Raw genomic sequence first — 57,671 nt, 5'->3', positions numbered from 1 at the left:
AGTAAAATACTGGCTGACGGAAACAATATAAAAGCTGTAACTTTGGATGATGGAAAAGTTGTAGAGGGAGATAAGTTTATTTTATGTACAGGTGGAAAGTCGTATCCGCTTACTGGATCAACAGGTGAAGGTTTTGATTTTGCAAAGAAGCTAGGTCATAAAATAGTAGAGCCTAAACCATCTTTAGTTCCTATAGAGATAAAGGAACAATGGGTTAAAGAGTTACAAGGACTTTCACTAAAAAATGTAGAGCTTTCTATAAATAATGGTAAGAAGATTTTATTTAAGGATCAGGGCGAGATGATATTTACTCATTTTGGAATATCCGGACCATTAGTATTAAGTGGAAGTAGATTCGTTAAGAATGATAAAACTGAGTATAATATATCTTTAGATTTAAAACCGGCTCTAGATGAAAAGGAGCTAGACCTAAGGATTCAGAAGGATTTTCAAAAATATATAAATAAAGATTTTAAAAATTCACTTGGGGATTTACTTCCAAAAAGACTTATAGATACAATAATAAACTTAAGTGGTGTATCTGGTGATAAGAAGGTAAACGAAATAACTAAAGAAGAAAGAAGAAAACTTGTAGAACTACTTAAAAAACTAAGCTTTACTGTTAAGGGACTAAGACCAATAGCTGAAGCAATTGTTACAGCTGGTGGAGTTGATACAAAAGAAATCGATCCTTCAACTATGAAGTCAAAAATTCTTGATAACTTATTTTTTGCTGGTGAAGTAATAGATGTGGATGCTTTTACTGGAGGATACAATGTTCAAATTGCTCTTTCAACAGGATATCTGGCAGGTACTCATGTAAATGATATATAAAGATATATATGGAAATATATAAATTGTGGTATAATCATACATGAAGTAAAAAACGTATTGAGGAAAGGACGATTTATTTGAGATTATCAGTTGCTATTGATGGCCCAGCAGGTGCAGGAAAGAGCACCATAGCAAAGATTGTGGCTAAGAAATATAACCTAATGTACATTAATACAGGAGCTATGTACAGAGCTGTTACATATAAAGCATTGGAAAAAGACATATCTCCAGAAAACATAGAAGCTCTATGTGAACTTATAAAGGATATGGAAATGCATTTTGAAAATGATGAACTTTATCTTAATGGTGTTAACATAAATGACCAATTAACTTTACCTAATATTAGTAAAAGTGTTTCCGCATATGCGTCAATAAAAGAAGTTAGAGTAAGACTAGTGACACTTCAAAGAGATATGTCCAAGAGATATAATGTTATAATGGATGGTAGAGATATCGGCACAGTGGTTTTAAAAGATGCATCCTTTAAGTTCTTTCTTACAGCAAGCCCAGAAGAAAGGGCTACTAGAAGATACGAAGAACTAAAAGCTAAAGGTCTTGAGGTTCAATATGATTCAATATTAAAGGAAATAATACAAAGGGATTATTTAGATAGTAACAGAGAAATTGATCCACTTACCAAAGCTGAGGATGCCTTAGAGCTCGATACTACTGGTATTAACATTGAGCAAGTGGTAGAAAAAATTTGTGAATATATTAATAAAGAATTTTAATTTAGTACGAGGTAAAATATGAAAAAGGTTTTACTTGCTGAAAGTGCAGGATTTTGTTTTGGAGTAAAAAGAGCTGTAGAAGAAACTTTAAAGGTTCAAAAGCAATATAATAAAAAAATATTTACTTTAGGGCCTTTAATTCATAATAATGATGTAGTAAAAATGCTGGAAAGCAATAATATCTTTGCTATTGAGTTAGATGAGATAGACTCTCTTTCATCAGATGATGTAGTAGTAATACGTTCTCATGGTGTTCCAAAGGCTTTGATTGATCAACTTAATGATAAGGGTGTAACTGTAGTAAACGCAACATGCCCTTATGTTACTAATATTCAAAAGAAAGTAAATAAATATCATGATGAAGGATACAATATTATAATAGTAGGAGATAAAGACCATCCAGAAGTAGTAGGAATTAACGGATGGTGTAATAATGAAGCTATAGTTACTAAGAGTGGAGAGTTTAATGATAAGGTTCCAGATAAGGTTTGTATAGTTTCACAAACAACAGAAAAAAAAATCAACTGGGAAAAAGCATTAGATTCAGTAAATAATAATAGTAAAGATGTATTAGCTTTTAATACTATTTGTTCTGCTACTGACGTAAGACAAAAAAGTGCAGAGGAAATTTCAAAAAAAGTTGATGCTATGATTGTAATTGGTGGTAAGAATAGTTCTAATACAACAAAATTATTTCAAATTTGTAGAAATAATTGTGAAAGAACTTTTCATATAGAGAATCTAGAAGAGTTGCCTAAAGATTTACTTGAAGATGATTCTATCCATACTGTTGGAATAACTGCAGGTGCCTCTACACCTGATTGGATAATTAAGGAGGTTATTGATAAAATGAATAACGGAAATAATGAATTTAACGAGCAATTAGAGTTAATGGAAAAGTCTAATAAGAAGATACATGTAGGTGAGATATTAAAAGGTGAAATATTATCAATAGTTAGAAATGAAATAATTGTGGCTATAGATGGATATAAAGCTGATGGAGTTATTCCTTATTCTGAAATATCAGTTGATGAAAGCGTAAAGACTAATTTAGGTGAAAATTTTAAAGTTGGTGAGGATGTAGAAGCTAAAGTTTTGAGATTATCAAATGAAGAAGGCTACGTAGTGTTATCAAGGATAGAGCTAGAAAAAGAGAAAGCTTTTGATGAAGCACTTGAATACTTTAATCAAGGAAAAATAGTTACTGTAAAAGTAAATGAGATTGTAAATGGTGGTTTGGTAGCTGCATTTAAAGGTCTAAGAGTATTTATTCCTGCATCTCAAGTAGATATTAGATATACTGGTGACTTTAATAACTACCTTGGTAAAGACCTTGAAGTGAAATTCATTGAAGTTGAGAATGAAAAAAATATAAGAATTGTTGCTTCGAGAAGAGCTTTATTAGAACAAGAAAGAGATCAAAGAGAACAAAATGCTCTTAACTCTTTAACTGTTGGAGACGTAGTTGAAGGAACTGTTAAGAGATTTACAAGCTTTGGAGCATTTGTTGAAGTAAACGGAATAGATGGATTGGTTCATATATCTGAATTATCCTGGGGTAAGATAAACAATCCTTCAGATGTTCTTAAAGTTGATGATAAGGTTAAAGCTAAAGTGCTAGCTGTAGATGTTGAAAATAGAAAGGTATCCTTAAGTATAAAAGCATTAATTCAGGATCCTTGGCAAGACATTGAAGAAAAATATCCTGAAGGTAATATAGTATTAGGTAAAGTTGCAAGATTAAACGATTTTGGTGCTTTCCTTGAGTTAGAACCAGGTGTAGATGGTTTAGCTCATATTTCAAAGTTATCCTATAACAAGATTAATCATCCTTCAGAGGTTTTAAAGGTTGGAGAATTAGTTAAAGCTAGAATAATAAAAGTAGAAAAAGAAAACAAACGTATTGGTTTAAGTATAAAGGATGTATAATTAGGATATTTCAACAATATAATAATCTGTTTAGTAAATATTAGCTTAAAAAGAGTGTAGAATTATTTGATTTTACACTCTTTTATTATTTAAATAATTATTTTTTCTAATCAAGTAAATCTAACAATCAAAGGTCAGTTTTAGCTAAATTTTAATTTTATTATGGTACATTACATGTATTTGTTTAACATCATAATTTTAGTTGTCTGTTGATTTATTTTAAGAAGAATATTAAAATATTATTAGGTAAATAATGTAAAGGACATAATGGTATGATTAAGATTAAAAGATTTTGCTTCAAAAAAGACAAATTAATAGACCTTTTAAAAAAATCGAGAGATTTCAATTCATTCAATACTAGCCTTGAAAAGTACTATTATTTTAAGCCTCGTCTATTAAGATTTTTTATAAAAGATATAAGATATATATATTTAGATAAGGACTTGGTAGGGTACTTGTGGTTTGAAAATATATATGAAAAAACTTATTCAATAAAAGATTTGGTAATAGATAGAAATCTAGGGGATAAGTTAAATAAAGACAAGGACAAGTTTTTTGAAAAAGGTCTCTTTATATATGAATGTGAGGATACCGATTTTAGTAATTCTATACTAAAGTCATTGGGGTTTCGAAAGACAAGTGAGACACTACTGATGAAAAAGGATATAACAGCCATGTCTGATATAGATTTACCTAATAATATTTCATTTAAGTTCATGGAGAACAACAAGGAAGAAGATTTAAGATGTAATCTTCAAAATAATATTTTTGAAGAGGATAGTAGAATTCCTTTAACTTTGGATGATATATATTACGATCAGTGCCAAGAGTACTATCTCCCTAATTCCTCTGTTTTCATAAGAAACGGTAATGAAGCAGTAGGATATGGGCAAATCATATTTAATAACGGTAGCTATTTTATAGTTAATTTAGGTATAGTTAAAGAATATAGGGGAATGGGCTTTAGTACATATCTTCTAAATCACCTAGTAAATATTGCTTATAACAGAGGGATTAAAGAAATTGCCATAAGAGTTGATAAGCATAATGAAATAGCTAAGAAACTTTACTCAACCAATGGATTTCGCTTTGTTAATAATGTGAGTATTTGGGAGCGATAACGTTTTATTTTATTATAAAATTAATTTTATGCTTTGATGCATGATGACAAAGAGCTTTCTTCTTTACAGAAAATTATATTTTAGATAGAACTAATATGTATCCGTTGACATCTTAAATTTATATATTAAAGAAAGAATAAAAAGCAAAATAGCCAAGACTTAGTTGTCTTAGCTATTTTTTAATTTTAGAATAGGGATTCTGTTGGAACATAGGAAGCTTTGGTATACAAAACACTATCAGTTAAGTGAGTCCTGTAATAACCTCTATCTCCTATATCCACTGGTTTACTATCACTGTTTATCTCGGCAGTTTTAGTAGTTTCATTTGTTGGTTGATTGTTTTTTAAATCATACATAAAAAATCCCTCCTTATCTATTATTCCAATAAGAAGAGATTTTATTTATCTAATTTATATGTTTATAGTTAGTAGTAATTTTGTAAAAGCTCACATAGTCTTTTGGTTCCTTCTACTATTCTTTCTTCAGGCATGTTTGAGTAGTTTAATCTAAGATAATTTTTTACTCCACCATTTGCAAAAAACGAACTTCCTGGAACAAAGGCAACGTTAAACTTAAGAGCTTCTTCTAGTAATTTTACAGTGTCTATATCTTCTCTCAGCTGTAACCAAGTAAATAAACCACCTCTTGATCTTGTATATTCTATTTCTTTAGGCAACCACTTGTCCATACATTCGAACATCAAGTCTCGTCTCTTTCTATAAACATGCTTTATCCTATTAATATGTTTATCTAGATCATAGTTATTTAAATAATATGCTAGTATTCTTTGATCTAGTGAACTGCATTGTAAGTCAGAACTTTGCTTTAAGGTAACATATTTATTTATTACACTTTCATCTGCAAAGATATAGCCTAGCCTTAACCCAGGGCAAAAGGTTTTTGAGAAAGTGCCAAAATATATTATATATCCTTCAGTATCGAAGCTCTTTATAGTAGGAAGTCTTTCACCTTCAAGCACTAACTCTCCATATGGACTATCCTCTAATACTGGTATCTTATATTTATTTGCTATTTCTGCAAGTTTTTTTCTTCTTTCTATAGACATAGTAATTCCGGTAGGATTATGGAAGTCTGGAATTGTATAAATGAATTTGGCCTTTGGATATAACTCTAAAGTTTTCTCCAACTCTTCAACAATCATGCCATCTTGATCCATTGGTATCTCTACAAATTTGGCTCCATAGGTTCTAAAGGCATTAATAGCACCTAGGTAACTTGGTTTTTCTACTAGGATTATATCATCTTCATCTATAAACAATCTTCCACTAAAGTCTAATCCCTGCTGTGATCCACTAGTAATTAGAAGGTTATCTATAGAACCATCCATTCCAAAGGGCTTAAGTCTTTGTTCTAATATTGCTTTTCTTAAAGGATTATATCCCTCAGTAGTACCATATTGAAGTGCTTCATTTCCTTCAATATTTATAATCTCAGCAGTTAAACTTATAATCTCATCCTTAGGAAATAATTCTGGTGCTGGTAGCCCTCCAGCAAACGAAATAATTTCTGGATTTTCGATTAATTTTAGTATTTCTCTTATTTCTGAAGTTTTCATGGATTTGGTTATTTTTGAAAATTCCATATATAGTGTGCCCCCAATTTTATTTTATTTAGATATATTTTATATTTACCTATTATTATCTGCCAATATATAAAAACATGTCAATAGTAAAGTGGTTTATAAGGTTAACATATAGAATAAGAATAACTTAATAGTTGAGTTAAGAACTCTACAAGAGTCTGCAACTTCAATTTAAATATATTAAAATGAAAGCTATACAGTGTGGTTTTATAGAATTAATTGAGAATTAATATTGACAGAATAAAATACAAATGATATTATAATCTAAAGTTCGATAAATATAGAACTATAAAATTATCAGGAGAAGGTCTGTATGAAACTTGATGAAAATACCATTGGACAAGCCGTTAAGATTTATAAGGCTTTAGGTGAACCAACAAGAATAAAAATTATCAAAATTTTATATACACTGGAAGAGCTTAGTTGTAATGAGATTGAAGATAAAGCTTGTATATGTGCAAAGTCAACCTTATCTCATCATATGAAGCAACTGGCTGACTGCGGTTTAATAGAGCTTCGAAAAGATGGAATTTACCATTATTATAGATTAAATAAAGAAATACTAAGAGCCTTTGTTTCTTTGGAATGGGATTGATTTTAAATTACTATATGTAGAGTAAAGCTTAATAATTAGACAATTAAGTTAAATAACCAAACTATATACTATAGTTCTATAAATATAGAATTATAGAATTCACTTGAATAAATTAATTGAACACCGTAGTGTTTAAAAGATGGAGATGAATATATATGAATCAATTTAGTAGAAATAATACATTGCCGTTAATTATAATACCTAATACAGTACTTTTACCGGGTAAGAGTGTCACTGTTAAAGTAAATGAAGAAGCAGGAGCAAGCTTTTATGAGAAAGTTGCTGAAGAAGATAATTATGGAATTGTACTAGCTGTAAAAGGTGATAAGAGAGAGACTTTTGATGAACAGGACTTTTATACAGTAGGTACGCTAGTTAAAGTTGAAGAAGCTAAACCTCTTAATGATGGATATCATTTTGTATTAGATGTTATTGAAAGAGTATATGCTGAGGAGATTATTCCAGAGGGAGAAGATTTTAAGGCAACTTATGGACTTATTCCAGACGTAGTAGATATAGATGAAAACAATCAAATCGAAATGATGAAGAATATAAAGAGCTTAGTAAAGGAAATAAGTGCTAACTTTAAAGGTTCGGAAGCATATGTTGATTATATTAATAAACTTCAAGATATAAAGAGTATGATAGCATACTTATTCCCTTTCATGAATATTTCATTTGTTGAAAGGCAGGCTTTTTTAGAAATACGTTCATTAAGAGAGAAAAGTTTAAGATTTTTAGATATTTTAATTGAGCAAAGAGAAGCTGTAAGATTTCAAGTTGAGATGACAGAAAAGTTCAATAAGAAGGTCAATAAAAACTATAGAGAACAGATGCTAAGACAACAGCTTAAAGCAATCCAAGAAGAGCTTAATGAAACTGGTGAAGGCAATGATACTAAGAAGAAGGATTATAAAAAACTTATTCAGGATGCCAATATGCCAGAAGATGTTAAGGAAGTTGCTTTTAATGAACTAGAGAAGTTAGAGAGACAAAGTGCAAATAGCACAGAAGGAAATGTCATTAGAAATTATCTGGATTTATTAATTAGCTTGCCTTGGGGAAAAAGTGAAGTCAAGGACATAGATATTTTAGCTGCAAGAGACTTGCTTAACAGCAAGCATTATGGTTTAGATAAAGTTAAGGATCGTATAATACAGCATCTTACAATTATGAAACTAAAGCAGAATAAGCAAGGTTCCATACTACTTTTAGTTGGACCTCCAGGAACAGGTAAAACAAGCTTAGGAAAGAGTATTGCAGAAGCTTTAGATAGGAAATACGTAAGAATAAGTCTTGGCGGCGTAAGAGACGAAGCTGAAGTTAGAGGACATAGAAGAACTTATATTGGTGCATTACCAGGAAGAATAATTCAAGGAATGAAAAAAGCAGGAGAAAAAAATCCAGTTTTCATACTTGATGAAATTGATAAGCTATCAATGTCGGCAAATGGAGATCCTTCAAGTGCACTGTTAGAAGTACTTGATCCAGAACAAAACAGTACTTTTTCAGATCATTACTTAGAAGTTCCTTATGATCTATCAGAGGTATTCTTTATAGCTACAGCCAATTCCTTAGGGGATATACCAGGACCATTAAGAGATCGTATGGAAATTATAGATATAAGCAGCTATACAAGTACAGAAAAATTCCATATAGCAAAGAATCATCTTATAAATTCTGTTATTGAAGATCATGGACTAAGTAGTGACCAATTGCAGATAGAAGATGATGCAGTAAAAGCTGTAATTGAAAAATATACAAGAGAAGCTGGAGTTAGAGGATTAAAGAGACAGTTGTCTAAAATAACTAGAGTTTCAGCAGAAAAGATTGTAATAGGTGAAGTTGAACTACCTTACATAATAAAAGAAGATATGCTTACTGACATATTAGGTCGTGACTCAATACAATATGATAAAGCAAAAGAAAAGAATGCGCCAGGAGTAGTAACCGGACTTGCTTGGACTCCAGTTGGAGGAGATATACTTTTCATAGAAGGAGTAACTATGCCTGGTAATGGACAGCTTATGCTTACTGGTAAATTAGGTGATGTTATGAAAGAATCTGCAAGAATATCTCATAGTTTAATTCGATCAAGGCTTAGTCACCTATTAAAGAATTTTGAATTTAATAAAAATGATATACATATACATGTACCAGCAGGAGCAACTCCAAAGGATGGCCCATCTGCAGGTGTTGCATTATTCACAACAATGGCATCATTGTTAACTGGCCATGATGTAGACTCAAAGCTTGCTATGACAGGAGAGATATCCTTAAGAGGTGCTGTCCTTCCTGTTGGAGGAATTAAAGAAAAAGTTATAGCAGCGCATCGTTCAGGAATAAAGAGAATAATCCTGCCAAAGGATAATGAAAAGAACATATTAGATATTCCTGAAGAAGTAAGAAAAGATCTACAGTTTATAATTGTTGACACTATTGAAGAGGTATTAAGAGAAACTCTTGGATTGGAACTTCTACAGCCTTCATTAACTAATGTACTTGAAGAAGACAATTTAATAACTATTTAGTAAGCAAAAAGTCTATCACTTATGTTTTATAGGTGGTGGACTTTTTTTGAACATATGGACGGAGCTTGTGTCCCAAAATACTATGTAGCTTCAGCAACATTTATTTAATACATATTATATAGAGCTAAATATATACAGAAGATAGGTAATAATCAAGTTATGTTTAACAAAAAATTCATACTGGGCAAGGCAATAGGAAATAATATTTTTAAAATATTTTCTTAGAAACAGAGGATATTAAGTACGTACTTAGAAACTATATAGTAATATAATCTGCAAGAAGAGAGGTGTTGATAAAGATGGATTATGTAAAGTACATACGAGAGAAAGTTCATCATGATGCTATAAACCTAACTGGAGTTAATGTATTGATTATAAATGATAAAAATGAAGTGTTATTACAAAAGAGAGGAACCTTTCCGTACAAATGGGGACTGATAGGCGGCATTACTGAGCTTGGAGAAGCACTTGAAGATACTGCTAAAAGAGAAGCAAAAGAAGAAACTGGACTTGATATAGATAATCTTACCTTACTAGGAACTACTTCTGGTACAAATTGCTATATTGAATTTCCTACTGGTGATAAGGCTTACTTTATATCAATTGGTTATGTTACTAAAACATATACTGGAGAGCTAAAAGTGGATAATGTGGAGACAAAGGAACTTAAATTCTTTGAGTATGACAATTTACCAGAAGATATACCTAAAACTCATAGTATAATGCTTGATAAATATTATAAAAAATAAAAAGATTTTTAGTTTTATTTAGCTATAGTTGAAAGGCTAAGTAAATAAAATATACTTTCTTAATGTAGCTGCTCAAATTGAAGTTTATAGAATTTATTGGTTATTTTAAAATTAAATTAAAGCTTTTATCTAAAAATGTCGAAAATTATCGTGAATACATTTTTCAGTTAGGGGGCTTTAGTTTTGAAAATTAAAAGTTTAAGAATGAGAACGTTGGTATCAATACTTCCAGTAACAATTGCTTTGTTGAGTGTTCTTGCGCTATCTAGTTACTTTGTTGGAAAGAATATAATAAGCAAAGAGATTGACTCTAAGATTAATAATAAGATGAATGAATTAAGTTTATCTATTAGTAATAAGATAAATGCAAATTCAAGGGTAGCTGAAAGTTTGGCAAGAACAGTGGAGATTTCTTCAAATACGATTTCTACAGATCAGTATGGAAATTTAGTAAAGAAATATGCTTCTATCAATGAAGATACCTTAGGTACTGGTATTTGGTTTGAAGCAAATAAGTATAGAAATGATCTTAAGTATTATGGTCCATATGCTTATAAAGACGGTAATAAGATAGTTTATACTGAGGACTATATGAAAGAGGATTTCAATTATCTTTCTCAACCTTGGTATACTAGTGCTAAGAGTGCCAAATCAGCAGTTATTTGGACGCCTCCATATTATGATGAAAATACAAAGCTAACCATGGCTACGGCAGCAGCACCTTTTTATGATAGTGAAGGTAAATTCTTGGGTGCTACTACAGCTGATATAGAGCTGACTAATCTTCAAAAGATAGTAAATGATATGAATTTAGGCGGTACTAGTAAGGCCTTTTTATTAACAAAGGATGGTACTTATATTGCTGGTGTTGCAGCCGATAAAGTAATGAAGAGCAAAATTAATGAAGACAGTAAGTTTTCCGCTATAAGTTCTAGCATTGTCAGTGGCAATATTGGACATGAGAATTACAGTAATGGTAATGAAAAGAGAATTGTATATTATGAGCCTGTGCAAGGAACAGATTGGGTAGTTGGAATTACTGTTTCTAATTCAGAATTGTATAAGTCGCTGCAGTCATTACTTAATATATTGATTATTATAAGCGTAATTTTGATAGCCTTAATTGTAATAAGTATAGTGTTTTTCAGCAATTATTTGACCAATACTATTGGAAAAGTAACCAAGCTTACATCAATAATCTCTAATGGTGATATGACTCACAATATAGAAGTGAGCTCTGAAGATGAACTTGGTAAAATGTCTAAGGATTTAAATAATATGACTGAAAATCTGAGAGAGGTATTTGGTAATATATTAAACAGTTTAGATAATATAGTTGGTACTTCAGAAGAGTTGACTGCTAGTTCAGAAGAAACACATACTTCTGCGGAACAGGTTACCAATATAGTAATCAATATGTCTAATAAAGCTCAAGAATTGGCTAAGAATACTGAAGAAATATCAAATGTAGCAACTTATATAAATGAAGGTATAGTAAACATATCTGAAAATGTTATATCAACTTCCAAACTCTCTTCAGAAGCTACTGATAGGGCTAAGTCCGGAGAGCAAGTAATTAACGACGTTATTAAACATATGGGGAAAATAAGTGACCAGGTATCTGAATCTGCTAGAATAGTAAATAATTTAGGTGAAAAATCCAATAAGATAGACAGTATAGTTTCACTTATTAATGAAATTTCTGAGCAGACCAATCTTCTTGCTTTAAACGCTGCTATTGAGGCTGCTAGAGCAGGAGAGCAAGGAAAAGGCTTTGCAGTAGTTGCCGATGAAGTGAGAAAGCTTGCTGAACAGTCAGGTAATGCCTCAGGTGAGATAAGCAAACTTATTATGGAAATTCAGAAAGAGATTGCAGAAGCTATGATTGCTATGAGCTCAGGTAACTCTGCTGTAGATAGAGGAAAAGATATGATAAACAATGCTGGTAAGTCCTTTAACTATATTGTGAACTCAATAGAAGATGTTTCTCAACAGATGGGCTCGATAGTTAATGTAATAAGTGGAATTAAAGAAAGTTCACAATCTATGATAGATGCTGCAGAAAATGTGTCAGATGTATCTAAATCAAATTCAAGCAGTATAAAGGATGTAGCATCTTCTTCTGAGGATCAAATAATACAGATGCAGCAAGTAGCTGAAGCTGCAGAAGCCTTAACAGGAATAGTGATAGAGCTTCAAAGTAGTATCTCAAAGTTTAAGATATAAATGATTATAGGATTTCTAACTCAACTATTAAGTTGTACGTGCCCGATGATCACCAGAAGCCGCGAACTTGATATTTAATAAAAGCCATGTGAAATAGGGATTGCCCTATACACATGGCTTTTTACTATATAGACATCTGTACTTTCTTTGTTGAATAAACCTAGCGATAATTCATAATACAGTCCTTAACTAGCTTTTAACTCATCGTATTTATCTACCTTTGTTAAAGGAGGAAACAACTTCATCCAGATTAGGACTACAACTATAGTTCCTATTCCACCAATTAAAGCAGCTGGAACTGTACCAAATAGAGAAGCTGTTAAGCCTGATTCAAACTCACCTAATTGGTTAGAGGTTCCTATAAATATCATATTAACTGAGCTTACTCTACCTCTCATGTTATCTGGAGTTTCAAGCTGGACAAGGGTAGAACGTATAACAACGCTAATTACATCCGAAGCACCTAGAACAAAGAGTGCTAAGAAGGATATAATAATAGATTTAGAAATAGCAAAGACTATAGTAGATAGCCCAAAAAATATAACTGCTATAAACATTGCTTGTCCAACTTTTCTCTTTAGAGGCTTTCTTGCAAGATAAAGGGACATAAGTAGTGCTCCAACGGCTGGAGCTGATCTAAGAACTCCTAAACCGAAAGAACCTATATTTAAGATTTGACTTGCATAAATCGGAAGCAAAGCAGTAGCTCCTCCAAAAAGTACTGCAAACAAATCTAAAGATATAGCTCCTAATACGATTGGTCTACTTTTAATAAATGAAATTCCAGCAAATAAAGATTTTAAGCTAGCAGGCTCAGGCTTGAAGTTCTCTTTTTTTATTGCGATTTGAGATATTAATATGCTGGAGATAAAAATTAAAATACCAGTTAAGCTATAGACTAAAGTTGGTCCAAAAGAATAAAGTATACCTCCTACACCTGGCCCTATAATTACCGCAAACTCAGACACAGAAGACATTAATGCTGAGGCTTTCGGGAAAATATCTTTACTTACTATATTAGGCAGTAAGGCTTGCATTGGAGGCCCTTGAAATGAATGGCATATAGCAATAAAAAAGATTAAGATAAGAAATCTTTCTTTGGTAAGATAATTACTATAGCTACCATAAGCTAAAGCTAATATAAACAAACCTTCGCAAATCTGGCTTATACTTATTATTTTTCTACGATCATGTCTATCAGCAAGATGGCCAACGAATAATGATAAGAGAAGCATAGGCAAAAATTGAACTAGTCCAACAAGACCAAGATAAAAAGCAGAATGTGTTAATGTGTACATTTGCCAACCTATAGCTATTGTAAGCATTTGATAAGCAAAGTTGGTAGATACTCTAGCTACAATAAGAAATCTTAAGGATTTATTCTGTAGCAAGCTAGTGTTTTTCAGTGAAGTCATTTTAATTCAACGCCTTTCTATGAGTATGTTTATATAGTAAAAAAGTAGTTTAATAAAGCAAAATTATGTATTGAGTATGTTTTAATCTGTTAAAATTTTTTTAATGACGACATTCCTAGTATATAACACAAGGCAATTTGTATCAAGTGCATAAACTTTTCAAGTTATCATCTCAGCAATAATAAAAGCTTTTAGAGAAAAATATATCAAAGTGCTACATTTATACTTATACGTCCAATTAATCATTAGATATGCAAACATTAATGAAATACATTAAGAAATACTACTTTGGGCATAATGGATTTGAGGTGGAAATAATGGAGGAAAATATAAATAAAAATATAGTTATTCAAGATATTAATAATGCATTAGTGGATTGTCCAGACATAGCTAAGAAGAAAGTATATATAGAAAATAAACATGAAGCCTTCTTTATATATGTTAATGAGATGATTGACTACAACTTAGTGCAAAGGGATTTTATTAACCCTTTAACAAATATGACTTTAGAGCAGTTGTCCAATGAAAAGAACGTAAATAATATTCCTTCTAGCACAGTAAACCTTTTGTATAGTACCAGTGAAATAATTGATAGCATTACTAAAGGTAGTATAGTTTTGGTTTGCGATAAGATAACTTATGCTATAGCTTCTCTAAATTTACTTTATGAGAAGAGGCCCATTGAAGAGCCTGTAACAGAGAAGAATGTTAGAGGTTCTCATGAAGGCTTTGTTGAACCAATAGACATTAATATGTCTATACTGCGAAGAGCTATTAAAAATAATAATTTGAAGTTTAAAACTGTGGTATTAGGAAGAGAAACTAAGCAAACTGCTGCTATTGCTTATATTAATGGCATAGCTAATATGGACTTAGTAAACAGTACTTTTGAAAAAATAAGCAGTATTGATTCAGATGGTGTTCCTGTGGTTGGATTTATTGAGCAGAAAATAATAAGTTCTCCTAACTCAGTGTTTCCGCAATTTATATCTACAGAAAGACCAGATAAAGCTATATCCTCTCTTTTAGAAGGAAGAATAGTTATTATGTTAAATGGAACCCCCAGAGTTATTATTGCACCAGTTAGTTTTTTTTCCTTTTTTCAAGCTATGGATGATTATGCTTTTATGTGGGTTTCAGGATCTTTTTATAGATTTTTAAGAATTATAGCTTTTACAGTAGCGCTTTTGCTTCCATCTATGTATATCGCAATAATTTCCTTTCATTACTATGCGGTACCACTTTCTCTATTGATTTCTTTAGCAGAATCTAGATCAAAAGTTCCCTTTCCGCCAATTGTAGAGGCTTTGATGCTAGAGTTTACAGTAGATATGATAAGAGAAGCGGCTATAAGACTTCCGACTTATGTAGGAACCGCTATAAGTGTGGTTGCAGGTCTTATTATAGGTCAGGCTGCAGTAGAAGCAGGCATAGTTAGTAATCTATTAATAATAATTGTTGCTGTTACTGCCGTAGCATCATATACATTGCCAAGTCAGGATATGGCTACAGCAATTCGTATTTTAAGATTTGCATATATGATATTAGCTTCAATATTTGGAATTATAGCAATTGTAATGTGCTTCGCACTAACCATGGCTCACTTGATTAAGCTGGAATCTTTAGGGCAACCATATTTTCAACCAGTAGTTCCTCTTAAAAAGTATGATTTAAAAGATAGTTTTTTAAGAATGCCCTTTAAGTTCTTGAAAAAGAGGACCTCCATGACAAAGACTAAAAATAAGTTTAGAGGAGGTAATTGATACGGGAAAACACAATGTAACCTCTAAACAAATGGTGTTACTTACCTTTGTGGCACAAACAGGAGTATCAATGATAACTCTTCCAACTGTAATGGCAAGAGCTGTTGGTCATGATGGGTGGATATCCGTTTTGCTAGCTGGAGTTTTATCTATAGTTATCGGTATACTTGTTATTCATCTTTTAAATAGATATAAGGATAAATCAATATATGATATAAATAAACTTATATACGGAAGAATCATTGGCAGCTGCATCAATGTGATATTGATTATATTTTTATTTTTAGCTGCAGCAAACAGTGTAAGAGCTTTTTCAGTATTTTTGGAAATAACTATATTACCTACCACACCAGTCTACGTGATTTCACCATTTATAATGCTTCCATCTATATATATGGTTGGTTCTGGACTTAAATATGTAGTTAGATTTAAATATGTATCTTGCGTATCATATTTGTTATCCTTTTTATATTTACTACTATTACTAAAAGATTATAATATATCTTTTCTTATGCCGGTGGGAGAAGTAGGTGCTTTAAATATATTAAAAAGCGTAAAAACAGGATTCTTTGCTTTTTTAGGGCTTGAAATAATAGCTTTTATTTATCCGGAAATTACAGATAAGGAAAACTTAATGAAATGGCATGGCATAGCAATTGGATTGAGCACTATATTTTCTCTTATGATTGTATTATCAGGAACAGCACTATTTGGTGAAAACTTCCTAAAGGTTCAAAACTTACCTCTTTTCAATATCGCTAGAGTTTATAAGGCACCAGTGTTAGAAAGATTAGACTTATATCTTATAACCGTTTGGTTTGTAGTTATGGGATGCTCTATGAGAGCATATATGATGGCGGCTTATTATAGTTTGGGAAAACTATTTAAGTTGAAGGATACAAGAGGTATGGTACTATTATTTTTTATTCTGCTTATTTTAGTAAGCAGAATACCAAGAGACTTCAATCAGGTTTTTTTCTTTAGAGAGATTTTAAGTCAAGTTGGTATAGTAATATATTTGTTTTTTATCCTATGCTTGATTTTATCCTATTTTAGAAGCAAAGGAGTAAAAGATGATGCAGAAAATTAAGAAGACATTAATTTTATCAGAAATACTAATCTTTGCTCTACTGCAAAGCGGTTGTTGGGATCAAAAGATATTTGAAAAAATAGGCTTTATTCTTCAAACTGGGGTAGAGCTAAGTGAAAACAATAAGATAGTTTATACTATTAATATGCCAGAGGTAGATCCTTTTGCAGAAGAAAAGGTTGAAGTTTTATCAACAACTACAAATCTAATGAAAGAAGCTCAAGATAAGCTAAAGCTTTCCTCTGGGAAAAATATAGAGGGAGGCAAAAATCAGCAATTATATTTTTCTAAAGATATATCGAAAAATGGGTTAGATGAATATTTGGAGTATTTTTTAAGAAGTCCTGAAAGCTCCTTGATATCAAACTTAGTTATTGTTGAAGGCAGTCCTAAGGAACTTATTGAGTATAGCAAAGATTTTAAAGACAAACAGAGACCTTCTTTTTATGTTAATGATTTGCTTGATGAAGCAATTAAGAATTCTTTTACCATAGAGTCAAAAATTTATCAGTTTTCTATATTAAGTCACAGTAAAACTATAGATCCAACCGCAACCTATATAGGATATGACAAAAATGGAATTACAGTATTAGGTTCAGCGGTGTTTAATGGGGATAAGTTAGTTGGAACGATAAATACAAAGCAAGCTGCCATGTTAAATTCTTTGAGAGGAAAAAAAGGTCGAATTCACTATATGTATAATGGCAAATATGCACAAAGATTAGAATCTAATAAAAAAAATGGTGCCTCCTTAGAGATGAAAATTAAAAAAAGAAAAGTTAAAGTTAAAACTGATGGTGATAAAGTTACCATAGATATAGATTTAAAATTTAAGGGATCAGTGACAGAGTACTTAGGCCCAATTGATTTGTCAAATCCAAAGGATAAGAAGTTGTTCGAGGATGACGTTAGTAGATGTATATCATCAGATTGCTCAGACCTAGTATCTTATCTTCAGGAAATAGGCTCTGATCCAGTAGGCTTTGGTGAAATTATGAGAGCAAAGCATAATCAATATTGGAAAACAAAAAATTGGAAGGATGAATATAAGAGGGCAGAGGTAAAGGTTAATGCTAAGCTGGATATTGAATTTTTCGGAGCTATTACAAATCAATAAAATAATTATTTTTTAACTGATAAGTTTTTCTTAATTATGCTGTTGCACATTGCGCAAAAAAGTATAAATTTGATTGTTGTAAATATTTGATTTAAAAAATCACTATAGGAGTGCCTATAGTGATTTTTTAAATTTATATGAATGTATTAAATAAATGTTGCTGTAGTGCACCAACATTTATTTAATACATAGGAATATAGAGTTTAAATACACACTATGAGCCTTTGTTATATTAAACCAAAACCGTCCCATAGATTGTTTTACTAAAATATACATTTTTTCAATTAATATATTGACAGTGTAAAAAAATGAGAATACTATATAGATATCCGATATATAGATACTCGATATATAGAATGTAAATGTATCATGTATCTATATATAGAAGGTCGATATGAATGCGAAGAGGTGTAATTATGAGAAAAAACGCTAAAGAGTTCCTGCCTTTAACTGAAACAAGCTTTTTCATTTTGGCTGCATTGTGGGAACCACTTCATGGATATGGAATAATGCAGACTGTTGATAAGGTTACAAATTCAAGAGTGATGCTTTTGCCTGGAACTTTATACGGAGCATTATCAAAGTTAACTAAAGATGGCTTAATAGAAGTTTTTGAAACAGCAGAAGATGTAGAAAGAAGAAAAAACTATAGACTTACCTCACTAGGTAGAGAGGTTGTAAGGTTGGAGTTTAAAAGAATTGAGACTTTAGGAAGAGAAGCCAAAGATATATTAGGGGGTGTTGATCTTGAAGGGAACTAAAAAAATATTCAAACTTTTCTTTGTCTATGATTACGATAGATTAGAACAATGGCTTAGGAAAATGGCCAATGATGGATGGATTTTCGAAAGAGCAAACTATTTTGGGGTATATACTTTTAGAAAAGCAACTAGTTCGGATATAATTTACAAGGTTGATTACAATAAGAACATTAAAGATTTAGATGATTACTATATCATGTTTAAAGAGAGCGGCTGGCAGGTGGTTCATGAAAATAGTGATATTAGGATTTTTAAATATACAGGTAACAACAATAATGAAGATATAAGTATATATAATGATCCGCTGGAGCAAATAACCTGGTTGAGAAAAAAGCTAATAATATTTTTAGTAGGGTACGGAGTAGAAATTGTTTCCTTATATTCATTATTTATATTACAAGATAATTTAACAAAGCTAAATAGGTATAGCTTATTTATTGTATTGATTACAGCATGTTTAACCATTCCTTTTATTAGATTCCTAAGTTCCTGCAGTTCTCTTGAAAAAAGATTAAGACAGAGCCAGTATAAAGAGTATTATGGAAACAATATCTTGAGTAGATTTTTCAAATCAGTATCTATATTTTTAATTCCACTAATTACTTCTTTAACTTTTGGAGTTATTGTAACTTTAAAATATACCGTTGGAGATAATGATAATTCAATAAAAAAAGAAATATTATCAAAGGATTCTGATTCAAAGTATGATATGAGAAGCATAGATTTTACTACATCCGAAGACATAGGCCATAGTAAGGTTTGCTTATATGGAAATGATAATAGGATAGGAGTCATGGCAATGGAGAAGCTGTTTCTAAATAGATACAAAGTTAAGCTGACTATTAGCTCAGAAGCTCCTGAAGGACAATTTATCTCAATGAACAATTTAGATTTGGAAAACAGCAAATACTTTACCTTTTATGGAAAAGATGATAAAGACCTAGTAAATAAGCTATTATTGATTTATGCCGATGGCTCTAGTGAGGAAGTATCAAAGGACAGTTTCAAACGGAAAAATGATTATTTTATAATAGCACAAAAGTCTAATAAAGATTTGAAGCAAGTCAAAGTAATGGACAATTTAGGGAATGATATAACCAATGAATTCAAGTTAGATATAAGTAAGCATTTATGAAAATCTTAAAAATCCTAGAAAAATCTAAGCATAATTTAATGAGACAGCAAATTTCGATAAAAAACCTGAAAGCATAATTTTGTGGAAGTGCTATAATATTTTTGGAATATTTTTATTCAATAAGATTTACAACTTATTAAGGGGGCTTTCAGTTGAACAGTAAAGTTTTTGACGTAAGAGACAGATTAGCATATTCAAAGTATGAAATCCATGAAACTGTCTCATTTGGCATACTTCTTGCAATTGTAGGCGGCTTTTTGGATTCATATACTTTTATTGCTAGAGGTGGAGTTTTTTCAAACGCTCAAACAGGGAATATAGTTCTTTTAGGTATTTATGGTGCTCAGGGCCAATGGATGCACGCTTTGGAACATTTGCCACCAATAATAGCTTTTATTCTAGGAGTTATAGTAACTGAAATTGTAAAAGGGAATTCGCCAAAGATGTTTATACAAGAGTGGGGAAAGGCTATACTTATTTTAGAGATTGTAGTTCTTTTTATAGCTGGCCTCATTACTAAAAATAACTCTGATATTTTAGTAAATACAATAATCTCCTTTGTGTCTTCCTTGCAAATAGCTTCTTTTAGGAAATTGGGAGACTGCCCATATAGCACCACAATGACTACAGGAAACCTAAGAACTGCTTGTGAGGCTGCATATGCAGCTGTAACAAAAAAAGATAAAAAAGCATCAGAAAGAGCTAAAAAACTATTTACTATAATAATATGCTTTATCTTAGGTGCATTTTTGGGAGCAATACTGACTATATTATTTGGAGTTAAAGCAATATGGTTGGCAGCTTTAATATTATGTATTAATGTAGCATTGTTTAGTATAAAAAAGCAAAATATATAATAAAAGTATACCTAATTCTACATTTCCTAGATTTAGGTGTATTTTTATTTTAAGAATTCTTGTTGCATAACCTATGGATCTACAATAAGATTGAATAAATCATAAGCTTTTAAAGCTTGTTGTAATAAATTATTTATAGTCTTAGAATAAAGTTCTTTTATAAAAGGAACAACTAAACTAATTGAAGTAATTTTTAAGAACATAACATTATTGAAGGAGTTGACGTCTATGGCTGTAAATATTTATGTTAATTTTAATGGGAATTGTAGAGAAGCAGTAGAATACTATTCCAAGGTTTTTGGTACAGCGCAACCTCAAATTATGACTTTTGGAGAAGGAGGTACTGATCCCAATTTTCCTATACCTGAAGAGGCTAAAAACTTGGTGTTACATACTAGACTAAATATTTGTGGTAGTACAATTATGTTTTCAGACACTTTTCCAGGAAGTGAATTTATTCAGGGAAATAATATAAGCTTATCAGTTGTAAGCAATAACATAGATGATATAAAGAATTATTATAATAAATTAAGCGAAGGTGGATCTGTTGAGATGGAGCTTCAGGAAACCTTTTGGAGCAAATGTTATGGATCACTTACAGATAAATATGGTATACCATGGCAGTTGAGTTATGAAAGTTAAGTTTAACTTTTTTACTTTATATATTAACAAGCTATTTTTAATTTTTAAAAGTGATAGGTTTGTTCAATAAAGAATATACTTTTATAGAAGGTAAACAAAATGCTATGCTGATTACTAATTTGCATAGCATTTTATATGTTGTATAATATAGTTGGTTTTGTATTGGTTATGAGGGGGACTAGTACTTACTGGCATTATAATCAATAATGGAATCTCAGTTGGCAGTTAGAGGAAGTATGAGTCTAAGCGGATAAAGTGTTTTTGTAAAGAAAGGGAGATAGGGATGAAGATAGCTATAGAAAAAACTAGAGAATTATATAGAAAGAAAAATCTTTTTACTTTTGTCAGCGTTAAAAAGGATAAATTTATTAAACCTTCTTGGCTTAAAACTAACGTAAAAGATAAGTTGAACCTGATTTACTTGGATCTTGGTGTTTTATATAAGGAAGGTAAAATCGTTTATGGATGCTTAGTTCAGGCTAATACTACACTTTTCAAAAAAGGAAATAATGATTCTCCTGCAGCAATAATATACAGTCCTGATAATTATTTTGATGGTAACTTTGATAAGCTTAGAAAAATGGCTTCTATTCTTTATAGCTATAAGGGAGTTGATGATGCTCCAAAAAATATCAAAGAGTTTACAGATGCAATAACTGATGAATATAAAAGAATTATGAATCTTAAGCTTCCTTATGAATTTACAGAAGGAAAAGAGGTATATTATACTACGATTATGGTACATAGAAACCATATACCTGATGGATATTTAAAGAAGGGATGTTTTCCTATATTGATGACCCCATACAAAAGTAAGGCAACTATTATACTTCCTAGTCGTTATTGGTCTGATGAGATGCTGTATATATGGGAAAGTGACTTGGACTTGTAATTCAGTAAAATTATATTGCTCTTTTAGTAAACTAATAAATGGCGAAAGAGATTACCTTTTAAAATATAGTTAGCTTTTGGGTTATTTATAAGTAAATAGTCCAAAAGCTATTTTTTGTTTTAAGCGAAAATGCAGTTTATTTACTATTAAGACTACTTATAAAAAATATACTAGCTAAACCTAGTGATATCAAATACTTAGAATGTCCATTTAGGGTGAACAGCAAAAAAGAAATGCTTATACGTGAAGATGACTTTGCTAATATTTGTGATACTCATAAAAAGTATTATTTTAGGTAAACTTGAGTAAAATGTTAAGGAATATAGTAACATCTAATAATCAATAAGTTAGTGAGAAAAATATTATATGAATTAAGTGGGGAAAAATTATGTTTATGTATGTATTCTCTATTGTATTGATAGTTGCATCCAATACAGTTTATAATATTTGCTCAAAGTCAATACCTGAGAAGGCTAATCCATTTGCATCATTGATGATTACCTATTTGACTGGAGCAGTTATAGCTCTACTACTATTTAATTTTAACAAAGGTGGTAGAGGCCTTATAGAGTCTTTTAGACAGCTGAATTGGGCAAGTGTAGTCCTTGGTTTTGGTATAGTTGGACTGGAATTTGGATATATAATGGCATATAGAGCAGGTTGGAATATAAGCGTGGGTTCATTAGTTGCAAATATCTTACTTGCTATTATTCTCATTCCTATAGGAATAATATTTTATAAAGAGGGCTTTGGGATTAATAAGATTATTGGAATAACATTTTGTATTATTGGACTAATATTTATAAATAAATAATTAAGGTGTTTACTCCAAGTATTATTTCACTTAAATAAACTGCCCTTGTAAGTTTAGCAGATAATATACTATATTTTAATTATAATTCTATTATATGTGCTTTTTAGTATCATTATAAATTAATAATATTAAATGTATATATTGACAATGAGATTGATCATTATATAATATTTTATATAGATGTATAAATATGTTGAATAATTATATATTTTGTTATAATATGTATATTATTGTAAGGCTACTCTTAATATAATAAATAATATTAATAAATAAAAATGTGGAGACAGTGATTTATGTACTTATTTGGGCACTTTGTACATAAAGAGTCAATAGTGCAACCGACCAACTTTAATAATTGGTCGGTTTTTGCTTTTTATTCATTATGATTTGAGGAACTATGTTATATGTAACTATCTAGGTGAGTATACTTTGTATAGGTAAAATTTAGTAACCTTAAAAGGATAAAAAACAAAATGCAGTTTTTAAAGTTTCTTCACATTTGGGCAGAGAAGGCAGAGAAGCTAAAAAGTTATTAAAAGTATCTATCTTTGCTGGATTTTTACATAAACAAAAAGAGGTGAGGAATTGTTAAAAAGTAAAACTAAAATTATGATGTTAATAGCAACAGCAGCAATTTCCTATAATGTAATGCATACAACTAAGGTAAAAGCTGAAGGTACTAAGGATATGGTTAAAAATGGTGGGTATAGAGCTTACACAGAGTGGACAAGTAATGACACTTATGCAAGCATTCCAAGACAAACAAAGTTAAATGTCTTTGTTAATGCAGGTGAAACTATAAACTTAGGCTCAAGTGTAATTGTTTCTAATCCTGATAAGGATTATGAAATATATGTTACTAAACCAGATGGTACAAGAACTGGCTATCATGTTGACAAAGCTACTGGGTTAGGATATATAGATTCTTACCAGAAGGAGTCAGCTGGTCCAAATCCAGGTTCAGGTGGATACACTCCAATAACAATTAAAGCTGATACTTCAGGTGTATGGAAGGTTGAGTTTAGGGGATCAGGTAAGCATGCCGATGATCCTACAGAAGATGGTTATTATGACTCTACTGGAAAAGCTACTGATAAAAGTGGAGTTGGATGGGATGCAAAGTCTGTAAGAGCAATATCATCTAGTATACAAAAAGTTACAGATGATTTCGTATCAGCACAAGGAAATACTATTGGAGCATGGGACATAACTGTAAAAGATATGACTGGTAACGAAAGAAAAGGTAGAGTATTTACTTCTTATGTTTCATTATTTGTTGGAAAGAATTCTACTACGAACGATACAGCTAAAAATGCTACAACCGCAGTACACGTAATTGATAGTGATTTTTACGTATTGACTAAGGATGGGTACGTGTACAAGACTTCTATGAATGGGCTTGATCCAAATGGTTTTCTATTCTTTTCAAATAATAGAGGCTTTGTAGACAAAACAAGTAATATGACATTATACCATTCTGTTGCTGAAGACACAACAGCTGCAGGAGTTGATAGAACAAGTAATACATTAAAGCATATATTGGGAAATGTATCACCTCAAAGACCAGATGTGCCTGATACAGCTACTGACATAACCCATAATGTATTTTTTAACTATCCATCACAAGATCTTCCTAGCAATTTATCTCCACAAGCTATTGCTCCTGCAGTTCCTCAAAACTTTAACTTTACAGGTAATACAGGAACACAGAGTAAGACTCAGTTGAGTAATGGAGGAACTTTCAGCTTTGTAGCAGATAAAGCTTCAAGCTATAGACTGGTAATAGATACAGATGGTACAGGTGGCTTTAATCTAGCTACAGATAAGGTAATTGAAAATGTATGTGTTGCAGGAAAAAATACTGTGACCTGGGATGGTACAGATAAAAGTGGTAAAAAGCTTCCTGTTGGAAGTTACTCTGCGCATCTAATAATGAAAGGCGGAGAATATCATTTTCCAATGCTTGATGCTGAACATAATCCTTTCGGTATAAAGGTTCAGTTAATGAATGCACCTGGATATGCTAATCCAAATAATTACACTGATAAATATAAGGTTTATTACGACGAAAGTAATTACACTACTTCAAACAATACAACTGTTAATTTAGATGCAGGTAATACAAAATATAATATCAATCCTATTTCTGCTTTAAACGGTATTGATAGTAGTAATGGTGCAAACGCTTATTTCCAAAGCTTTGGAGATGTAAAAGGAATAGATACTTGGACTTATTTTCCTGGTCAAGCCGTAGATTTAACCTTTGAAGTTACACCGACAGTTTCTGATTTTAGTAAGAGTGGAAATGAAGATACTAATATAGCTTTTGTTGCAACAGACTTCATAAATAAATTTCAAGCTGGAACTACTAACAATCTTAGTAAAATTAAAGTTACAAGTCTTCCAAGTAATGGGCAACTTAATCTTAATGGAACAGCAGTAACCTTGAATCAAGAAATATCTGTAGAGGATTTAGGAGGTTTAGTTTTTGTACCAAATAAAGATTGGAATGGTAGTGCAAACTTTGATTGGATAGGAAGTAATGGCGTAATCTATTCAGCTAATAATGCAAAGGTAAATATTACAATAACACCTGTTAATGATGCCCCAATAGCTGTGGATGATGTAGCTAAAACTAATGAGAAATTACCAGTTATCATTAAAGTGCTGGATAATGATAGTGATGTAGACGGTGATTTGTTACATATAACTTCAGTGACAAGCCCACTTTTTGGAAAGGCTTTTGTGAATTTAGATGGGACTATAACATATACTCCTAATTTAGGTTATCATGGAGCAGATGCTTTTACATATACAATTACTGATGGCAATGGTGTAACAACTACTGCTAAAGTAAATGTTAGTGTCAATGCTCTACCAGTAGGTGAAAATTATGATAAGAAGGTTGAGTTTAATACTCCTCTTACTGATAAGGTAGTTTCAACTGATGCAGATGGAGATAAATTAGCTTATTCAAAAGAAAATGATCCAAGTAATGGTACAGTAATGGTTAACGAAGATGGAACTTGGACTTATACACCGAATAAGGACTTCAGCGGAGCAGATAGCTTCACTGTAAAGGTAGAGGATGGACATGGTGGAACTGCGATATCAACAATATCAGTAACAGTAGATACACCTCCAACAGTAGGTAACTACGATAAGAATGCAGACTTTAATAAGCCAGTATCAGATAAGGTTACAGCTACTGATGCTAATGGAGATGCATTAACATATAGCAAAGAGAGTAATCCAACTCATGGTACAGTAGTAGTAAATAATGACGGAACTTGGATATACACTCCAGATAAGGACTTTAGTGGTGCAGATAGTTTTACTATTAAAGTTGATGATGGACACGGTGGAGTTGAAATATCAACAGTATCAGTAACAGTAGATACACCTCCAGCAGTAGGTAACTACGATAAGAATGTAGACTTCAATAAGTCAATATCAGATAGGATTATAGCTACTGATGCTAACGGAGATGCATTAACATATAGCAAAGAGAGTAATCCAACTCATGGTACAGTAGTAGTAAATAATGATGGAACTTGGACTTATACTCCAGATAAGGACTTTAGTGGTGCAGATAGTTTTACTGTAAAAGTTGATGATGGACACGGGGGAGTTGAAATATCAACAGTATCAGTAACAGTAGATACACCTCCAACAGTAGGTAACTACGATAAGAATGCAGACTTTAATAAGTCAGTATCAGATAAGGCTACAGCTACTGATGCTAACGGAGATACCTTAAGCTATAGTAAAGCTAGTGATCCAAGTCATGGAATAGTAGTAGTTAACGAAGATGGAACTTGGACATATACGCCAAATAAGGATTTCAGCGGAGCAGATAGCTTTACCATAAAAGTAAATGATGGACATGGTGGAACTGCAATTTCAACAATATCAGTTACAGTTAATACACCTCCAGCAGTAGGTAACTATGACAAGAATGTAGACTTTAATAAGTCAGTATCAGACAAGATCGAAGCTACTGATGCCAATGGAGATACCTTAATATATAGTAAAGAAAATGATCCTGCTAATGGTTCAGTAGTGGTTAACGAAGATGGAGCTTGGACATATACATCAAATAAGGATTTTAGCGGAGCAGATAGCTTTACTGTAAAAGTTAGTGATGGACATGGTGGAACTGCGATATCAACAATATCAGTAACAGTAGATACTCCTCCTGTAGTAAGTAACTATGATAGAAAAGCTGATTTCAATAAGTCAGTATCAGATAAGATTACAGCTATTGATGTTAACGAAGATAAACTGACATATAGCAAGGAAAATGACCCAAGTCATGGTACTGTAATAGTTAACGAAGATGGAACTTGGACTTATACACCGAATAAGAACTTCAGCGGAGCAGATAGCTTCACTGTAAAGGTAGATGATGGACATGGTGGTACTGCAATTTCAACAATATCAGTTACAGTTAATACACCTCCAGCAGTAGGTAACTACGATAAGAATATAGACTTCAATAAGTCAATATCAGATAGGATTATAGCTACTGATGCTAACGGAGATGCATTAGCATATAGCAAAGAAACTGATCCAAACCATGGTATGGTCGTAGTAAATAATGACGGAACTTGGATATACACTCCAGATAAGGACTTTAGTGGTGCAGATAGTTTTACTGTAAAAGTTGATGATGGACACGGTGGAGTTGAAATATCAACAGTATCAGTAACAGTAGACACACCTCCAGCAGTAGGTAACTACAATAAGAATGCAGACTTTAATAAGTCAGTATCAGATAAGGCTACAGCTACTGATGCTAACGGAGATATCTTAAGATATAGTAAAGCTAGTGATCCAACTCATGGAATAGTAGTAGTTAACGAAGATGGAACTTGGACATATACTCCAAATGAAGATTTTAGTGGTACAGATAGCTTTACAATAAAAGTTAATGACGGACATGGTGGTTCTGCGACCTCATTGGTGATGATTAAAGTAAATACACCACCAGTGGCAGTAGATGATTTCAAGGCTATTAATCAAGATAATTCTGTGGATATAGATGTACTTGGAAATGATAGTGATAAGGATAAGGACCTGTTAAGTGTAATTACAGTTTCTCAGCCTCAGCATGGAAAAGCAGTAGTAAATGGAGATTGGACTATAACCTATACTCCAAATACAGGTTATTCTGGCACAGAAGACTTTACTTATACTATAAGTGATGGTCACAATGGAACAGCAACAGCTCATGTAACTATTAAAGTTAATGCAATACCTATGATACCAAGCTTCTATAAAGAAATAAATGTGAATGCCGAATTAAAAGATAAGGTGATCGCTAGTGATGCTGATATCGAAGATGTGTTAACCTTTGCTAAAGCAAGTAATCCATCTCATGGCTCAGTTGTTGTAAATCCAGATGGAAGCTATGTTTATACACCTGATACTGACTATGTAGGTTATGATAGCTTTACAATAAAAGTATCAGATAATCATGGTGGTACTGCAATATCTACAATAAATGTAAGGGTAAATTCAATACCTACTTTAACAAACTATTATGAAAGAGCAGATTTTAACAAGGCTGTTTCAGATAAGCTTATGGGTGAAGATAAAGATGGAGATAGATTAACTTACAGTAAAATAAGTGATCCAAGTCATGGTTCAGTAGTAGTTAACGAAGATGGAACATGGACTTATACACCAAATAGAGATTTCAGCGGGGCTGATAGCTTTACTGTAAAAGTAAATGACGGACATGGTGGAACTTCAATTTCAACAATATCAGTAACAGTAGATACACCTCCATCAGTAGTCAACTATGATAAGAGTGTAGACTTTAATAAGTCCGTATCAGATAGGATTATAGCTACTGATGCTAATGGAGATACCTTAACATATAGTAAAGAAACTGATCCAAGCCATGGCACTGTTGTAGTAAACAACGATGGAACATGGACTTACACACCAAATAAAGACTTTAGTGGTGCTGATAGCTTTACTGTAAAAGTTAATGATGGTCATGGTGGAACTACCATATCAACAATATCAGTAACAGTAGACACACCTCCAGCAGTAGGTAACTATGATAAGAGTGCAGACTTTAATAATTCCGTATCAGATAAGATAGTAGCTACTGATGCTAACGGAGATATATTAATATATAGTAAAGAAAATGATCCAAGCCATGGCACTGTTGTAGTAAACAACGATGGAACATGGACTTACACACCAAATAAAGACTTTAGTGGTGCTGATAGCTTTACTGTAAAAGTTAACGATGGTCATGGTGGAACAGCTATATCAACAATATCAGTAACAGTAGACACACCTCCAGTAGTAGGTAACTATGATAAGAATACAGACTTCAATAAGTCAGTATCAGATAGGATTATAGCTACTGATGCTAACGAAGATACATTAACATATAGCAAAGAAAATGATCCAAGTCATGGTTCAGTAGTAGTAAATAATGATGGAACTTGGACATACACTCCAAATAAGGACTTTAGTGGTGCTGATAGCTTTACTGTAAAAGTTAATGATGGACACGGGGAAACTGCTATATCTATAGTAAACTTAAAAGTTGACTCATTACCTATAGTAGGTAACTATGGAGAAAAAACAGACTTCAACAAAGCTGTTTCAGACAAGGTTATAGCTTCAGATGTAGATGGAGATAGCTTAAGCTATAGTAAAGCTAGTGACCCAAGTAATGGAACAGTAATAGTAAATCAAGATGGAACTTGGACATATACTCCAAATGAAGATTTTAGTGGTACAGATAGCTTTACTGTGAAAATAGAGGATGGACATGGTGGTTCTGCAACCTCATTAGTGAAGATTAAAGTAAATACACCACCAGTGGCAGTGAATGATTTCAAAGCTATTAATCAAGATAATTCTGTGGATATAGATGTACTTGGAAATGATAGCGATGTGGACAAGGATCTGTTAAGTGTAATTACAGTTTCTCAGCCTCAGCATGGAAAAGCAGTAATAAATGGAGATGGGACTATAACCTATACTCCAAATTCAGGCTATTCTGGTACAGAAGACTTTACTTATACTATAAGTGATGGTCACAATGGAACAGCAACAGCTCATGTAACTATTAAAGTTAATGCAATACCTATGATACCAAGCTTCTATAAAGAAATAAATGTGAATGCCGAATTAAAAGATAAGGTGATCGCTAGTGATGCTGATATCGAAGATGTGTTAACCTTTGCTAAAGCAAGTAATCCATCTCATGGCTCAGTTGTTGTAAATCCAGATGGAAGCTATGTTTATACACCTGATACTGACTATGTAGGTTATGATAGCTTTACAATAAAAGTATCAGATGATCATGGTGGTACTGCAATATCTACAATAAATGTAAGGGTAAATTCAATACCTACTTTAACAAACTATGATGAAAGAGCAGACTTTAACAAGGCTGTTTCAGATAAACTTATGGGTGAAGATAAAGATGGAGATAGATTAACTTACAGTAAAATAAGTGATCCAAGCCATGGTTCAGTAGTAGTAAATAATGATGGAACTTGGACATATACACCAAATAAAGATTTTAGTGGTACAGATAGCTTTACTGTAAAAGTAAATGACGGACATGGTGGAACTGCGATGTCGACAATATCAGTAACAGTAGACACACCTCCAGCAGTAGGTAACTACGATAAGAGTGCAGACTTTAATAAGTCCGTATTAGATAGGATTATAGCTACTGATGCTAACGGAGATGCATTAACATATAGCAAAGAAACTGATCCAAGCCATGGCACTGTTGTAGTAAACAACGATGGAACATGGATTTACACACCAAATAAAGACTTTAGTGGTGCTGATAGCTTTACTGTAAAAGTTAACGATGGACATGGTGGAACTACCATATCAACAATATCAGTAACAGTAGACACACCTCCAGCAGTAGGTAACTATAATAAGAATACAGACTTTAATAAACCAGTATCAGACAAGATCGTAGCTACTGATGCTAATGGAGATACCTTAACATATAGTAAAGAAACTGATCCAAGCCATGGTTCAGTAGTAGTAAATAGTGATGGAACTTGGACATATACACCAAGCAAAGACTTTAGCGGTACTGATAGTTTTAAAGTTCTAGTTAACGATGGTCATGGTGGAACAGCTATATCTATAGTAAATTTAAAAGTTGACTCATTACCTACAGTAGGTAACTATGGAGAAAAAACAGACTTCAACAAACCTGTTTCAGACAAGGTTATAGCTTCAGACGTAGACGGAGATAGCTTAAGCTATAGTAAAGCTAGTGACCCAAGTAATGGAACAGTAATAGTTAATCAGGATGGAACTTGGACATATACTCCAAATGAAGATTTTAGTGGAACTGACAGCTTTAAAGTACAGGCTGAAGATGGACATGGTGGTGTGGTTACATCTACTATAACTGTTAAGGTAGATACTCCTCCAGTAGCAGTCAATGATGAAGCAAAAACTAATGAGAGCACAACTGTTAAGATAGATGTACTTTCAAATGACACTGATTTAGATAAGGATTCCCTAAGCATAATATCAGTAACTGAGCCACAGCACGGAAAAGTAGTTGTAAACCTTGATGGAACCATATCATATACACCAAATGCAGGTTATCATGGTAAAGAATTCTTTACTTACACAATAAGTGATGGGCATAATGGTATATCCACTGCAACTGTCAGTGTTGATGTAAATGCCACACCTATTGTTGGAAATTACGAGGAAAAGACTGACTACAACAAATCAGTTTCAGACAAAGTTGTAGCTTCAGATGCTGATGGGGATGTACTAACTTATAGTAAAGCAGGTGATCCAAGCCATGGAACTGTAACAGTGAACAAGGATGGAACTTGGGTATATACTCCAAGTAAAGATTTTAGTGGAGCAGATAGCTTTACAGTCAAAGTTGAAGATGGAAAAGGAGTTTCTACAATATCTACTGTTAAAATAGTAGTTGATACTCCTCCAGTAGCTATAAATGATTCTATAACTACTGATGAAGATGCTTCAGTAAACATTGATATTCTTAATAATGATAAGGATGCAAATAATGATGCTTTAACAGTTACAGCGGTTACTAATCCATCTCATGGTAATGTAGCTATTAATCCCGACGGTACAGTGAAATATACGCCAGTTACTAATTACAACGGTAATGATAGCTTTACTTACACTATAAGTGATGGTCATGGTGGAACAGCAACGGCTACAGTAAATATTATTGTAAATCCAGTTAATGACGCTCCAACTGTGCCAAACTACGATAAGACAACACCATACAATAAATCAATATCAAGCAGAGTACAAGGAACTGATGTTGACGGGGATGCTTTACAATATACTTTAAGATCACAAGCGAACAATGGTTATGTAATAGTTAGCAGTAATGGTACATGGACATACACTCCAAACTTCAACTATGCAGGTAGCGATAGCTTTACAGTTGAAGTATCAGATGGTCATGGCAAAACAGCAATATCAACAATAAACATAACTATAAGAGATAGAGCTGATTTAGTTGGTACTGTTAGAGATATATCTACAGGTAATGTTGTTCCTAACACAACTATACAATTAAGTGACCTAGCAGGACGTTTAATTTATACTACAACTACTGATGCACAGGGTAATTATGCTATAAATAATGTTAAGTTAGGTATATATGATTTTAGAGTTTCCAATTCACAGTTTAAGACAATAAATGATGAATTTGATGTAGAACCAAGTAGTGAAACAGATTATACCGTAAGAAAAGACTTCCAAGTATCTGATGCCTTAACTTACAGTTTAAACTTAACAGCTTCACCAAACACTATACTAGGCGACGGAATTTCAACTTCTGTATTAACCACAAGGGTAGTGGATAGCAATAACAATCCAGTGGCAAATGTTCAGGTTAACTTCTCAGCAGATGCTGGAAACTTCCCTAATGGTGCAGTTGCAGTTACAGATAAAGATGGAATTGCAAAAGTTGTATTTAAATCAGCAAATGTATCTGGAACAGAGCCGCAAAAAATACATGTAAGTGCTTCTGTTGACGATAAAGCACATAATCTACAAGCTTTTGATCAAATCATAATGACCTTTGAACCAGGAGTTATCGTTGGAGTTGTTATAGACAATGATACTAATCAACCAATAAGCAACGCTTTGGTAGAAGTATCAAAGGATTTTGATGGAGATGGCATAGCTGACTTTTATTCAAAGGTAATAACAGGAGCTGACGGTAAATATACAATAGCGATTCCAAGAGGAAATACAGATTATAAGGTTGAGATAACAAAACCAGTTAAGGTTGGAAATACTTATGAAAATGTTAAATTTACTCAAAATAATAAAGTAGGAAGTATATCAGGAAACAAAACAGAGCAGTATTCTTCTGAGGAAACTGTGGCTGGTGTTATTCTTTCAAAGCAAACTGATGGAAAAGTAGCAATGCTTAAGGATACTTCATTGTTTAGTATTGAAGTATTAAATAAGGCAGACGGAAGCAGTGCTGGCAATGTAAAAGCTTCCTTTGTAAATGGAGTATTCGAAGCAGAAGGATTGGAGAAAGGTAAGAGCTATACCATAGCGATAAACTACACCTTCCCATCTGGACAAAGAATAGCCATTGGAACTGCCAATGTAAATGTAAATACAGATGGACAGATAAACCTAACCTCAATGCTTATTGACCCATATGGTACAATAACAGATTCAATAACGAATGGAATTATTGATGGAGTTAGAGTTCAACTTTACTATGCTGATACAGAAAGAAACAGAGCTGCAGGAAGAAAACCTAATACTTTGGTAGACTTACCAAAAGTACCTGGATTCGCTCCAGCGGACAATGAAAATCCACAAATTGATGATGTCAACGGTAAGTATGCATTTATGGTATTCCCAGAAGCAGATTACTATTTGGTAGCAACTAAAGATGGATATGATACTTTTGTAAGTGAAACTATTTCTGTTGAAAAGAACATAGTAAAAAGAGATATCTCAATGAACCAAGTTAAGAAACCAACTGTGACTACACCAATAGTTAGTAAACCAGTTGAACCTATTAAAGAAACACCACAACCTGAAAAAACTGCTACTATAATTCAAGAACTTCCAAAAACAGGATCAGTAGTAGATTTTAATACACTAAGTATTTTAGGGCTTATGATGGTAGCTTCTGGTGTTGGAATAACTTTAACTAAAAAGAAAAACTAATTAAATTAATGTGTTGAAATTAAACCTAGTCTAAATTAAAAATTCACTGAAGTAATTTTCTTCAGTGAATTTTTTTTTACTGTCTAGGAAATATAACTTTTTCTTGCCAAAACTGTAATTTGACGGTCTTGAAGCAGTAAAAAAAGAAAAAGCATAACTTAAATTATAAATATAATAATATTAAATTACTGTTGATTGAAAAATACATATTTGGTAAAATTATGTTAAAACGTTTAAGTAGGTGGTGCTATGGCAAGTATTAAAGAAATTGCGAAACAAAGTGGAGTCTCTATAGCTACTGTATCCAATGTAATCAATGATAAGCCAGGAGTTGGTGAGGATACAAAAAAAAGAGTGCTAGAAACTATAAAATTACTGGATTACACACCAAATGTAATTGCAAAGAACTTAAAACAAAAGAATAGTAAAACCATTGGGATAATAACAGAAGATTTAACAGTATTTAATACGGCAGAAATTGTTGATGGAATAAATGAATACTGTGAGGAGCATGATTATCAATTTGTTCTAGGCAACTTAAGATTATATAGAAAATATGATAAAACGTTTTATACAGAAAATAAATATTACGATAATGTAATAGAAGAATTTAAAATGATGAGATCTAAAAGAGTTGAAGGTATAATCTATATAGGTTGTCATTGTAGAGAAATAATGTGTATACCTAATGATTTTAAATTGCCCATAGTAACAGCGTATTCATATACCTCCAATGAAGAAATTCCCTCTGTTATTTTCGATGATGAACAAGGAGCTTATGAAATAACCTGCAAATTGATTAACTCTGGTCACAGAAATATAGGACTTATCTGCGGATTAGGTAAGAGTATGCACACTAACCAAAGACTTATAGGATATCAGAGGGCACTATTTGATAATAAGATTTTATACAATCCCAAGCTTGTATATTCAGGAGATTGGGAGCGAAGGTCTGGGTATGAGGGAAGTAAAACTCTTTTAGGCTTAGGAGTTACCGCTATTTTTGCCATGAATGATGTAATGGCCGGAGGAGTATATGATTATATTAATGAACTAAATCTAAAAGTAGGAAAAGATGTCTCTTTGGTGGGCTTTGATAATCAACAAATAAGTGAAGCTTATACTCCAGCATTAACTACAGTTGCTCTGCCTTTGTCTAAAATAGGCAAAAAGTCTGCTGAAATACTGATAGATATGATTCAAAATCCTCAAATTAAATTAACTGATAAAACGTATAAGATTTATTGTGATTTAAAAGAAAGATATTCTGTAAATAAAATAGAAGAATAGAAGATCTAATGAAGAATTCAAACATAGTTAAAAGGTTACTGCAATTTTATCTAATGAATATAAAGGCTATAACATAAGGTGTGAAGTTATGTTATAGCCTTTATATTTGCTAATACGGAGTATAAATTGTCTAATTACTACTTTAATCCTCAATATATTTAGAAAAATCCTCTGATTTTTGGAGGAAAGTTTGAAGATATAAAGTATCCAGCTAATGATACTAAATCAGCATAGTATTATATAAAATCTTTTATTAAGTATATGAAATAATTTAAAAGATTATAAATAAAAAAGAAAATTAATTATTTTATATAAAACGTTTAATAAATTTTAAATATGAGCACGGAAAAGATAATAAAAGAAATAATGAAGTATGAGAAAATATTTTCCTAAAACAGGTAAATTTGAACGTTCGCTTTATCTGGAAAATATTGTATAAATAATATGTAAGGTGTTTAAAGGTTTTCAAAACAAACAAATACGCAGCTTGAAATTTAGATATTATGATTTTCATAGTACTTTTACTAGTTTTTACTGAAACGTTTTACTACTTTTATTTATAGTTAGGAGGAACCATAATGAAGAAGGCAAAATATAAGAAGTTACAATCAGTACCTCTTCAGAATATAAATATTAACGATACATTTTGGAATAAGTATACGAGACTTGTTAAAGAAGTAATAATTCCATATCAGTGGGAAATCCTTAATGACAAGGTTGAAGGTGCTGCACCTAGCCATTGTTTAAGTAATTTTAAGATTGCAGCAGGTGAAAAGACAGCTGAGTTTGGCGGTGCGGTATTTCAAGATACTGATGTGGCAAAGTGGCTGGAAGCAGTGGCCTATGCCTTATGTGAGGATAGAGATGAATACTTAGAGGATTTAGCTGATTATGCTATTGATCTTATAGCGAAAGCTCAATGTGAGGATGGATATATAAATACTTACTTTACCATTAAGGAACCAGATCTAAGATGGACTAACTTAACAGAAGGACATGAACTTTATACTGCAGGACATTTAATAGAGGCTGCAGTGGCCTACTATAACGCTACTGGTAAAAGAAAATTCTTAGATGTAATGATAAAATTTGCAGATCTTATTTGTGAAACCTTTGGTGAAGGGCAGGATAAAAGGCACGGATATCCTGGGCATCAAGAAATTGAATTAGCCTTGGTTAAACTATATGAGGTAACTAAAGAAAGAAAATATATAGATACAGCAAAATATTTCTTAGATGAAAGAGGAAAAGCTCCAAATTATTTTTTAGAAGAAAGAAAGTCAGATAAGTATAAACTTATCTTTCAGGAGTTTTCAAAGTATGAGCCTATATATTCTCAATCACATAAACCCATTAGACAACAGTTAACTGCTGAAGGACATGCTGTTAGAGCAACGTATATGTACTGTGCCATGGCTGATATAGCCTATGAGTATGATGATTTAGAATTGCTAAAGGTATGTGAAAGCTTATGGAACAATATAGTAGATAAAAGGATGTATATAACAGGTAGTATTGGTTCTTCTGGATATCTAGAGCGTTTTACAACAGATTATGATTTGCCTAATGACAGTAATTATTCCGAAACCTGTGCAACTATTGGATTAGCCTTATTTGGCTTAAGGATGGCAAAAATTACAAGGCAATCAAAATATATCGATATAGTTGAAAGGGCATTATATAATACACTGCTTTCTGGTATAGGACTAAACGGAAAAGAATTCTTTTACGTAAATCCATTAGAAGTTTGGCCTGACAGCTGTATACCTAATACTTCAAAAGCTCACGTTAAACCAGTAAGACAAAAGTGGTTTGGAGTTGCTTGCTGCCCACCTAATATAGCAAGGACCTTAGCATCTTTAGGCCAGTATATATATATGGTAGATAAAGAAATTATTTATGTTAATCTTTTCATTTCAAATGATACAACCTTTGAACTAGAAGACAAATCTATAAACTTATCCTTTAAGACAAATTTCCCAAATTCAAATGATTATAAGCTAAAGATAAAGTCAAGCAAAGATAAAAAAATAACTTTGGCACTTCGTATCCCTGATTACGCTGAAAACTATAGAGTTTCAATAAATGGAAAGCCTCATACTTTAGAAATAGAAAAAGGCTATGCAATGATTAATGGAGCCTTCCTGGATGATACTATTGAAGTTAGCTTTGAAGCTTCTGCAAAATTCATCTATGCAAATCCGAAGGTAAGAGCGGATTCTGGCAAAGTGGCTATTAAAAAAGGACCTTTAGTATATTGTTTAGAGGAAGTAGATAATGGATCAAATTTATCAAATGTTTTAGTAGATACTTCAGTAAGTCCTAAGGAGCAATTTGAAGAAAAATTATTTGGTGGAGTAACTACAGTTATAGCAAAAGGAAAGCGTATATCAGATGAAAACTGGGATGGTGATAAGCTATATTGTGATAGAAAACCTAAGTTACAAGAGGTCACTATAAAGGCAATTCCATACTGTTACTGGTGTAATCGTAAACAAGGAGAAATGCTTGTATGGATTAAGGAATTGTTAAAGGATTAGGCTTTGTTAAAAAATATTTTTAAACAGAGCCAAAGTGAGAAAATATGTGCTTTGCTGGAGCTTTCCAGCACACATTTTAATATTAAGCTATACAAAAATGAGGGGGAATAATCAATGAAATTCTTAAAACTATTTGTAAAGTTAGCTTTAACTACCACTATTGCAGGAACCATGCTTGTAGGTTGTGGAGGAAGTTCTCAAAAGACTAAAACTGCGTCAACTGGAGTAGACGCTTCAGGTACTACCCATATGGAGATGTGGACCTTCGTAGACTTGCATGCTCAGTTTTATAAAGAAATGGAGGATTTATGGAATAAAGAGAATCCAACTAAAAAGTTAGACATAAAGTTTACAGTGCTTCCTTATGATGATATGCATAACAAGCTTCAAACTGCACTGCTTTCTGGAAAAGGCGCTCCAGACATGTGTGATGTAGAACTAGGTAAGTTTGCTAACTTCCTAAAGGGAGAGCCTCAGTTAGTACCGCTTAATGATGCTATAGAGCCTTATAAGAGCAAGTTAGTTCAAGCAAGATTAGATATCTATACAAAGGACGGAAAGATTTATGGAGTACCAACTCACGTTGGAGCAACAGTGGCATTTTACAATAAAGCGCTTCTTGAAAAAGCAGGTATTGATTACACCAAAATAATTACTTGGGACGACTTTAAGGCAGCTGGAGAAAAATACTACAAGGCTACTGGAAAATATCTTGGAACTGCAGATACTGCTGATCTTTGGCAGGTAAATGCTTTGCTAGCACAACAAGGAAGCGATCTTACTGATGCTAGCGGTAAGCCAAAGGTTAACACTCCAGAGATGGTAAAAGCTCTAACCATGCTAAAGGAGCTTCAAAAAAGTAAAGCTATAGCTACTGTTCCTGGTGGAAACCCAGACTCAGAACAAGCTTATGGAGCCTTTAATAAAGGAGATTATGCTTGCGCAATAATGCCAATGTGGCAGATGTCTAGATACACTAACTACATGAAGGATCAATCAGGTAAGATTGCTATTGCTCCAGTTCCTGTTTTCGAAAAAGGTGAGCCACGTTCTGTTGGTGGTGGTGGAACTGGTACAGTTGTGACAAAGACTGCTAAGAATACAGATTTAGCTAAAGCTTTTTTAACTTACGCTAAACTTTCTGATGAAGGTGCAACTAAAATATGGCAGAAGCTAGGTTTTGACCCTGTAAACACTGATATATGGTCTAAAAATGAAATCACCCATGACCCTAACAACACCTATGTTAAGTACTTTGTAAATAATCCTTTTGATGTACTAAATGAGATAAAAAATGAAGTTAAGGTTATAAAGGTTAACGCAGCTTATCCTACTATAAATAATACTTTTACCACCGTTACTTTAAACAATATATTCGAAAGCAATAAAGATATAAAGCAAGAACTGGACGACGCACAGAAGCAAATAGAAAATGAATTAAAATAAGAAAGCCCTCTTGAGCTGCAAAAGTTGTATTAGGCCATAGCTTTTGCAGTATATATAGATAAACTACTTCATATTTGAATATATCTCATTAAAGATTATTAGAAGCACGGAAGTCTTTATTTGGAGGTAAAGATTGAAGTGGTTTATCTTTACTAACCTTTTAAAGATAAGGAGTGAGTTAAAACATGGTAAAGAAGTTCTTGTTCAATCAGAAGATTGCACCGTATATATTTGTACTACCTTTTGTATTAGTATTTGTAGTATTTTTCATTTCTCCTATATTTAACACTGTAATAATGAGTTTTGAATCCATACTACCGGGACAAAGTAAATTTATAGGATTTGATAATTATAAAAGGTTAATTGGAGATGAGATATTTACAAAAGCTGTATTAAACAGTGTAAAGTACACAATTGCAACTTTATTACTGCTTATACCTATACCCATGGTGCTTGCATGTATCATAAACAGCAGAATCATGGTTGGTAGGGAGATTTTTAAATCAGTATTCTTTTTACCTGCACTTACTTCTGTAGTAGTAGCTGGTACTATTTTTAGATTGGCATTTGGTGAACAAGCTAGCTCACTTATGAACTCCTTTATAGGGTTCTTTGGTTTTGAGCCTATAAAATGGCTTAAGTCACAAACCTTTGGATTCGTTACTCTTCTTATACTTGCTTGCTGGAGATGGATGGGTGTCAATATACTTTACTTTTTAGCTGGACTAAAAAGCATCCCTGAGGAATTGTATGAATCTGCAGAAATTGATGGAGCAAACGCTTGGCAAAGGTTTAAATCTATAACTATTCCTCAATTAAAGCCAACTACAGTATATGTTTTAACAATATCCATATATGGTGGACTTGCAATGTTTACTGAAAGCTATATGTTGTGGGCAGGTAATAACTCTCCTCAAAACATAGGACTTACAATCATCGGATACTTATATAGACAAGGCATAGAAAAGAATGACATGGGGTATGCCTCTTCAGTTGGAATATTGTTAGTAACTATAGCAATGGTTATCAACTTAATTCAGTTAAAAATAAATGGAACATTTGCTATGGAGGATTCACATGAGTAATAATACGAAAAAGTTATCTCTAAAAGCTATTACTTTAATATTCTTTACTATAGTAGGACTAATAATATTAATACCGTTTTATGTGATATTTATATCTTCCTTTAAAGACGGAGGAGATTTAGTTAGATACGGAGTTAACTTAGCAATTGATTTTAGTAAGATGTCTCTTAAAAATTTCATTTACCTATTCACTGGAGATCACGCATATTTTACTTGGTTTTTTAACAGTATGTTACTTACAATAGTTCAGGTAATTTGTACTTTGTTTGTAAGTGCCTTTTGTGCCTACGGCTTTGCAGCCTATGATTTTAAAGGTAAAAATATCTTATTTATATGTGTATTACTTGTTATGATGGTTCCTTTTGAAATATTAATGCTACCTCTATATAACCAAATCAACAACATGAACCTTACTGATTCATATATAGCCATAATCTTTCCAACAGTAGCCCATGCCTCTACAATATTTTTCTTTAGGCAGTATATCTCAGGAATTCCTAAAGCGATCATAAACGCTGGAAGAATAGATGGTGCTTCTGAATATGGTATATTTTTTAAGCTTATACTTCCTATTATGAAACCAGCCTTTGCAGCAATGGCTATACTCAATACCATGAATAGCTGGAACAACTTCCTATGGCCTTTATTGGTACTGAGAAGTGATACTAAATTCACACTGCCTATGGGCTTAAACACGTTACTGACTCCATATGGCAATAATTATGATTTACTTATAGTTGGTTCCTTCTTCTCTATATTACCTATATTTATATTGTTCATGAGCTGCCAGAAATTCTTTATTGAAGGAATGACAGCTGGAGCAGTTAAGGGATAAGAAATGCTGAAGGACACTTATACCTGTTGTAAAAGTACGGTTTATGGTGAAGTTTTGGAAGGTATAAACTAAGACTTAAAATTTAAGTTTTTTGAAGAAAGGAAATTAGAAAATATGAGTAAAAATGCAAAGATGGTTATAGACAAGGATTACAAAATTTCTAGAATAGATAAGAGAATCTATGGCTCTTTCATAGAGCATTTAGGAAGAGCAGTTTATGGGGGGATTTATGATCCAAGCCATAAAACTGCTGATGATCTTGGATTTAGAAAAGATGTATTAGAGCTTGTGAAAGAACTAGAGGTACCTATAATAAAATACCCTGGAGGTAACTTTGTCTCAAACTTCTTTTGGGAAGACAGCGTAGGGCCTCTTTCAGAAAGACCAAACAGATTAGAATTAGCCTGGAGAAGTATTGAAACTAATGAAATTGGATTAAATGAATTTGCAAATTGGTCTAAAAAAGTTAATTCTGACATTATGATGATTATAAACCTAGGTACTAGAGGAACTAACGCCGCTTGCAATCTTCTTGAATATTGCAATCATGAAGGCGGTTCAAAATATAGCGATTTAAGGATACAACATGGAGTTAAGGTTCCTCATAAGATAAAGACTTGGGGACTTGGCAATGAAATGGATGGTCCATGGCAGATAGGACATAAAACCCCAGAGGAGTATGGAAGGTTAGCTGCTGAAACTGCAAGAGCTATGAGACAGATAGATCCTGATATAGAACTTGTGTCCTGTGGAAGCTCCTTTGCAGCTATGCCAACCTTTCCACAGTGGGAAGCCTTAACCTTAGACCACACCTATGATTTAGTGGATTTTGTTTCTTTACATCAGTATTACGGCAATAGAAATAATGACACTGAGAACTTTTTAGCTATGACAGAGGAAATGGAGCATTTTATAAATACCGTTACCTCAACCTGTGACTATATAAAGGCAAAGAAACGCAGTAAAAAGACCATGAATTTAAGCTTTGATGAATGGAATGTTTGGTTTCATTCAAATCAGGATAGCGATGACACCATGAAAAACCGACCATGGCAAAAAGCTCCAGCCTTGCTTGAGGATATATATGACTTTGAGGATGCACTTATGGTAGGTTTGATGCTTATAACCTTGCTTAAGCACTGTGATAGGGTTAAGATAGCTTGCCTAGCACAACTAGTAAATGTTATTGCGCCGATTATGACAGAAACAGGAGGCAAGGCTTGGAAGCAGACTATTTACTATCCATATCTTCATGCCTCTAAATACGGAAGAGGAATAGCTCTTCAGCCAATAATATCTTCTCCAAAACATGATACTGCTGACTTTACAGATGTAAAGGATATTGAAGCCATAGCAGTTTATGATGATGAAAAGGATATACTTACTATTTTTGCAGTAAATCGTAATCTAAAGGAAAACATTAATTTGAACTGTGACATAAGGAGTTTTGAGGGATATGAACTTCTTGAACACATAGTTCTAGAAGGTGAGGATCTTAAGCAAGCAAACACTGCTAGGAAGGAGATGGTCTCTCCTAAGAAGGTTCAAAGAACCGTTGTAGAAGAGATGGAGGTGAGAGCAGTATTAGCTAAAGCTTCCTGGAACGTAATAAGACTTATAAAATTGTCTTAAACACTTAACATTAATTAATAAGGAGAGAATTATGAGAAAAGCCATAAGGATTAAAAAAAATAGAAACTCCAATCTATTGCATAGATTCTTTGCTGTGTTTATGTCCCTAATCTTTATTATAGGTGTCTTTCCTATACAAGCTATCAAAGTATTGGCAGTTACAATAGATAAGGAAGGTGCCTCTGAAACTAAGGCAGTGCAAAGTGGTGATACCATAAATCTAAAGAATAATTACTTCGATGTACAGGTAGGAAAGTATGGTCAGATAAAATCCTTAAAGATAGTAGGTGATAAATTCCCTACAAATTACGTAATGAATGAAGAAAACAGCCCAGAGCAAGCAACCTCAGGCCATGAATGGATGGGAGAGCTGATGTTTCAGACTAAGTTTGGAGATGGTGCTTCCTGGGTAGCAGCTAAGACCAATTCCTCCGACTCCGCTAGAAAGGTTACCTTAGATGGAAATAAGGTAGTGGTAACCTATGAAAATTCTAAAGAAGCAAACGGTATTAAGAACTTTAAGCTTGTTGAAACCTATTCTTTAGTTAATGATAAGCTACATTGGGAGATTAAACTAGTAAACACCAATGATAAAAAGCTTACCATAGGTGACTTAGGTGTACCTTTAGCTTTTAATGAAAAATGGCCAGGAGGAGAAGAAATCTATGAGACTCGAACTGTATATCATAGTTTTGTAGGTAAAGATTCATCTTATGTATATGCTACAAGGCCTAGTGGCATAGGTCAGTTTCTCTTATTGACCCCAGATACCTCCACCGGTGCTGGCTTTGAATATCAGGATCACTGGAGGACCGATGAACGAAGTAAAGACGAAGCAGCTTGGTGTCAAGACCAAGCAGGCTGGGCCAATGGGCTTAATGTATTCTATATCCACTCAGCTGTTATAAAAGCAACTAACAGAGGATATTTGGACAATACCTCCTTGGTTTTAGCTCCAGGTGAAGAAAAGACCTATGCTTTTAACTTTTCAGCACCACAAAATGAAGATAATATGAAAAAAATCCTTTATGATGAGGGGCTTATAGACGCAGTGGCAGTGCCAGGCATGACTTTTTCAGTAAATATGCCAGGAAAGCTTTATCTTCATACAAAGGTTCCAAAGGAAAATATAAGCTTTGACATAAAAGGACCTAATGAATTAAATCTTTTCAAAGACAAACCTAAGACAATATCTAACAATCTACCAAGTAAAAAAACTTCTGACAATACCTATGTGAAATACAATAGTACAAAGGTTATAAATGGGGAAACCTATCTGATTTATGATATTGCCTTTGCAGACCTTGGGCAAAATAATGTAACCATAAAATACTATGATAAAGCTGATACCAACAAGGAGAAGCCAAAACAAACTGTATTGCAGTTTTATATGATGGACTCTGTTACGGAGGCTTTAGGGCTGCATTCAAACTTTATGGTGGATAAGACTCAATATAATGCCCCTGGCCAGGTCTATGATAAGGTTTTTGATGATTGGATGATGGATACAAAGTCAAAGAGAAACAAATTCGACGGTTATTGGGGCTGGGGAGATGATTGGGGACTTACACATGGAGAGTTTCTTGCAGAGAAAAATGTGTACCAGCCAGTGGTTAAAGAAATAAAAGCTTTAGATGAATATTTAAATACAGCTATTTGGAATGGACTTATGAGAGAGCATCATGAGGACTACAAAGTTCATGATTTTCTAATGGCAGAGCCAAATACTACACCAACCTATAGAGGCTATGCTTATCCGCATATCTATAACACCTACTTTTCAATGTACAAAATAGCAGATAAATATCCTGAACTTATGTCATATAAAGAGAAAGCTTCAACTTATCTTTTAAGAGCTTACAATATCATAAAGGCGCTTTATGGCGACGGGGTTTCTTACAACTGGGAGACAGGACTTATGGGAGAGCTTACAACTCCAGCTATTATTGAGGCTTTAGAAAAAGAAGGATATTATAATGAAGCAAAAAATCTCAAAGATATTATGGCAAAGAAATATACTAACTTCAAAAATACTAAATATCCATACGGCTCAGAATATTCTTACGACAATACAGGTGAAGAAGCAGTTTACACCCTTGCAAAATTAAATAATGACATTGATACTGCTAATTCAAACTCTATAATGGAGAAGATAGACGAAAAGACAAGAGCTTGTCGTGGACTTCAGCCTGTTTGGTATCACTATGCTAATCCAACTACAATATGTGGAGAAAACTGGTGGAACTTTCAGTATTCAGCTTCCTTAGCAGGTTATACTATGGACGATTGGTTAAGACTTCAAAACAATGGAAAAAGCAGTGAGGAAAGTGCTGCAGCAGAAAGAGTAAATTACGCTGCGAAGCTTGCAAATCTTACTGCTATCAATTCAGGACAGATTGATGCTGACCCACAAAATATAGGTACAGTGGCATGGACATATCAATCAGAAAAGGGTAATTTAGGTGGACAAGGAGTAGGAGATGGCAATCTTCATAATGGCTGGAGACAGATGTCAGGAGAGGCTGATCTAGGTCTGTTTGGAGCACTACAAATTCTTTCCTCAGATGTAGCTGTAGACCCTGTTTTTGGACTTTTTGGCTATGGTTGTAATGTAAAAGATAATGGCTCAGCTTATGAAGTAACACCTTTAGATGGACTGTATACAAAGTTAAACTTTATAAACCAGAAGTTATATATAGAGCTTGATAGAGATCAGTACACAAAGGCTGTAGTAAATAAAGATAGTTCAAACATTATCTTAAATATGAAGAATCTTACTAAAACCTCTCATCAATCAGAATTAGAACTTACAGGCCTAAAAAAAGGTTCTTATGAGGTAGTAGTGGATGGAAAGGCACAAGGAAGTTTTCAGGTACTTGATAGCAAAAAGATCACTATACCTGTGCAACTAGCAGCTACCGACAGCTCAATAGTTACTATAAAGACAGGCTCAGCTTTAAAAAATACAGCACCTACAGTAGAGGCAGGAAAGGATTTACAAACTTATATTTCTGATAACTTTAGATTAGAAGCAATTGCAGTTGATGATGGCTATCCTTCAATGAACCTGACTTATAAATGGTCAGTAGTAAGTAAACCTGAAGGCTCAAAGGTTACTATAGCTAATGACGACAAGCTAATTACAGAGGTTAAGGCAGATAAAACTGGAGATTATAAGTTTAAATTAAACGTAAGTGACGGAGCTTTAGAAAGCAGTGATACTGTAGCTGTTAGGGTTTTAGAAGATCCTGCAGTACCAAAGAATTTAGCTCATTACAGCTTTGACAATATTGATAGCGCCAATAAGCTCATACTAGATGATACTACAGCTAAAAATAATGCTGATATAGTAGGAAATGCTACCTTTGCAGCTGGAAAGACTGGTAATGGATTAGTGATGAATGGTAAAAACACTGGTTATGTAAAGCTTACTAATAGTATTACTAAGAGAGTAAAGGACTTCACCATTGATCTAGATATAAAACTAAATGATATACAAGCTAAAAACTCTAGGATATTGGAATTTGGAGATATGAACAACAAGTATTTTTATCTATCTGTAATAAACGGAAAAGAGCTTTCTTTTACTGTCACTGATATGAATACAGGTAAGAACAATACGATTAATACCGGTGTTGTTATAGAAAAAGGGTATTGGAAGAATGTAACCTTTACTTTATCAAACAATACGGTAACATTTTATGTAGATGGTATAAAGAAGGCAGAACTAAATAACTGTAACTTCTCCTTGAGTTCTCTTGGAGAGGTTCAGAGAAATTACCTAGGAAGGTCTTATGATGATAATATACCTTTCTTTGATGGGGTAATAGATAATTTTGATATGAAGTCCTTTGCTATGAGTCAAGATGATATAAAAACTGCCTATGGCAATAGTGGAGCTTTAAAGATCCTATCAGCTACAGTAGGCAATTTTATTACTGAAGTAGGAAAGCCAGTGGAACTTCCAAAGACCATAAAAGCCTTATATTCAGACGGAGTTTACTATGACGTACCTGTAAAATGGGATGCTGTAGTAAGTGACTCATACGCTAAGGCAGGGAACTTTAAGGTTTCTGGAAAAGTTGACGGACTTCAAGATCCTGTGAATGCAACAATTATTGTGGTAAGTGGAAAAGTATCCAATCTAGCTTTAGCAGCTACCCCTTCAGCTATCATAAATACACCAGAGGATTTAGGCGGTGTTGCGGCACTTAATGACAATTACGATCCGACAAGCTCTAAAGATACCAGCCATGGAGTATGGCATAATTGGCATGGAGATCAGACAGCTAAGGCTTGGGTTCAGTATAATTGGGATAGTCAAATTATCCTTACAAGTATGGATGCTTATTATTATACCGATGGAAACTTTGCGCCTGCTTCCGTTGAAGTTCAGTACCTAGACCAAAATAATGCCTGGCTACCAGTAACCAATGCAAAAGGTCTAGGGGTAGATATGAATAAATACAACAAAACCACCTTTGACCCAATAATGACTAAAGGAATCCGTATGATTATGACACCTAAAACCCTAGGCTGTGGTGTTATAGAATGGAAGGTTTATGGATATTCTGATAAGGTTATAGTAGATAAGCAAGCTTTAAAAGCTTCCGTTTCACAAGCAAATTCTTTAAAAGCAGAATTGTTTTCAAAAGATAGTTGGACACAACTGCAAACAGTATTAAAAGAAGCTTCCACTGTGCTTAATGATGCAAATGCTACTCAAGAGGCTGTAGATACCATAGCTTCTAAATTGAATAATTGCATAGATTCTTTATTACCTCTAGATAATAATATAGCTTTTAACGCCTCAGCTTCTACTAGCTACTGTTCTTCTTGGGAAACTATAACTGCTGTAAATGACAATATAGTTTCTGCTAACTCAAAAGGAGATGGAGTAAAGCATTATGGTACCTGGGGAAATTCTTCTATAGAAGAATCTGTAACCTACAGCTGGACTGCTCCAATGGATATAACTAGTACCCAATTGTATCTATTCAATGATGGTGGAGGAATACTTTCTCCTAAGTCCTATAAATACGAATATCTAACTGGAGACGGAAAGTGGATTCCAGTTAACAATGCTAAAGGCTATGGACTAGAGCTAGATAAATATAATGAAACAACCTTTGACAAGCTAACCACAACTTCCTTTAGAATAACTATGGTTAAAAGCGGAGAGGGAGTAGGAATAATCGAGTGGAAGGTAATAGGTGAGAAAAACAAAATTATTGTAGACAAAACTGCTTTACAAAATGTTGTAAATACAGCTTTAACTAAGACAAAAGCAGATTACACTGAAGCTAGCTGGAATATCTTTGCTACAGCTTTAGAGTCAGCACAAAAGGTTTTAAAAGATAATAATGCAACTAATGAAGCTGTAAATCAAGCTAAGACTACCTTAGAAAATGCAATAAAGTCTTTAGTTTCAGCACCTATAATTCCTAAGGTTGATAAATCAAAGCTTCAAGCCTTAATAAATAAAGTAGCACAAAACCAAAGCACAGACTACACAAAAGAAAGCTGGAACTCTCTACAAGCAGAGCTAGCTAAAGCTAATAATATACTTTCAGATCAAAATGCCCAGCAGCAAGCTGTAGACAACGAGACTTTAACTTTACAAAAAGCTATGGACGGTTTGGTTAAGAATAGCAGCTCTAATGGCTCAAATAACAATAATGGTGGTAATTCTAATAATAATGGCAGTAATAATAGCAATAATAATAACGGCGTCACAACTGGTAATACCGGAAATAATGGTGCCAATGGTGGCAACAGTTCCAACGGGAATGGCAATTCTAGTAATAATACTGGCAGTGGTAGCAACACTAACAACAATAATAGTTCTAGCGGTACTACAGCAAATAATGCTTCATCAAATAATAGTAATACAAATATACAGACTTCAAATACTGCAAATAGTACTAGTAACTCATCTAATATGCCTAAAACTGGTTCTCCTATAGGAACTACAATTCTAATTGTAGTAGGAGTAGCTATGTTTTTAGCTGGAGCAGGGTTATTGAGATTTAAAAGTAAAAGAAAAAAGTTAGAAGAATAAGCACAGATTTATGAATTGAAGTTAAGTAAAAACGCTGAAGGTGGCTTCGGCGTTTTTTTATTTGTGTTACGTTAAATAAGAATATTATAAAGACATAAGAATAATTCTTTAATAGAGATCTACCACTTCTTTTAATATTTGTATGTTTCTATCCATATCTCCCCATACCTCTAATCTATGTCCAGCTCCATCAATTTGCTTCAAATAAATGTTTTCTTTTAAACAATGACCTTTAAGAATATATATACTTAAGTGTTTATCTTTTGTACCTGCAACAACAGTTATAATATTTTTTTCCTGTCTAATATAAGGTAAGGTTTCTTTTACCGGTGTTAGATATATATGTCTCACTTTAATACATAATTTTTCTTCAATCCACCCAGCAACTACTGTTCCTAAACTTTTAGAAACAAACACAATGTCATCGTAATTGGATAAATCAAGTTGTTGTAGTTGTGTCAACGAAAAATTCTTTATATCTTCTACACATTCTTCAAATGAATTATCTTGCTTAAGTAAATATTCATAACTAATGGCTATTTTTTTATATCCTCGGACTTCAAATTTAAAACCTGCATAATATAATAATGGGCAATCTGTGCTATATTTAGTTCCTGGAAATAGCACAACAATTTTATTTTTCTCCATTCTATCTCCCCTTAAAATTATTTTACTATTATATATAATATTATTATAATGTATTAATCCTTGTATAGTTAACCATATCTTGTCATCCTAACTTAGTTACTTAAAATCATATAATGAAAAACTAATTATTAGTATATATGCAAGATTAGGTGAGATCAATTTATATATAGAAAAATTAAAGATACATTAATTGAAGCAGAAATATTAAGTTATACTGATATAATAGTAGATAAGAATAAGTTCTATAGTTTTTTTTGAGAAGATTTATTTTTAATAATGTGGTGTTTTAAATAAATATTCGGTTTTTATTAATATAATTTTAATTAGAAAGGTTTTGATTTAAACCTTTATCACAATTTTTAGTTCTACAATTATAATCTCCATGAATGGAGAATTGCTCCATTTCTTTTAAGGACACTATATCTTAAAATATCATTTTTTCTTAATTGTTAAAATAAAATATAATAACTACTTTCTAGATCTTCCCACTTATCATAAGTTCGATTATGAGAGGATTGCTTTTCTGCAGATATATAGCCACTTGCGTCCATCCATTCAGGCTTATTATCAATCCACTCAGCAAATAGGCTTCCTTTTCATTTATCGCCTTCTACTGACCTTAGTATATTTTTGTTTTTATATATTGAGTCATTCTTGAATGTATTGAAGGTATTATTTTCATCAGCAATGAAGATACTTCCACAGCTTGTACACTGATAGATAGTTTTTGAGTAATAATGGGAAAGATTTCGGAGTTCTATGATAGCAGTTTCTTTATCTTTAAGATCAGCACCTAACCTATCAATTGTCATTTCAATTCTCTCAAGATAGTCAAACCAATCTTGGTCAGATATAAGATGTGCCTTATATGATAAGTAGTCTGTATTATCATAAATTGTGTGCCCACAATCACATTTGAATTTCATGATTTATCACCTACCTTAACTTTTAATAGAAATTAAAATAATTTACTATTACTACTTAATTACCAATAATTATACCATTTACAACTGAGTTATTTTATGTATTAGATAGTTGCTTGTAGGTTGTGATAGTATTGTATAAACTGTATTAATAGATTATCAAAGGACATTATTTATATATTTTATTTTTAAGTTATTTAGAATTATTTCATTGTACGATTTAAATTTTAGATAATATATTTTTAATAAAGATTATTCTAAAAAAACACTTCTAATTATGTGAAATTATATATATCTTATCCGAACAAAGGCTCTTTATTAAACTAGGAACTTATATATGAATGGCAAAAACTCATAAAATTATCAATAAACTCTTTGTCAGAGCTAGGTAGATAGACAAAGTTAAATTCCCTAAGAATCTTCACGTTTTTTATAGGAAGGATTTTGATACTCCCTAAGGCCAACTGCGCTTTTATGGTTTCCTTTGAAATTATGGTGTAGCCCATATCAAGCTCCACTAAAGAAATAATAGCTTGTATACTACCAAGTTCCATGTATGGATTAAAGTCATTTAAGTTGTAGCCAAGTTCAATAAGTTTTTGTTCAAAGACAGCTCTAGTACCAGAGCCTTTTTCTCTCATTATTAGATTACCACAGAGTACATCCTCTAAATCCACTTCCTTTTCATAAGATAACCTGCTTTTAGATGCTACTGCTAGCACCAGTTCATCTTCCTTAAAGAACTCGTATGCAAATTTCTCTTTATCAAAAAGCCCCTCAACCAAGGCTAAATCTATCTTTCTATCCAAGAGATTATTTAAGATTTCTTCAGTATTATGTACCTGCAATTTTATATCTATATTATTATAGGTTTGTTTATGATTAGACAATATTACAGGTAGTATATAGCCGCCTATGGTTAAAGAAGCACCAATGTTATAGATCTTAGCATTTTCTGCTTTGATTTTAAGTTCTTTTTCCATATTATCATACAAATTATTTATTTCCTTACCGTAGCTAAGCATCAGCTTACCTTCATCAGTGAGTTCTATAAAACGTCCTTTCTTTTCTATAAGCTTTACGTTATAGTAATCCTCTAAAAACTTTATATGCTGGGACACCGCCGGCTGGGTTAGGTTTAAAAGCTCACCAGCTCTTGTAAAATTCTTAGTTTTTGCCAAAGCCAAAAAGGACATAATTCTTATATCTAGCATCTATTTAATCTCCTTAAAGTGAAGTGATTTTGTTATTTGGGTTGGTTACTACATATATTTAAATTTGTGTATAACAACTTCAACTATTAATTTATACATGCTCTATAATCACCAGAAGATTGTATTATTGAGCATATAAAAATTAAGTATACAAAGGTTTCTCTATATATAAGTTTGCGTAATTTACTTAATTAGATGAGTATAATTTTCTTGCTTAAAAACATCTATGAATAAAACTTATTTGTACTTAACAGTACTTATAAATCCATGTTCTCAAGTTTTCCTCTAAAAATCAAAAGGAGTTTTGTAAATACAAATAGGATTCTAGTACCCCTTATACATTATATTATAAAATAAAAATACTTCTTATAACAAAACATTATACTACTATAAGTACTTATTATTGGCATTTTAGTCAAGCATAGCTTAATATAAAGGAGCGATATTAATATTGACTAAACTTTGGAGATGATAGCTTTGAAGACTTTAAAAAACTATTTACCAGGTATTATAGCCTGCTTTATTTTAGCATTGATAGCAAATATATTGGGCAATAAGTTCCCTATAATAGGTGGCGCTGTATTTGGAATAGTGATTGGAACTCTAATAAATAATTTTTCAAATAAACCAAAATTTTTAGTAAAAGGAATAACCTTTACCTCTAAAAAGGTACTTCAATGGGCAATTATTGTGTTAGGAGCTGGCTTAAACCTAAAACAGGTATGGAATACAGGCGTAAGTTCTTTTTCTGTAATGATTTTTACACTAGCAGCAGCTTTCTTATCAGCCTATGGCTTTGGAAAATTGATGAAGATAGACTATAAGCTTAAAACCTTGATTGGAGTAGGTACAGCTATCTGCGGAGGATCTGCCATAGCTGCAATTTCTCCTATAATAGAAGCAGAGGAAACAGAAATAGCTTATTCTATTTCTACCATCTTCTTATTTAATATTCTAGCAGTGATAATATTTCCGCTAATTGGACACCTAATTGGTTTTTCAGATAAGGCTTTTGGTCTTTGGGCTGGTACGGCAATTAATGATACTTCTTCAGTGGTAGCAGCAGGCTATAGCTTTAGTAATGTAGCAGGAGTATATGCAACCATAGTAAAACTCACAAGGACCACAATGATCATTCCTATTTCCCTAATCTTTGCTTTAATAACTGCAAGACAAAAAAGAGTGAAAAGCAATGATAGCAATGTGAGTTATAGTCTTAAAAAGATCTTTCCTTGGTTCATATTAGGCTTTTTAGCTACATCACTGATTAATACCACAGGTATACTCAGTACCAGCATTGTATCTAACATAAATACCTTAGGAAAATTCATGATAGTAATGGCTTTATCTGCTATTGGGCTAAATGCTGATTTTAGAAAGATGAGAAAGACTGGTATAAAACCTATTTTCTTAGGATTAATAGTTTGGATTACTGTTGCAGTAGTTAGCATAGTTGTTCAAAGGGTTACAGGGCAGTTTTAATTAAATAGATCGCAAGAATGCTTAAAAAGTAGTTAGACCTGCTATATGTTTATAAGAAATATAAAACAGCTAAAATAAAACAACAGGAGAATACTTGTTTTATTTTAGCTGTTTAATTTTGAGAACACCTATAACAATATTTTCTATTCCACATAAAAGTGTGGATGTACTATTTAATAATAAAATTTATATTTTCAAAAGCTTTTATCAGAAAGAAGAGAAGCTTTAAAAATAGGGTAGAATTGTTTTATCTATGTGGGAAAGGTTACCTAGGTGCTTAATTATTAATATTGGAAATGATTTTTATAAATAACTCCAACATGTCTAGTTAGCAGAAGTTTTTAATGAGACTTAAATTTTTCAACGTTTTTATGGATTTGATGTAAAAAAATAGTCTTATATTGGTATATGGGAATTAATGCATATAATTCAGTTTTGTGGTATCATAATACTTGGAGTGTATATATATCATTATGACAAAAATAAGTTGTTAATTATACGAAGTTATTAAAAATGATAGCTATCTAATATAATTTAATTTATAGATATTTAGTGTTAGTTCATTAAAGGAGTTTTCTATGTTGAACAAGTTAAAATCTAATTATAGTGAAGTTATTTTTATATTAGTTTTCTTAGTTCTGTACGCTATATCATTCACGATACCAGCAGACGTAAGGCCAAGTAGCTTAGATATTGTAGGAATATTATACAGACTTTTAAATACGATATTGCCTATAGTATTCATATTGATATTTTTTCCAACAGATACTAGGCATTATTCTGATTATAAAGATAGAAATAAGCTTATACTTTTTTTCATAAACATACCATTGCTATTCCTTATTATGATGCAAATAATAATTCAAGTTAATAGCAATTTTACACGTATATCAGTTATCCTAGCATCGTTACTTGCGATTATCATTTATTTAAGTAAATATAACAAGAGAAGAGTACCACTCACATGTAGACTTAAAGGAGTAATATTTATTATTATCACATTTCTATTATATAAGCTACCATTGGTATTGCTTTATCATACAATCTTTACCAATCATTATACTTCCATAGAATTTGTAATAGCAATTTTAAGCACACTTATATTTACAGCATTAACAGAAGAAGTGATTTTTAGAGATTTTTTGCTCTTTGGTCTTATATCTCGTGGTATATCCCCTAAGTCAGCCAATATGATACAAGCTATAATATTCGGTCTCATACATATAGCTGTAAATAGGCAAGCTCGTCTCAAAATTTACTCTGGTTCAAATTTATTGATTTGTTCTATACTTACATGTTCTTTTCAAGTCTTAATTGGATATTTATTTGGAAAGATTGTGATTAAATCTAAATCAATTGGATGTTCTGTTATATTGCATACGCTTATAGATTTTATCAATTAAAGAGATTTTTAAAGAAAGACTGGTTTTTAGCTGATTATCCTGAAGAGCTTCAGGCAGAATATAGTTTTTGACTGCCAATTAGGCAAGATATCCTCGGAGATTATAAGGAGATGTAAATATAATGTATGAGAGAATGTTTGACAAGAAGACCGAACCATTATTTGATGAAATGATTTTTTATTGCGGTGATGCTGGAAAACTGTGGCTTGAGCTGGATGGATATCTAAAAGATAAACTTAAAATAAAAGACCAGATTCGTTTTCCTTATGGTAATAAATATGGATGGAGCGTGAAGTATAGCTTAAAAAGCAAGCATATCTGTGATGTCTTCGCCGAAAACGGTGCTTTTATGGTATTGATTCGAATTTCCAATGATGCAATTAATTCAATTTACAACGGGCTGAGTGACTATGCCAAAGCTGTGTGGAATAATAAATACCCCTGTGGAAGCGGAGGATGGCTCAATTACCGTGTTACAGGCAAAGAACAATTACAGGATTTAATGAAGATAATAGAAATAAAAGCAATCAAGCCCAGCAAATGAACCATTTAAGAAGTTATGTTTTTATAAATATAACTTCTTTTAAATTTAAGTTTTTAACAAGATAGGAATATAACAATATAAGAATTTATAGGAAAAATGCGGGCTTAGAGCTAGTTATGAAATTATAGAAAGAGAAATGAACTTAACGATAACTTCAATACAAATATTTACAAACATGATATATTAAAAAGTAATTAAGGCTCTACAGCAACTTTTGTGAATATTGTTTGAAGTAATTTTTCTCCCTACGAGAATAGGTTGGATTTTTACTATAAAAGTCAGGAAACCTTTGAACAACACCTGAACGCTTGTTAGGGGGGGGCCAGGTGATTTAATTTTGGATGGATTTTTCTTGTACTGTTTTAATTTCTTATGGTTAATGCGGTCTAACGCTAAATCGGTGCCCCATAGCCTAGCTCGTGGAGAGTTTAATATTGTATATATGATACATTCAAAGACTAGAAGATGTATACTGAAAATTGAGCCTAATTTAGAAAGGATTTTTTTATGGATATTCTAAAAATAGCTTTTAATACATTTCCTGAATTGGAAACTGAGCGTTTCATACTAAGGGAAGTAAAAGAACAAGATTACACTGAAATTTATGATATCTATTGTGATGAAGAGGCTGTAAGGTATCAGCAAATAGAGCCTATGACAACTATGGAACAAGCACAAAAATCAGTAGTGCACTTCATAAGTTCATATGAAAATAAGAAGTTTATTCGGTGGTGCATTTCTGATAAAAATTATGATAAAGTAGTAGGCTTAATTACACTTCATGATTTTGACAATTGGAATTCAAAAGCTGAGATTGGATATATGCTTAATAAGAAATATTGGAGAAAAAATATTATGTATGAAGCTGGAGAAAAGGTTATCCAATATGCTTTTGAGGTAATAGGATTGCATAGAATAGAAGCTTTGATTCACCCAGAAAATATTGCATCAAATAGGCTAAGTATGAAGCTTGGATTTAAAGAAGAGGGTTTAAAAAAGAGTTCAGCTTATAATAGAAGAACAGGTGAATTTGAGGACAGGCTAATATATGGAATTATAAATTGTAAAGATATATAGGAAATATCTCTTTTATAATTCTTAGTTCTCATATTAAGAAAATTGAAAAAATAAAATAATAAAAATAAGCATATTGGAGATAACAACAAATAAATCTATAATACCATTATTAGTAATACAAATGAGAACTTAGAAATTGATATTAGGAGGGTTCCTATGTTTGAAGAATTAGGTGGATTATTTGGTTGGCTTCTTGTTATTGCTTTTGTAGGTACTATATTGAACTATTGTATCAAGTTTGTGAATAAACGTTTTAGTAAAAAGCTGTCTGGTTATCCCGTTGGGAAGAAGCTTATGAAAATACTGATGACTATTTTTATACGTAATCATAAATATTTTGGCTTTGCTACAGTTATCTTGTTGCTGGCACATTTCATCGCTCAGTTCGCTAAATTTGGAATAAATATTACTGGAGCTATCGCCGCTATTATGATGATTATACAGGTTTTACTTGGTGTTTATGCAAATATTAAGAAAAGGCCAAGAAAAGGCACATGGTTTATTGCACATCGAATCATTGCCGTTTTAATTATTATTGCAATAGCAATTCATTTAAGTATTCCTTATGCATTAAATATGACATCTAGAAATGGAAATGGCAATCAGTTATCAGATTCAGTTGATACTACGAAATTAAAAAGCTATACTTTAGACGAATTATCAAAATACAATGGAAAAAAGTGGCGTATAAAAAAGATTAATAATCATGAATATCAAATGTTACTAGAGCTTAGATATCTTTCATTTAAAACTTAGGAAAAAAATAGCAGTAGAGATGTTATACTGTCTATAGCATATAGTTTGTATTCATGATAAAGAATTAAGATAAATAAGTATCTCATAAGAGTAGAATAAATGCCATCTGACAAGTTATTTGGTAATAATATTTATGCTACAATTCTTATATAAATGATTGAGAGGAATTAATAATGAAAGATGGATATTATGAACAAGTGTGGGTAGAAATTAAGGATGCTTGGTGGCATGAACTTTATTATTTTCATATAGATATTTCATCAAATAAAATTGTCTTCAAATATTCTAATGAAATGGCAAAGAAAATAATTATGACAGATGATATTGTCAATTTACTTATGCCTTTTATTAGACATAGTTGTTTTGAAAAATATAGGGATAATAATATTATTAGCGAAAACATGTTGGTTTTAGATGCTTGGTATTGGCATTTAAAAGCTAAAAGTGGATGTAAAATACCACTTTTAAAACTTTCTAACGATCAGTTAGAAAGTTTAATGTGCCCAATTCCAGTGGAAATTGAAAACCTTCTTTCTGTAGTAAAAGAAATTTTTGATTCCAAAAGGAAGAAAAGGAAAAAATTAAAATAAGATGAGAGTAAATATGATAGAAATAGAGTTCAAAGACGTATGGCTTAAGTTGGCCTTTGGGATATAACTATAAATGGAATAAATTACGATAAAAAAGGATTAAATCAATTGGTGGATATGATAACCAAT

Annotated in this window: 37 protein-coding genes and 1 riboswitch (1 of these 38 running past the window's edge); of the genes, 31 read left to right on the top strand and 6 right to left on the bottom strand. The window is 32.3% G+C overall.

Translation table 11 applies throughout. From position 1 onward, the window contains the following. The 4 genes from GXK57_RS10250 to GXK57_RS10235 all read left to right on the top strand — a co-directional run. A protein-coding gene (locus tag GXK57_RS10250) for an NAD(P)/FAD-dependent oxidoreductase (RefSeq protein WP_160675385.1) crosses the window boundary here: on the top strand, nt 1-834 show its 3' portion. The gene continues 393 nt to the left of window position 1, outside the view; the window shows 834 of its 1,227 coding nt (coding positions 394-1,227); its start codon lies off the left edge, out of view; it ends in the stop codon at nt 832-834. Between the two features lie 71 nt (nt 835-905). Further along, nucleotides 906-1,565 carry a (d)CMP kinase gene (gene cmk, locus GXK57_RS10245; protein WP_202127709.1) on the top strand — a complete coding sequence of 220 codons (660 nt, stop codon included), beginning with the start codon at nt 906-908 and terminating at the stop codon, nt 1,563-1,565. A gap of 18 nt (nt 1,566-1,583) precedes the next feature. After that, complete coding sequence (locus GXK57_RS10240) at nt 1,584-3,494, top strand: bifunctional 4-hydroxy-3-methylbut-2-enyl diphosphate reductase/30S ribosomal protein S1 (RefSeq protein WP_160675379.1); 1,911 nt, start codon at nt 1,584-1,586, stop codon at nt 3,492-3,494. Nucleotides 3,495-3,766: 272 nt separating this feature from the next. Then, the gene (locus tag GXK57_RS10235) at nt 3,767-4,615 is read left to right on the top strand and encodes a GNAT family N-acetyltransferase (protein WP_160675377.1); all 849 of its coding nucleotides are present in this window, start codon (nt 3,767-3,769) and stop codon (nt 4,613-4,615) included. 185 nt (nt 4,616-4,800) lie between these two features. On the opposite strand, the gene GXK57_RS10230 is transcribed toward GXK57_RS10235, so the two are convergent. Both GXK57_RS10230 and GXK57_RS10225 read right to left on the bottom strand, forming a co-directional pair. Continuing rightward, the gene (locus tag GXK57_RS10230) at nt 4,801-4,971 is read right to left on the bottom strand and encodes a hypothetical protein (RefSeq protein WP_160675374.1); all 171 of its coding nucleotides are present in this window, start codon (nt 4,969-4,971) and stop codon (nt 4,801-4,803) included. 68 nt (nt 4,972-5,039) lie between these two features. Next, nucleotides 5,040-6,218, bottom strand: a complete 1,179-nt coding sequence (locus tag GXK57_RS10225) for a PLP-dependent aminotransferase family protein (RefSeq protein WP_160675371.1) — start codon at nt 6,216-6,218, stop codon at nt 5,040-5,042. Between the two features lie 313 nt (nt 6,219-6,531). Here GXK57_RS10225 and GXK57_RS10220 point away from each other — a divergent pair, with 313 nt between their 5' ends. The 4 genes from GXK57_RS10220 to GXK57_RS10205 all read left to right on the top strand — a co-directional run bounded on the left by GXK57_RS10220 (nt 6,532) and on the right by GXK57_RS10205 (nt 12,319). After that, nucleotides 6,532-6,813: a metalloregulator ArsR/SmtB family transcription factor gene (locus GXK57_RS10220; RefSeq protein ID WP_128213393.1), complete on the top strand. Its 282-nt coding sequence runs from the start codon at nt 6,532-6,534 to the stop codon at nt 6,811-6,813. A 155-nt stretch (nt 6,814-6,968) separates the two neighbouring features. Next, on the top strand, nt 6,969-9,344 hold the full coding sequence (gene lon, locus GXK57_RS10215) for an endopeptidase La (protein ID WP_160675368.1): 2,376 nt from the start codon (nt 6,969-6,971) through the stop codon (nt 9,342-9,344). 299 nt (nt 9,345-9,643) lie between these two features. Continuing rightward, nucleotides 9,644-10,093 carry an NUDIX domain-containing protein gene (locus GXK57_RS10210; RefSeq protein WP_160675365.1) on the top strand — a complete coding sequence of 150 codons (450 nt, stop codon included), beginning with the start codon at nt 9,644-9,646 and terminating at the stop codon, nt 10,091-10,093. Between the two features lie 183 nt (nt 10,094-10,276). Then, the gene (locus GXK57_RS10205; RefSeq protein WP_202127705.1) at nt 10,277-12,319 is read left to right on the top strand and encodes a methyl-accepting chemotaxis protein; all 2,043 of its coding nucleotides are present in this window, start codon (nt 10,277-10,279) and stop codon (nt 12,317-12,319) included. Between the two features lie 185 nt (nt 12,320-12,504). Here the strand turns inward: GXK57_RS10205 and GXK57_RS10200 are convergent, their stop codons facing one another. Further along, nucleotides 12,505-13,734: an MFS transporter gene (locus GXK57_RS10200; protein WP_160675362.1), complete on the bottom strand. Its 1,230-nt coding sequence runs from the start codon at nt 13,732-13,734 to the stop codon at nt 12,505-12,507. Between the two features lie 317 nt (nt 13,735-14,051). On the opposite strand from GXK57_RS10200, the gene GXK57_RS10195 reads away from it, so the two are divergent. The 17 genes from GXK57_RS10195 (at nt 14,052) to GXK57_RS10115 (ending at nt 48,905) form a co-directional block, all read left to right on the top strand. Continuing rightward, the gene (locus GXK57_RS10195) at nt 14,052-15,497 is read left to right on the top strand and encodes a spore germination protein (RefSeq protein ID WP_243156402.1); all 1,446 of its coding nucleotides are present in this window, start codon (nt 14,052-14,054) and stop codon (nt 15,495-15,497) included. Further along, complete coding sequence (locus GXK57_RS10190; RefSeq protein WP_347709089.1) at nt 15,475-16,587, top strand: GerAB/ArcD/ProY family transporter; 1,113 nt, start codon at nt 15,475-15,477, stop codon at nt 16,585-16,587. Before GXK57_RS10195 ends, GXK57_RS10190 begins: the two co-directional genes overlap by 23 nt. Then, the gene (locus tag GXK57_RS10185) at nt 16,571-17,704 is read left to right on the top strand and encodes a Ger(x)C family spore germination protein (protein ID WP_160675353.1); all 1,134 of its coding nucleotides are present in this window, start codon (nt 16,571-16,573) and stop codon (nt 17,702-17,704) included. The genes GXK57_RS10190 and GXK57_RS10185 overlap by 17 nt, the downstream gene beginning before the upstream one ends. Nucleotides 17,705-18,120: 416 nt before the next feature. Further along, nucleotides 18,121-18,465, top strand: a complete 345-nt coding sequence (locus tag GXK57_RS10180) for a helix-turn-helix transcriptional regulator (RefSeq protein ID WP_160675350.1) — start codon at nt 18,121-18,123, stop codon at nt 18,463-18,465. Beyond that, on the top strand, nt 18,452-19,600 hold the full coding sequence (locus GXK57_RS10175; RefSeq protein WP_160675348.1) for a DUF2812 domain-containing protein: 1,149 nt from the start codon (nt 18,452-18,454) through the stop codon (nt 19,598-19,600). The genes GXK57_RS10180 and GXK57_RS10175 overlap by 14 nt, the downstream gene beginning before the upstream one ends. A 152-nt stretch (nt 19,601-19,752) precedes the next feature. Then, a complete protein-coding gene (locus tag GXK57_RS10170; protein WP_160675345.1) occupies nt 19,753-20,457 on the top strand; it encodes a YoaK family protein in 705 nt (234 codons plus the stop codon). Nucleotides 20,458-20,685: 228 nt separating this feature from the next. Then, on the top strand, nt 20,686-21,099 hold the full coding sequence (locus tag GXK57_RS10165; protein WP_160675342.1) for a VOC family protein: 414 nt from the start codon (nt 20,686-20,688) through the stop codon (nt 21,097-21,099). Between the two features lie 283 nt (nt 21,100-21,382). Further along, complete coding sequence (locus GXK57_RS10160) at nt 21,383-21,991, top strand: hypothetical protein (RefSeq protein WP_160675339.1); 609 nt, start codon at nt 21,383-21,385, stop codon at nt 21,989-21,991. A 388-nt stretch (nt 21,992-22,379) separates the two neighbouring features. Continuing rightward, nucleotides 22,380-22,805, top strand: a complete 426-nt coding sequence (locus GXK57_RS10155; protein WP_160675336.1) for an EamA family transporter — start codon at nt 22,380-22,382, stop codon at nt 22,803-22,805. Between the two features lie 270 nt (nt 22,806-23,075). Continuing rightward, nucleotides 23,076-23,158: riboswitch (cyclic di-GMP riboswitch) on the top strand. A gap of 232 nt (nt 23,159-23,390) precedes the next feature. Beyond that, entirely contained in the window at nt 23,391-34,016 is a 10,626-nt protein-coding gene (locus GXK57_RS10150; RefSeq protein WP_160675333.1) for an Ig-like domain-containing protein, read from the top strand. Between the two features lie 249 nt (nt 34,017-34,265). Beyond that, nucleotides 34,266-35,306: a LacI family DNA-binding transcriptional regulator gene (locus GXK57_RS10145; RefSeq protein ID WP_160675330.1), complete on the top strand. Its 1,041-nt coding sequence runs from the start codon at nt 34,266-34,268 to the stop codon at nt 35,304-35,306. Nucleotides 35,307-35,884: 578 nt separating this feature from the next. Further along, the gene (locus GXK57_RS10140; RefSeq protein ID WP_160675327.1) at nt 35,885-37,846 is read left to right on the top strand and encodes a beta-L-arabinofuranosidase domain-containing protein; all 1,962 of its coding nucleotides are present in this window, start codon (nt 35,885-35,887) and stop codon (nt 37,844-37,846) included. A gap of 114 nt (nt 37,847-37,960) precedes the next feature. Then, nucleotides 37,961-39,292, top strand: a complete 1,332-nt coding sequence (locus GXK57_RS10135) for an ABC transporter substrate-binding protein (RefSeq protein ID WP_160675324.1) — start codon at nt 37,961-37,963, stop codon at nt 39,290-39,292. A gap of 185 nt (nt 39,293-39,477) precedes the next feature. Then, the gene (locus GXK57_RS10130) at nt 39,478-40,377 is read left to right on the top strand and encodes a sugar ABC transporter permease (RefSeq protein ID WP_160675321.1); all 900 of its coding nucleotides are present in this window, start codon (nt 39,478-39,480) and stop codon (nt 40,375-40,377) included. Beyond that, on the top strand, nt 40,370-41,212 hold the full coding sequence (locus GXK57_RS10125) for a carbohydrate ABC transporter permease (RefSeq protein ID WP_160675318.1): 843 nt from the start codon (nt 40,370-40,372) through the stop codon (nt 41,210-41,212). The genes GXK57_RS10130 and GXK57_RS10125 overlap by 8 nt, the downstream gene beginning before the upstream one ends. Before the next feature lie 114 nt (nt 41,213-41,326). Next, nucleotides 41,327-42,844 carry an alpha-N-arabinofuranosidase gene (locus tag GXK57_RS10120; protein WP_160675315.1) on the top strand — a complete coding sequence of 506 codons (1,518 nt, stop codon included), beginning with the start codon at nt 41,327-41,329 and terminating at the stop codon, nt 42,842-42,844. A 31-nt stretch (nt 42,845-42,875) separates the two neighbouring features. Continuing rightward, nucleotides 42,876-48,905, top strand: coding sequence for a DUF5695 domain-containing protein (locus GXK57_RS10115; protein ID WP_160675312.1), 6,030 nt, complete (start codon nt 42,876-42,878; stop codon nt 48,903-48,905). Nucleotides 48,906-49,013: 108 nt separating this feature from the next. Here the strand turns inward: GXK57_RS10115 and GXK57_RS10110 are convergent, their stop codons facing one another. The 3 genes from GXK57_RS10110 to GXK57_RS10100 form a co-directional block, all read right to left on the bottom strand. Next, the gene (locus GXK57_RS10110; protein WP_160675309.1) at nt 49,014-49,553 is read right to left on the bottom strand and encodes a hypothetical protein; all 540 of its coding nucleotides are present in this window, start codon (nt 49,551-49,553) and stop codon (nt 49,014-49,016) included. Nucleotides 49,554-50,149: 596 nt separating this feature from the next. Further along, on the bottom strand, nt 50,150-50,479 hold the full coding sequence (locus GXK57_RS10105; protein WP_160675306.1) for a hypothetical protein: 330 nt from the start codon (nt 50,477-50,479) through the stop codon (nt 50,150-50,152). A gap of 320 nt (nt 50,480-50,799) precedes the next feature. Beyond that, a complete protein-coding gene (locus GXK57_RS10100) occupies nt 50,800-51,690 on the bottom strand; it encodes a LysR family transcriptional regulator (protein WP_160675303.1) in 891 nt (296 codons plus the stop codon). A 477-nt stretch (nt 51,691-52,167) separates the two neighbouring features. On the opposite strand from GXK57_RS10100, the gene GXK57_RS10095 reads away from it, so the two are divergent. The 6 genes from GXK57_RS10095 to GXK57_RS10070 all read left to right on the top strand — a co-directional run bounded on the left by GXK57_RS10095 (nt 52,168) and on the right by GXK57_RS10070 (nt 57,542). Further along, entirely contained in the window at nt 52,168-53,172 is a 1,005-nt protein-coding gene (locus GXK57_RS10095) for a YeiH family protein (RefSeq protein WP_160675300.1), read from the top strand. A 578-nt stretch (nt 53,173-53,750) separates the two neighbouring features. Next, a complete protein-coding gene (locus GXK57_RS10090; RefSeq protein WP_160675297.1) occupies nt 53,751-54,575 on the top strand; it encodes a CPBP family intramembrane glutamic endopeptidase in 825 nt (274 codons plus the stop codon). Between the two features lie 121 nt (nt 54,576-54,696). Then, on the top strand, nt 54,697-55,119 hold the full coding sequence (locus GXK57_RS10085) for a DUF3788 domain-containing protein (protein ID WP_160675294.1): 423 nt from the start codon (nt 54,697-54,699) through the stop codon (nt 55,117-55,119). 507 nt (nt 55,120-55,626) lie between these two features. After that, a complete protein-coding gene (locus GXK57_RS10080; protein ID WP_160675291.1) occupies nt 55,627-56,196 on the top strand; it encodes a GNAT family N-acetyltransferase in 570 nt (189 codons plus the stop codon). 156 nt (nt 56,197-56,352) lie between these two features. Continuing rightward, nucleotides 56,353-56,952 carry a hypothetical protein gene (locus GXK57_RS10075; protein ID WP_160675288.1) on the top strand — a complete coding sequence of 200 codons (600 nt, stop codon included), beginning with the start codon at nt 56,353-56,355 and terminating at the stop codon, nt 56,950-56,952. 173 nt (nt 56,953-57,125) lie between these two features. Continuing rightward, nucleotides 57,126-57,542, top strand: coding sequence for a hypothetical protein (locus GXK57_RS10070; RefSeq protein ID WP_160675285.1), 417 nt, complete (start codon nt 57,126-57,128; stop codon nt 57,540-57,542). The last annotated feature ends 129 nt before the right edge of the window (nt 57,543-57,671 follow it).

Origin of the sequence: Clostridium sp. C8-1-8, assembly GCF_009928445.1 — a bacterium.
GTDB lineage: Bacteria > Bacillota > Clostridia > Clostridiales > Clostridiaceae > Clostridium_AR.
This window is presented reverse-complemented; position numbering and strand designations above follow the sequence as displayed.

Excerpts from the sequence above, each read along its gene's own strand:
- GXK57_RS10130 (WP_160675321.1), top strand. The coding sequence starts at position 39,478 with ATGGTAAAGAAGTTCTTGTTCAATCAGAAGATTGCACCGTATATATTT.
- GXK57_RS10185 (WP_160675353.1), top strand. The coding sequence starts at position 16,571 with ATGATGCAGAAAATTAAGAAGACATTAATTTTATCAGAAATACTAATC.
- GXK57_RS10090 (WP_160675297.1), top strand. The coding sequence starts at position 53,751 with ATGTTGAACAAGTTAAAATCTAATTATAGTGAAGTTATTTTTATATTA.
- GXK57_RS10100 (WP_160675303.1), bottom strand. The coding sequence starts at position 51,690 with ATGCTAGATATAAGAATTATGTCCTTTTTGGCTTTGGCAAAAACTAAG.
- GXK57_RS10085 (WP_160675294.1), top strand. The coding sequence starts at position 54,697 with ATGTATGAGAGAATGTTTGACAAGAAGACCGAACCATTATTTGATGAA.
- GXK57_RS10210 (WP_160675365.1), top strand. The coding sequence starts at position 9,644 with ATGGATTATGTAAAGTACATACGAGAGAAAGTTCATCATGATGCTATA.
- GXK57_RS10115 (WP_160675312.1), top strand. The coding sequence starts at position 42,876 with ATGAGAAAAGCCATAAGGATTAAAAAAAATAGAAACTCCAATCTATTG.
- GXK57_RS10135 (WP_160675324.1), top strand. The coding sequence starts at position 37,961 with ATGAAATTCTTAAAACTATTTGTAAAGTTAGCTTTAACTACCACTATT.
- GXK57_RS10225 (WP_160675371.1), bottom strand. The coding sequence starts at position 6,218 with ATGGAATTTTCAAAAATAACCAAATCCATGAAAACTTCAGAAATAAGA.
- GXK57_RS10120 (WP_160675315.1), top strand. The coding sequence starts at position 41,327 with ATGAGTAAAAATGCAAAGATGGTTATAGACAAGGATTACAAAATTTCT.
- GXK57_RS10195 (WP_243156402.1), top strand. The coding sequence starts at position 14,052 with ATGGAGGAAAATATAAATAAAAATATAGTTATTCAAGATATTAATAAT.
- GXK57_RS10235 (WP_160675377.1), top strand. The coding sequence starts at position 3,767 with ATGATTAAGATTAAAAGATTTTGCTTCAAAAAAGACAAATTAATAGAC.
- GXK57_RS10070 (WP_160675285.1), top strand. The coding sequence starts at position 57,126 with ATGAAAGATGGATATTATGAACAAGTGTGGGTAGAAATTAAGGATGCT.
- GXK57_RS10160 (WP_160675339.1), top strand. The coding sequence starts at position 21,383 with ATGAAGATAGCTATAGAAAAAACTAGAGAATTATATAGAAAGAAAAAT.
- GXK57_RS10155 (WP_160675336.1), top strand. The coding sequence starts at position 22,380 with ATGTTTATGTATGTATTCTCTATTGTATTGATAGTTGCATCCAATACA.
- GXK57_RS10075 (WP_160675288.1), top strand. The coding sequence starts at position 56,353 with ATGTTTGAAGAATTAGGTGGATTATTTGGTTGGCTTCTTGTTATTGCT.
- GXK57_RS10165 (WP_160675342.1), top strand. The coding sequence starts at position 20,686 with ATGGCTGTAAATATTTATGTTAATTTTAATGGGAATTGTAGAGAAGCA.
- GXK57_RS10125 (WP_160675318.1), top strand. The coding sequence starts at position 40,370 with ATGAGTAATAATACGAAAAAGTTATCTCTAAAAGCTATTACTTTAATA.
- GXK57_RS10180 (WP_160675350.1), top strand. The coding sequence starts at position 18,121 with ATGAGAAAAAACGCTAAAGAGTTCCTGCCTTTAACTGAAACAAGCTTT.
- GXK57_RS10145 (WP_160675330.1), top strand. The coding sequence starts at position 34,266 with ATGGCAAGTATTAAAGAAATTGCGAAACAAAGTGGAGTCTCTATAGCT.
- GXK57_RS10200 (WP_160675362.1), bottom strand. The coding sequence starts at position 13,734 with ATGACTTCACTGAAAAACACTAGCTTGCTACAGAATAAATCCTTAAGA.
- GXK57_RS10140 (WP_160675327.1), top strand. The coding sequence starts at position 35,885 with ATGAAGAAGGCAAAATATAAGAAGTTACAATCAGTACCTCTTCAGAAT.
- GXK57_RS10230 (WP_160675374.1), bottom strand. The coding sequence starts at position 4,971 with ATGTATGATTTAAAAAACAATCAACCAACAAATGAAACTACTAAAACT.
- GXK57_RS10220 (WP_128213393.1), top strand. The coding sequence starts at position 6,532 with ATGAAACTTGATGAAAATACCATTGGACAAGCCGTTAAGATTTATAAG.
- GXK57_RS10110 (WP_160675309.1), bottom strand. The coding sequence starts at position 49,553 with ATGGAGAAAAATAAAATTGTTGTGCTATTTCCAGGAACTAAATATAGC.
- GXK57_RS10080 (WP_160675291.1), top strand. The coding sequence starts at position 55,627 with ATGGATATTCTAAAAATAGCTTTTAATACATTTCCTGAATTGGAAACT.
- GXK57_RS10240 (WP_160675379.1), top strand. The coding sequence starts at position 1,584 with ATGAAAAAGGTTTTACTTGCTGAAAGTGCAGGATTTTGTTTTGGAGTA.
- lon (WP_160675368.1), top strand. The coding sequence starts at position 6,969 with ATGAATCAATTTAGTAGAAATAATACATTGCCGTTAATTATAATACCT.
- GXK57_RS10105 (WP_160675306.1), bottom strand. The coding sequence starts at position 50,479 with ATGAAATTCAAATGTGATTGTGGGCACACAATTTATGATAATACAGAC.